59 protein-coding genes and 1 pseudogene (1 of these 60 running past the window's edge) are annotated in these 54,631 nt (G+C 71.4%); 38 read left to right on the forward strand and 22 right to left on the reverse strand.

Annotation, left to right across the window (positions count from 1 at the left end):
* Positions 1-46: 46 nt before the first annotated feature.
* The 3 genes from FLV34_RS10760 to FLV34_RS10770 all read left to right on the forward strand — a co-directional run bounded on the left by FLV34_RS10760 (position 47) and on the right by FLV34_RS10770 (position 2,043).
* On the forward strand, positions 47-835 hold the full coding sequence (locus FLV34_RS10760; RefSeq protein ID WP_142647907.1) for an ABC transporter ATP-binding protein: 789 nt from the start codon (positions 47-49) through the stop codon (positions 833-835).
* 206 nt (positions 836-1,041) lie between these two features.
* Entirely contained in the window at positions 1,042-1,791 is a 750-nt protein-coding gene (locus FLV34_RS10765; RefSeq protein WP_142647908.1) for a sulfite exporter TauE/SafE family protein, read from the forward strand.
* Positions 1,792-1,797: 6 nt separating this feature from the next.
* Positions 1,798-2,043, forward strand: a complete 246-nt coding sequence (locus tag FLV34_RS10770; RefSeq protein ID WP_205830246.1) for a hypothetical protein — start codon at positions 1,798-1,800, stop codon at positions 2,041-2,043.
* Positions 2,044-2,079: 36 nt separating this feature from the next.
* Here FLV34_RS10770 and FLV34_RS10775 read toward each other — a convergent pair whose 3' ends face one another.
* From FLV34_RS10775 to FLV34_RS40335, 3 genes are all read right to left on the reverse strand, one after another.
* Positions 2,080-2,988, reverse strand: coding sequence for a Rieske (2Fe-2S) protein (locus tag FLV34_RS10775; RefSeq protein WP_142647909.1), 909 nt, complete (start codon positions 2,986-2,988; stop codon positions 2,080-2,082).
* A gap of 102 nt (positions 2,989-3,090) precedes the next feature.
* Positions 3,091-3,642 carry an HD family hydrolase gene (locus tag FLV34_RS10780; RefSeq protein WP_142648065.1) on the reverse strand — a complete coding sequence of 184 codons (552 nt, stop codon included), beginning with the start codon at positions 3,640-3,642 and terminating at the stop codon, positions 3,091-3,093.
* A gap of 213 nt (positions 3,643-3,855) precedes the next feature.
* Complete coding sequence (locus tag FLV34_RS40335; protein WP_187280599.1) at positions 3,856-4,017, reverse strand: hypothetical protein; 162 nt, start codon at positions 4,015-4,017, stop codon at positions 3,856-3,858.
* 572 nt (positions 4,018-4,589) lie between these two features.
* Here FLV34_RS40335 and FLV34_RS10785 point away from each other — a divergent pair.
* On the forward strand, positions 4,590-5,447 hold the full coding sequence (locus FLV34_RS10785) for a helix-turn-helix transcriptional regulator (protein WP_142647910.1): 858 nt from the start codon (positions 4,590-4,592) through the stop codon (positions 5,445-5,447).
* 60 nt (positions 5,448-5,507) lie between these two features.
* Positions 5,508-5,714 (forward strand): DUF397 domain-containing protein, encoded by a 207-nt coding sequence (locus FLV34_RS10790; protein WP_142647911.1) that lies wholly within the window; start codon positions 5,508-5,510, stop codon positions 5,712-5,714.
* 199 nt (positions 5,715-5,913) lie between these two features.
* Here FLV34_RS10790 and FLV34_RS10795 read toward each other — a convergent pair whose 3' ends face one another.
* Positions 5,914-7,362: a catalase gene (locus FLV34_RS10795; protein WP_147943008.1), complete on the reverse strand. Its 1,449-nt coding sequence runs from the start codon at positions 7,360-7,362 to the stop codon at positions 5,914-5,916.
* Between the two features lie 169 nt (positions 7,363-7,531).
* Positions 7,532-7,975 (reverse strand): Fur family transcriptional regulator, encoded by a 444-nt coding sequence (locus FLV34_RS10800; RefSeq protein WP_142647913.1) that lies wholly within the window; start codon positions 7,973-7,975, stop codon positions 7,532-7,534.
* Between the two features lie 116 nt (positions 7,976-8,091).
* Between FLV34_RS10800 and FLV34_RS10805 the strand changes: the two genes are divergently transcribed.
* Positions 8,092-9,186 carry a CapA family protein gene (locus FLV34_RS10805; RefSeq protein WP_261985731.1) on the forward strand — a complete coding sequence of 365 codons (1,095 nt, stop codon included), beginning with the start codon at positions 8,092-8,094 and terminating at the stop codon, positions 9,184-9,186.
* 200 nt (positions 9,187-9,386) lie between these two features.
* On the forward strand, positions 9,387-10,037 hold the full coding sequence (locus FLV34_RS10810) for a TetR family transcriptional regulator (RefSeq protein WP_142647915.1): 651 nt from the start codon (positions 9,387-9,389) through the stop codon (positions 10,035-10,037).
* 115 nt (positions 10,038-10,152) lie between these two features.
* Here the strand turns inward: FLV34_RS10810 and FLV34_RS40340 are convergent, their stop codons facing one another.
* The gene (locus tag FLV34_RS40340) at positions 10,153-10,620 is read right to left on the reverse strand and encodes a hypothetical protein (protein WP_187280600.1); all 468 of its coding nucleotides are present in this window, start codon (positions 10,618-10,620) and stop codon (positions 10,153-10,155) included.
* A gap of 163 nt (positions 10,621-10,783) precedes the next feature.
* Here FLV34_RS40340 and FLV34_RS10820 point away from each other — a divergent pair, with 163 nt between their 5' ends.
* Entirely contained in the window at positions 10,784-11,323 is a 540-nt protein-coding gene (locus tag FLV34_RS10820) for a hypothetical protein (RefSeq protein WP_260617266.1), read from the forward strand.
* Positions 11,324-11,926: 603 nt separating this feature from the next.
* Here FLV34_RS10820 and FLV34_RS10825 read toward each other — a convergent pair.
* The 8 genes and pseudogenes from FLV34_RS10825 to FLV34_RS10860 all read right to left on the reverse strand — a co-directional run bounded on the left by FLV34_RS10825 (position 11,927) and on the right by FLV34_RS10860 (position 21,341).
* A complete protein-coding gene (locus FLV34_RS10825; protein WP_147943010.1) occupies positions 11,927-13,309 on the reverse strand; it encodes a hypothetical protein in 1,383 nt (460 codons plus the stop codon).
* 97 nt (positions 13,310-13,406) lie between these two features.
* Positions 13,407-15,998, reverse strand: coding sequence for an ATP-dependent chaperone ClpB (gene clpB / locus FLV34_RS10830; protein WP_147943011.1), 2,592 nt, complete (start codon positions 15,996-15,998; stop codon positions 13,407-13,409).
* A gap of 83 nt (positions 15,999-16,081) precedes the next feature.
* Positions 16,082-16,369, reverse strand: a pseudogene (locus tag FLV34_RS10835) (helix-turn-helix transcriptional regulator); the annotation flags it as partial.
* Positions 16,370-16,373: 4 nt separating this feature from the next.
* On the reverse strand, positions 16,374-17,546 hold the full coding sequence (gene dnaJ / locus FLV34_RS10840; RefSeq protein WP_142647919.1) for a molecular chaperone DnaJ: 1,173 nt from the start codon (positions 17,544-17,546) through the stop codon (positions 16,374-16,376).
* Between the two features lie 125 nt (positions 17,547-17,671).
* Positions 17,672-18,313 (reverse strand): nucleotide exchange factor GrpE, encoded by a 642-nt coding sequence (gene grpE, locus FLV34_RS10845; protein WP_142647920.1) that lies wholly within the window; start codon positions 18,311-18,313, stop codon positions 17,672-17,674.
* Positions 18,310-20,175 (reverse strand): molecular chaperone DnaK, encoded by a 1,866-nt coding sequence (gene dnaK / locus FLV34_RS10850; protein WP_142647921.1) that lies wholly within the window; start codon positions 20,173-20,175, stop codon positions 18,310-18,312. The genes grpE and dnaK overlap by 4 nt, the downstream gene beginning before the upstream one ends.
* Positions 20,176-20,323: 148 nt before the next feature.
* On the reverse strand, positions 20,324-20,800 hold the full coding sequence (locus FLV34_RS10855; protein ID WP_142647922.1) for a hypothetical protein: 477 nt from the start codon (positions 20,798-20,800) through the stop codon (positions 20,324-20,326).
* A gap of 31 nt (positions 20,801-20,831) precedes the next feature.
* On the reverse strand, positions 20,832-21,341 hold the full coding sequence (locus FLV34_RS10860; protein WP_147943012.1) for a GNAT family N-acetyltransferase: 510 nt from the start codon (positions 21,339-21,341) through the stop codon (positions 20,832-20,834).
* 131 nt (positions 21,342-21,472) lie between these two features.
* On the opposite strand from FLV34_RS10860, the gene FLV34_RS10865 reads away from it, so the two are divergent.
* The 15 genes from FLV34_RS10865 to FLV34_RS10930 all read left to right on the forward strand — a co-directional run bounded on the left by FLV34_RS10865 (position 21,473) and on the right by FLV34_RS10930 (position 33,882).
* Positions 21,473-22,201, forward strand: a complete 729-nt coding sequence (locus FLV34_RS10865) for an ABC transporter ATP-binding protein (protein WP_261985732.1) — start codon at positions 21,473-21,475, stop codon at positions 22,199-22,201.
* Positions 22,198-22,353, forward strand: coding sequence for a hypothetical protein (locus FLV34_RS40345; protein ID WP_187280601.1), 156 nt, complete (start codon positions 22,198-22,200; stop codon positions 22,351-22,353). The genes FLV34_RS10865 and FLV34_RS40345 overlap by 4 nt, the downstream gene beginning before the upstream one ends.
* The gene (locus FLV34_RS10870; RefSeq protein WP_142647925.1) at positions 22,350-23,084 is read left to right on the forward strand and encodes an ABC transporter permease; all 735 of its coding nucleotides are present in this window, start codon (positions 22,350-22,352) and stop codon (positions 23,082-23,084) included. The genes FLV34_RS40345 and FLV34_RS10870 overlap by 4 nt, the downstream gene beginning before the upstream one ends.
* A gap of 119 nt (positions 23,085-23,203) precedes the next feature.
* Positions 23,204-23,566: a hypothetical protein gene (locus tag FLV34_RS10875; RefSeq protein WP_187280602.1), complete on the forward strand. Its 363-nt coding sequence runs from the start codon at positions 23,204-23,206 to the stop codon at positions 23,564-23,566.
* Positions 23,567-23,656: 90 nt separating this feature from the next.
* Positions 23,657-24,451: a pyrroline-5-carboxylate reductase gene (gene proC, locus FLV34_RS10880; protein WP_142647928.1), complete on the forward strand. Its 795-nt coding sequence runs from the start codon at positions 23,657-23,659 to the stop codon at positions 24,449-24,451.
* 102 nt (positions 24,452-24,553) lie between these two features.
* Positions 24,554-25,945 carry an efflux RND transporter periplasmic adaptor subunit gene (locus tag FLV34_RS10885; RefSeq protein ID WP_147943013.1) on the forward strand — a complete coding sequence of 464 codons (1,392 nt, stop codon included), beginning with the start codon at positions 24,554-24,556 and terminating at the stop codon, positions 25,943-25,945.
* Positions 25,942-26,670 carry an ABC transporter ATP-binding protein gene (locus FLV34_RS10890; RefSeq protein WP_147943014.1) on the forward strand — a complete coding sequence of 243 codons (729 nt, stop codon included), beginning with the start codon at positions 25,942-25,944 and terminating at the stop codon, positions 26,668-26,670. Before FLV34_RS10885 ends, FLV34_RS10890 begins: the two co-directional genes overlap by 4 nt.
* A gap of 10 nt (positions 26,671-26,680) precedes the next feature.
* Positions 26,681-27,865, forward strand: coding sequence for an ABC transporter permease (locus FLV34_RS10895; RefSeq protein ID WP_142647931.1), 1,185 nt, complete (start codon positions 26,681-26,683; stop codon positions 27,863-27,865).
* Positions 27,866-27,922: 57 nt separating this feature from the next.
* Complete coding sequence (locus FLV34_RS10900; protein WP_142647932.1) at positions 27,923-29,086, forward strand: acetoin utilization protein AcuC; 1,164 nt, start codon at positions 27,923-27,925, stop codon at positions 29,084-29,086.
* Positions 29,087-29,128: 42 nt separating this feature from the next.
* Complete coding sequence (locus FLV34_RS10905) at positions 29,129-29,929, forward strand: phosphatase (protein ID WP_142647933.1); 801 nt, start codon at positions 29,129-29,131, stop codon at positions 29,927-29,929.
* Between the two features lie 312 nt (positions 29,930-30,241).
* Positions 30,242-30,445, forward strand: coding sequence for a helix-turn-helix domain-containing protein (locus FLV34_RS10910; protein ID WP_030456159.1), 204 nt, complete (start codon positions 30,242-30,244; stop codon positions 30,443-30,445).
* Between the two features lie 155 nt (positions 30,446-30,600).
* Positions 30,601-30,699, forward strand: a complete 99-nt coding sequence (locus tag FLV34_RS10915) for an AURKAIP1/COX24 domain-containing protein (RefSeq protein WP_018654693.1) — start codon at positions 30,601-30,603, stop codon at positions 30,697-30,699.
* A 71-nt stretch (positions 30,700-30,770) separates the two neighbouring features.
* Positions 30,771-31,823 carry an NAD-dependent epimerase/dehydratase family protein gene (locus FLV34_RS10920; RefSeq protein ID WP_147943015.1) on the forward strand — a complete coding sequence of 351 codons (1,053 nt, stop codon included), beginning with the start codon at positions 30,771-30,773 and terminating at the stop codon, positions 31,821-31,823.
* Positions 31,824-31,833: 10 nt separating this feature from the next.
* Positions 31,834-32,724 (forward strand): lysophospholipid acyltransferase family protein, encoded by an 891-nt coding sequence (locus tag FLV34_RS10925; protein ID WP_147943016.1) that lies wholly within the window; start codon positions 31,834-31,836, stop codon positions 32,722-32,724.
* 111 nt (positions 32,725-32,835) lie between these two features.
* Positions 32,836-33,882 carry an alpha/beta fold hydrolase gene (locus tag FLV34_RS10930; RefSeq protein ID WP_147943017.1) on the forward strand — a complete coding sequence of 349 codons (1,047 nt, stop codon included), beginning with the start codon at positions 32,836-32,838 and terminating at the stop codon, positions 33,880-33,882.
* A gap of 22 nt (positions 33,883-33,904) precedes the next feature.
* Here the strand turns inward: FLV34_RS10930 and FLV34_RS10935 are convergent, their stop codons facing one another.
* Together FLV34_RS10935 and FLV34_RS10940 are read right to left on the reverse strand one after the other, a co-directional pair.
* Complete coding sequence (locus tag FLV34_RS10935) at positions 33,905-34,195, reverse strand: Lrp/AsnC ligand binding domain-containing protein (protein ID WP_142648069.1); 291 nt, start codon at positions 34,193-34,195, stop codon at positions 33,905-33,907.
* 241 nt (positions 34,196-34,436) lie between these two features.
* Entirely contained in the window at positions 34,437-34,739 is a 303-nt protein-coding gene (locus FLV34_RS10940) for a hypothetical protein (protein WP_147943018.1), read from the reverse strand.
* 59 nt (positions 34,740-34,798) lie between these two features.
* On the opposite strand from FLV34_RS10940, the gene FLV34_RS10945 reads away from it, so the two are divergent.
* Positions 34,799-35,221 (forward strand): MFS transporter, encoded by a 423-nt coding sequence (locus FLV34_RS10945; RefSeq protein ID WP_142647937.1) that lies wholly within the window; start codon positions 34,799-34,801, stop codon positions 35,219-35,221.
* 13 nt (positions 35,222-35,234) lie between these two features.
* On the opposite strand, the gene FLV34_RS10950 is transcribed toward FLV34_RS10945, so the two are convergent.
* The 3 genes from FLV34_RS10950 to FLV34_RS10960 all read right to left on the reverse strand — a co-directional run bounded on the left by FLV34_RS10950 (position 35,235) and on the right by FLV34_RS10960 (position 37,614).
* A complete protein-coding gene (locus tag FLV34_RS10950) occupies positions 35,235-36,104 on the reverse strand; it encodes an HAD family phosphatase (RefSeq protein ID WP_142647938.1) in 870 nt (289 codons plus the stop codon).
* A 55-nt stretch (positions 36,105-36,159) separates the two neighbouring features.
* Positions 36,160-36,936, reverse strand: a complete 777-nt coding sequence (locus FLV34_RS10955) for a DUF5667 domain-containing protein (RefSeq protein ID WP_222709470.1) — start codon at positions 36,934-36,936, stop codon at positions 36,160-36,162.
* Between the two features lie 138 nt (positions 36,937-37,074).
* On the reverse strand, positions 37,075-37,614 hold the full coding sequence (locus FLV34_RS10960) for a sigma-70 family RNA polymerase sigma factor (RefSeq protein ID WP_240971435.1): 540 nt from the start codon (positions 37,612-37,614) through the stop codon (positions 37,075-37,077).
* Positions 37,615-37,902: 288 nt separating this feature from the next.
* Between FLV34_RS10960 and FLV34_RS10965 the strand changes: the two genes are divergently transcribed.
* Positions 37,903-39,525, forward strand: coding sequence for a putative quinol monooxygenase (locus FLV34_RS10965; RefSeq protein WP_147943020.1), 1,623 nt, complete (start codon positions 37,903-37,905; stop codon positions 39,523-39,525).
* Between the two features lie 192 nt (positions 39,526-39,717).
* Here FLV34_RS10965 and FLV34_RS10970 read toward each other — a convergent pair whose 3' ends face one another.
* Positions 39,718-39,966, reverse strand: coding sequence for a glutaredoxin family protein (locus FLV34_RS10970; RefSeq protein WP_142647942.1), 249 nt, complete (start codon positions 39,964-39,966; stop codon positions 39,718-39,720).
* 194 nt (positions 39,967-40,160) lie between these two features.
* Here FLV34_RS10970 and FLV34_RS10975 point away from each other — a divergent pair, with 194 nt between their 5' ends.
* From FLV34_RS10975 to hemL, 7 genes are all read left to right on the forward strand, one after another.
* Positions 40,161-40,859 (forward strand): redox-sensing transcriptional repressor Rex, encoded by a 699-nt coding sequence (locus FLV34_RS10975; RefSeq protein WP_142647943.1) that lies wholly within the window; start codon positions 40,161-40,163, stop codon positions 40,857-40,859.
* Between the two features lie 25 nt (positions 40,860-40,884).
* Complete coding sequence (locus FLV34_RS10980; protein ID WP_142647944.1) at positions 40,885-42,183, forward strand: glutamyl-tRNA reductase; 1,299 nt, start codon at positions 40,885-40,887, stop codon at positions 42,181-42,183.
* Positions 42,180-43,091: a hydroxymethylbilane synthase gene (gene hemC / locus FLV34_RS10985; RefSeq protein ID WP_147943021.1), complete on the forward strand. Its 912-nt coding sequence runs from the start codon at positions 42,180-42,182 to the stop codon at positions 43,089-43,091. Before FLV34_RS10980 ends, hemC begins: the two co-directional genes overlap by 4 nt.
* A complete protein-coding gene (locus FLV34_RS10990) occupies positions 43,088-44,677 on the forward strand; it encodes a uroporphyrinogen-III synthase (protein ID WP_142647946.1) in 1,590 nt (529 codons plus the stop codon). Before hemC ends, FLV34_RS10990 begins: the two co-directional genes overlap by 4 nt.
* 70 nt (positions 44,678-44,747) lie before the next feature.
* Complete coding sequence (gene hemB, locus FLV34_RS10995) at positions 44,748-45,734, forward strand: porphobilinogen synthase (RefSeq protein ID WP_221889917.1); 987 nt, start codon at positions 44,748-44,750, stop codon at positions 45,732-45,734.
* A 123-nt stretch (positions 45,735-45,857) separates the two neighbouring features.
* Entirely contained in the window at positions 45,858-46,502 is a 645-nt protein-coding gene (locus FLV34_RS11000) for a bifunctional DNA primase/polymerase (protein ID WP_142647948.1), read from the forward strand.
* A 45-nt stretch (positions 46,503-46,547) separates the two neighbouring features.
* Complete coding sequence (gene hemL, locus FLV34_RS11005) at positions 46,548-47,843, forward strand: glutamate-1-semialdehyde 2,1-aminomutase (RefSeq protein WP_142647949.1); 1,296 nt, start codon at positions 46,548-46,550, stop codon at positions 47,841-47,843.
* A gap of 1 nt (position 47,844) precedes the next feature.
* On the opposite strand, the gene FLV34_RS43235 is transcribed toward hemL, so the two are convergent.
* Both FLV34_RS43235 and FLV34_RS11015 read right to left on the reverse strand, forming a co-directional pair.
* Complete coding sequence (locus FLV34_RS43235; protein WP_312845740.1) at positions 47,845-47,994, reverse strand: hypothetical protein; 150 nt, start codon at positions 47,992-47,994, stop codon at positions 47,845-47,847.
* 311 nt (positions 47,995-48,305) lie between these two features.
* Positions 48,306-49,193: an EamA family transporter gene (locus FLV34_RS11015; protein WP_147943022.1), complete on the reverse strand. Its 888-nt coding sequence runs from the start codon at positions 49,191-49,193 to the stop codon at positions 48,306-48,308.
* A gap of 201 nt (positions 49,194-49,394) precedes the next feature.
* On the opposite strand from FLV34_RS11015, the gene FLV34_RS11020 reads away from it, so the two are divergent.
* The 6 genes from FLV34_RS11020 to ccsA form a co-directional block, all read left to right on the forward strand.
* Positions 49,395-50,369 carry a LysR family transcriptional regulator gene (locus tag FLV34_RS11020; RefSeq protein ID WP_142647951.1) on the forward strand — a complete coding sequence of 325 codons (975 nt, stop codon included), beginning with the start codon at positions 49,395-49,397 and terminating at the stop codon, positions 50,367-50,369.
* Positions 50,370-50,381: 12 nt separating this feature from the next.
* Positions 50,382-51,122 (forward strand): histidine phosphatase family protein, encoded by a 741-nt coding sequence (locus FLV34_RS11025; RefSeq protein ID WP_142647952.1) that lies wholly within the window; start codon positions 50,382-50,384, stop codon positions 51,120-51,122.
* Between the two features lie 76 nt (positions 51,123-51,198).
* On the forward strand, positions 51,199-51,816 hold the full coding sequence (locus tag FLV34_RS11030) for a TlpA disulfide reductase family protein (RefSeq protein WP_260617268.1): 618 nt from the start codon (positions 51,199-51,201) through the stop codon (positions 51,814-51,816).
* Positions 51,809-52,540, forward strand: coding sequence for a cytochrome c biogenesis CcdA family protein (locus FLV34_RS11035; protein WP_142616239.1), 732 nt, complete (start codon positions 51,809-51,811; stop codon positions 52,538-52,540). Before FLV34_RS11030 ends, FLV34_RS11035 begins: the two co-directional genes overlap by 8 nt.
* Complete coding sequence (locus tag FLV34_RS11040) at positions 52,540-54,297, forward strand: cytochrome c biogenesis protein ResB (RefSeq protein ID WP_147943023.1); 1,758 nt, start codon at positions 52,540-52,542, stop codon at positions 54,295-54,297. Before FLV34_RS11035 ends, FLV34_RS11040 begins: the two co-directional genes overlap by 1 nt.
* A gap of 3 nt (positions 54,298-54,300) precedes the next feature.
* Positions 54,301-54,631: the 5' end (the start) of a cytochrome c biogenesis protein CcsA gene (gene ccsA, locus FLV34_RS11045; RefSeq protein ID WP_147943024.1), read on the forward strand. The gene runs 617 nt beyond the window's last position; the window shows 331 of its 948 coding nt (coding positions 1-331); it begins with the start codon at positions 54,301-54,303; its stop codon lies beyond the right edge, outside the window.

The raw sequence follows: 54,631 nt of genomic DNA on the forward strand, positions 1-54,631 counted from the left end.
TCGGACTGCCATAGTTTTATCTCAGAGAACCACGGGAGGGGGCCACATGGGCGGTCAGGTGCTTCAGCTTCAGGACGTGGCCGTCCGCAGGGACGGCGCGGCCCTGCTGCGCGGCATCGACTGGAGCGTCAGGGAAGACGAGCGCTGGGTGGTGATCGGGCCGAACGGCGCGGGGAAGACGACGCTGCTCCAGGTGGCCGCATCGCTGCTGTTCCCGTCCGAGGGCTCGGTGGAGATCCTCGGCGAGCGGCTCGGCCAGACGGACGTGTTCGACCTGCGGCCCCGGATCGGTTTGGCCAGCGCGGCCCTGTCGGAGCGCATCCCTCCGGACGAGAAGGTCATCGACCTCGTGCTCACCGCGTCGTACGCGATCCTGGGCCGGTGGACGGAGGAGTACGACTCCCACGACGTCACCCGGGCCGTCGAGCTCATCGACCAGCTCGGCTGCGCCCACCTGATCAGGCGGCGCTTCGGCACGCTGTCGGAGGGCGAGCGCAAGCGGGTGCAGATCGCCCGGGCGCTCATGCCCGACCCCGAGCTGCTGCTGCTCGACGAGCCCGCCGCCGGGCTCGACGTCGCGGGCCGCGAGGACCTCGTACGCCGTCTCGGCGCGCTGGCGCGCGACCCGAAGTCGCCCACGATGGTGCTGGTCACCCACCATGTCGAGGAGATCCCGGCCGGGTTCACCCACGTGCTGCTGCTGCGGCACGGCTCGGTCGTCGACCAGGGGCCGATCGACGCGGTGATGACGGCGGAGAACCTGTCGGCGACCTTCGGCGTGCCGCTGCACCTCGACCGCGGCCAGGAGGGCCGCTGGTTCGCCCGTCCCCTCTGACGTCCTGGCGGAGCCCCCGGCCTACCCTTGGCGGATAGCCGTTCGAGGGAGGGGCGCGCCGTGTTCTGGACTGAGGAGCGCGCGGGAGCGAAGCGATCAAGCGCGACGAGGGAAGTGTTGATCGCGCGCCTCCGGCACGACCCCACGGCCTGGAAGCGCCCCGAACCGCCGAGCGAAGCGAGGCAGGTAAGCAGGGAGAGGTGCGAGTGACGCCGTGGGAGGCGGCCGCGGTCTTCGCGGCCGGAATCGGGGCCGGGGCGATCAACGCCGTCGTGGGATCGGGTTCGCTCATCACGTTCCCGACGATGCTGGCCGTCGGTTTTCCGCCGATCGTCGCGAACGTCTCCAACAACGTCGGGCTAGTCCCCGGCGGCGTGACCGGGGTGCTCGGCTACCGCGCCGAGCTCAAGGGCCAGCGTGAGCGGCTGCTCCGGCTCGGCGTCGCGTCGGTGATCGGCTCGCTCGCCGGTGGCGTGCTGCTCCTGGTCCTGCCCGCCGAGGCGTTCAAGGTCATCGTCCCGGTGCTCATCGCGATCGCCTGCCTCCTGGTGGTGTTCCAGCCGAGGATCAACGAGTGGCTGGCCGTACGGCGCAGGCCGCACCCCCACGGCGGGCCGTGGCTGTGGCTGGGCGTGCTGGGCGCGGGCATGTACGGCGGCTACTTCGGCGCCGCCCAGGGCATCGTGCTGATCGGCCTGCTGGGCAGCTTCCTCGACGAGGACCTGCAACGGGTGAACGCGGCGAAGAACCTGCTGTCGCTGCTGGTCAACGCCACGGCCGCGGTGCTGTTCGCGTTCGTCGCGCCGGTGGACTGGATCGCCGTGCTGCTGGTGGCGCTGGGCTCGGCCGCCGGCGGCTTCCTCGGGGCCCGCGTGGGCCGCAGGCTGCCCGCACCCTTGCTGCGGGGCTTCATTGTTGTCGTCGGAATCGTGGCGATTGTGAAGCTGGTGTCCTGAAAGGGTATGTCTGCCCTTGTGAAGGGCGACCGGGTGGAGATCGTCATCGATGCGGGGGGCACCCCGCGCACCTACGAGGTGGTCGCGACCAGGGCGGGCCGCCGGATCGAGATCACGACGGGCCGGGGAGTGGTCGAGGTCACCGAGGTCACGCGGGCGGGCACACCCGTTCGCACCGCGAGGTTCATGTCCAACCGGGTGCTCGCTCTGGTCGAGCATCCCGCCGACGACCGCGGCCCGGACACCGGCTGACCCGGGCCCGGGCGGGCACGGACGGGTCGCAGGTGGTCACTCCGCGGGACGGACCTGGACGACGCCGTCCTGCCGCAGCCGCGTCTGGAAGGCCGGCTGGCGCGACGTGGCGGGGCCGTGCATGACCCGGCCGTCGGAGATGCGGAAGGCGCTGCCGTGCCATGGGCAGACGATGCAGGCCTGGCCCTCCTCCATGGCCACCCGGCCCTGGTGGAGCGGACCGGCGAGATGGGAGCAGTTGTCCGCGAGCACGCTCACGTCGTCGCCGAGACGCAGGACGAAAAGATCGATGTAGCCGAGCCGCCGCCGCACCGGCCGCCCGTTGGGCAGGTCCTTGAGCACGCACAGGTCGTGCCAGCCGAGCGGCATGAGGTGGCCGACCGACTCCGCGTGGTTGGCCCCGGCCGCCTGGCGATAGGACATGTGGCTGCCGAGGTGGGCGCCCGCGGAGGCCGCCGCGAGTCCCGCGTACCCCAGCATGCGCCCGGCGCGTTCGCGTCCCGTCACCCGTAAGAAGAGAGAGCCGGTGTAGCAGAGCGCCGCGGCGGCGTTGGTCATGGCGTGCACCAGGCCCACGCGCTGCTGTTCGCGGTGGAGGGTGGACCAGTCGGTGAGGCCGGCCGCCACCGTGGGAACGGCGCTGCCCAGCCCCGCCAGGATCAGCGTCCGCGCCGCACGCGAGCCGGTTTTGGTCATGTCCACCAGGCTCGCCGACAGCCAGCAGCCGAAGGTCGTCACCGCGAGCGCCGGGTGCAGCGGGTGGCCCATGGGCACGCCGTGCAGGACGTCCCTGAGCTTGCCCGGGCCTAGTCTGCGGCGGACCTTCTTGGATATGACGGTGATCGGCCGGTCGAGCGCGGTGGCCCGCTCGAGCCCGTCGAGGAGCTCCGCCGAGGGGACCCTCCGTGCCGTACGGCCCGCACGCGGCCTGGTCGTCTCTTCCATGTTTCGCCCCCTAACACGGGATCACGTACCCCCGCGTCACAGGTGTGAACATGGAACAGGCATGGGACGGTATGTACGAGTTTCGGGCTGACGTCGTCGACGTCAGGGCGCCAGATGACCCCGGGCGACCGAGCCGGCGACCAGCTCCGCGGCGTACTCGCCGAGCGTGGGCGACCCCTCCTCGATGAGCCGCACCTTCTCCATGACCTGCGTGGCCGTCACCTTGTAGAGCGGCCAGGTGCCGCCCTCGTTGTGGTGGTTGGCGATGATCGGCGCGAGCCGGTCGAGCGCCCGGGCGAACCTCGCCTCCGGCGTGCGCCGCTCCTCGAACTCGTCCCACAGGGTGCGCAGCCGCGCCCCCTGGTCGTCCGGCAGCAGCCCGAAGATCCGGTCGGCCGCCGCGCGTTCGAGGGCGGCCTGCGCCTCGACCGCGACGGGGTCGTAGATGAAGGTGTCACCGGCGTCGATCTCCACGAGGTCGTGGACGAGCAGCATCGCGACCACCTTGGACATGTCGGTGCCCGGGGGCGCGTGCTCGGCCAGCGTCATCGCCATCATGGCCAGATGCCAGGAGTGCTCGGCGTCGTTCTCCCGGCGCGAGCCGTCGATCAGCGAGTTGCGGCGGATGACGCGCTTCAGCTTGTCGATCTCCATGTGGAAGGCGAGCTGGGACTGGAGCCGTTCGTGGATGAGCGCGGTCGTCACCCGTGCAAGCCTAACCGGTCACGATCAGTTCGTCCCCGACCCGGCGCCGCGCGCCGTCGGGCCGCGTCTGTCCTCGCGTCCCTCCACGCCGTCAGGGCCGTCGGGCCGCGTCCCTCCGCGCCGTCTTCGCGGCGCGGGCCCGGTGCGGCGCGTCGGAGGGCGTCAGACGGTGAAGAGGCGGCCGACCTCCTCCAGCTCGCGTACGAGGTCGAAGCGGGGGTCGCGGTAGTGGCGTGGGCCGAAGCCGGTGCGGCTCACGGTCCATTTCAGTTCACGCGCCCACCTGTCCTGATCGGCGCACAGCGCCAGGTCTGCCATCGTCATCCGGCTTTTGATCAGTGATAACCAGGCGGCACCGGGATTCACCAAGGGACTCCTTCCGGAGGGGTGCCAAATAGAGATCTCGTCGTCCTCAATTCGTCGTAGGGAGAGCGCGTCCCACCCTCGGAACGGCTCGTTCGTTGTTCGCCGGCTCGCCGCTCGTGCGCGGCGAGCGCCGGTGATTGCCGGTCGAATTTCGAAATCCCGCTGGCCCGGATGCCTCCCCGTTGTCACACGCATCCGGAGCGGTCGGCGCCCCTCGCCGGGCGCGTGCCCCGGATGGGGAATCGGGCCTCGGAGTATTTCGCCGGCGACCGCCGGCGCCCCCACACGCCGGAAGACCCTTCCCGCATCGATCGTGACTCAGGACGCAATGCGCTGCAATACTTGACGAAAAGAAATCCGCAAGAATCTTGTGTCGATGCGCTGCAAATTGCGATGCAAGTTGCACGAGCGGGCGCGGTAATCTCAGGACAGGGCGCCCCTCACCCGCGCGCCCGATCCGCCAGGGCGCGCCCACCATCCGTGCGTCCACCGCAACCACCGGATTCACCGGATGAAGGAGGTCGGCAGGGGTGCCCGAGCACGGCAGTCCCACCGTCCGCCGCCGTCGGCTGGGGCAGGAACTGCGCCGCTTACGCGAGCGCGCCGATCTGACGGGCGACCAGGTGGCCGCCCGGCTCGGCTGGTCGGCGGCGAAGATCAGCAGAATCGAGACGGCGCGCACCTCGCCTCGCACGAGCGATGTTGAGGCACTTCTGGTGATCTACATGGTAGATTCCCGCCAACGCCAAGAGCTGCTCGCCCTGCACCGGGACGCGACCCGGAAGGGCTGGTGGGAGGATTACCGCGACTCCCTGCCCAAGGAATACACGACGTTCCTGGGCCTGGAGGCCGAAGCCACGGCGGCACGCGACTGGGAACCCCAGGTAGTGCCGGGTCTGTTCCAGACAGAGGCATACGTCCGGGCCATGATGGAGAGCGGACAACGAAGCACCCTTGAGCTGCCGGGCGGCGTCCGCAGCCGGATCGAGGTCCGGATGGCGCGCCAGCAGGCGGTTCTCAGGGCGGAGAGCCCGCTGGCCATCTCGGCCGTTCTGGAAGAGTCGGTCCTGCTGCGCCGGTTCGGCGACCACGAGGTGATGCGGGAACAGCTCAGACGGTTGATCGAGGTGTCCGAGCTGCCGAACGTCGAGTTGCGGATCCTGCCGCTCGACGCGGACCACCCGATCAACACCGGGGCGTTCAGTCACCTCAAGGTGCCCGACTTCCACGACGTCGTGTACCTGGAGGCGCTCCTGGGCGGCCGTCTGGTCGAGGACGAGGCGATCGTCTACCGGTACGAGGTGGCGTTCGACTACCTGGAGACGAAGGCGCTCGACGTGGACGACTCCCGCCGGTTCTTGGAGAAAACTGTCCGTCACTGGCGTTAGCCAGCTCTAGACCGCCCCGGGAACCTGCGCGTGATTTCCGGGGGGAGAGAAACATTGTCCATGAACTCGATTGACCTGTCCGGCGCCGTCTGGTGGAAGAGCAGCCGGAGCGCGAACAACTGCGCCTGTGTGGAAGTGGCCGTGCTGCCCGACGGCCACGTGGGTGTGCGCGACAGCAAGAACCAGGACGGCCCCGCTCTCGTGTTCACCCCCGCGGAATGGGACGCGTTCATCGGCGGCGTGAAAGACGGCGAGTTCGACCTTTAAACGAGTTCGGCCTTTCTGCGGCCCCCGGCTTCCCGGCGGCCTCGGCTTCCCGGCGACTTCGGCCTTTCGGTGACGCCGGCTTTCCGTGCGACGTCGGCTCTTCGAACGACGTCCGCTTTTCGAACGACGCCGGCCGGGCGCGGACGCGCGTACGGCCCGCGCCCGGAAAGGGCGCGAGCCGTACGTGAGGGGAAGGGGGTCAGGCGACGCCGAGCCCCTGCGCGACGCGCTGGCCGAGGTCCTTGTGGACATTGGTCCAGTAGTCGGCGACGCGCTTCTTCATGTCGGCGGTGACCTCGGGAGCCGAGGCGTGGCCGACGATGTTGCTCACCATGTGGTCGCGGTCGACGTCCGAGAGCACGTTCTCCCACAGCGCGCGGGGCTGCACGTAGTCGTCGTCCTCGCGGTGCCTGACCTGGGCGCTCCGGATGATCTCACCGGCGACGTGGTAGTTCTCGCCCTCGTAGAGCGACGGGTCGGCGGCGGGGCCGTTGACGCTGTTCGGCGCGTAGACCGGGTCGCCCGGGTTGCGGTAGCGCATGTGACCGTCGCGGTTGTAGCTGTGCACGGGCGCCTTCGGCGCGTTGACCGGAAGCTGCAGGTAGTTCGGCCCGATGCGGTAGCGGTGGGCGTCCGGGTAGGAGAACAGCCTGCCCTGGAGCATCCTGTCCGGGGAGGGACCGACGCCCGGCACCAGGTTCGCCGGCTCGAAGCCCGCCTGCTCGACCTCGGCGAAGTAGTTCTCCGGGTTGCGGTTCAGCACGAACCGGCCGATGGTGATCTCCGGATAGTCGGAGTGCGGCCAGACCTTGGTGAGGTCGAACGGGTTGAACCGGTAGTCCGCCGCGTCCTCGAACGGCATGATCTGGACGTTGACCGTCCACGCCGGGTGGTCGCCGTTCCTGATGGCGGTGTGCAGGTCGCGGAGGTGGAAGTCCGGGTCCTCCGCCACCAGCGCCCTGGCCTCGGCGTCGGTGAGGTTCTCGATGCCCTGCTCGGTCTTGAAGTGATACTTCACCCAGAACTTCTCGCCCGCGGCGTTGTACCAGAGGAAGGTGTGCGACCCGAAGCCGTGCATGTGCCGCCAGCTGCGCGGGGTGCCGCGGTCGGTCATGAGGAACGACACCTGGTGGGCCGACTCGGGCGACAGCGTCCAGAAGTCCCACTGCATGTTGTTGTCGCGCGTGTGGGTGTCGGCGCGGCGCTTCTGCGAGTGGATGAAGTCGGAGAACTTCGAGGGGTCGCGGATGAAGAAGATCGGCGTGTTGTTGCCGACGATGTCGTAGTTGCCGTCGTCCGTGTAGAACTTGATCGCGAAGCCGCGGGGGTCGCGCACGGTGTCGGCGCTGCCCAGTTCGCCGGCGACGGTCGAGAAGCGCAGGAAGAGCTCGGTCTCCTTGCCCTTCCGGAACAGCGAGGCCTTGGTGTACTGGCTGACGTCCTCCGTAATCCGCAGCACGCCGTACGCGCCGCCGCCCTTGGCGTGCACCACGCGCTCGGGGACCCGTTCCCGGTTGAAGTGGGCCATCTTCTGGATCAGGTAGTGGTCCTGCAGCAGCAGCGGGCCGTTGGGACCGACGGACAGCGAGAACTCGTCGCTGGGAGCGGGGACCCCGGCGTCGGTGGTGGTGATGTGCCTGTCGGTCATGCGGCTGTCCTCCGGGGTCACTCTTTGGATCCATGTGCGGACAAGCGACGGAAAGCGGGCGCGCTGCGCTCGGTTCCCGCTGCTCGGATGTTCAGGTGCTCGGGTGCTCGGGTGCTCGGGTGTTCAGGTGTTCAGGTGCTCGGGTGCTCGGGTGTTCAGGGCTGGGTGCTCAGTCGCGGGAGGGGCAGGGCGGGGCGCTGCCGGTCTCCGTCCGGCACGCCGGGCACAGGCCCCAGTAGATGACGTCCGCCTCGTCCACCAGATAGCCGGCGTTCGAGGCCGGCTCCAGGCAGGGCGCGTGCCCCACCGCGCAGTCGACGTCCGCGACTCGTCCGCAGTTGCGGCAGACGAGATGGTGGTGGTTGTCTCCCACCCGCGTCTCGTACCGCGTCGGGCTGCCCGCGGGCTCGATGCGGCGCAGCAGCCCGCCGCAGTGCAACGCGTTCAGCGAGTCGTAGACGGCTTGCAGGGACACCTGCCCGACCCGGTCGCAGACACCGCGATGGATGGCTTCCACGTCGAGGTGGTCGCCCCCGCTCACGGTCTGCAGGATCGCGAGCCGGGCCGCGGTCACCCGAAGTCCGGCCTGGCGAAGGCGCCCGGCGTCGTCCACACCCCCACGTTATCAGCACACTTGAATGGTTCAAGTAAAGGAACTCTCCCAGTTATTTGCCCGTGGATCTCCCACAGGCTCCCGGATGAGGGTGGAAGATGGCATGCTCGGGTGCCGTGAGACGTCAGCCCCTCGCCCTGCCCCTGCTCGCCCTCCTCGCGGCCCCCCTCCTCGTCGCGGGGTGCAGCCCGGCGGAGAGCGAGCCCGTCCCCGGCGCGTCACCACTGGAGGTCAAGACGGCGACGCCGCCGCCGTCTCCCAAGCCGCAGCGGCGCCCCTTCACGATCTCCTTCGCGGGCGACGTGCACTTCGAGGGCGTCCTGCGCAACCGGCTCAACGCCGACCCGCGTACGGCGCTCGGCCCGATCGCCGCCGTGCTGCGCAGGTCCAACCTCACCGCGCTCAACCTCGAGACGGCCATCACCACCGCCGGCACGCCCGCGCCGGGCAAGCAGTTCACCTTCCGCGCCCCGGCCACGGCGTTCACGGCGCTCAAGGCCGCCGGGGTGGACGTCGTCACGATGGCCAACAACCACGGCATGGACTACATGGAGAGCGGCCTGCGGGACACCCTCGCCGCGATCAGGTCCTCGAGGTTCCCCGTCATCGGCATCGGCGCGAACGAGACCGAGGCATACCGGCCCTACCGCAGGACGGTCAACGGCAACCGGGTGTCGATCATCGGCGCGACCCAGGTGATCGACGCTCAGTTCATCCAGTCGTGGACCGCCTCCGGCGACAAGGCCGGGCTCGCGTCGGCGAAGAACGAGCCCCGCCTGCTGCGTGCCGTACGGCAGGCCCGCAAGAACTCCGACACCGTCATCGTGTTCCTGCACTGGGGCGCCGAGCTGGTCAAGTGCCCGACGCCGGTGCAGCGCAGCCTGGCGGACAAGCTGGTCGCGGCGGGGGCCGACGTGATCGTCGGCAGCCACGCGCACATCCTGCTGGGCGGCGGTTACTCCGGCCGCTCGTACGTGCACTACGGCCTGGGCAACTTCGCCTTCTACAACTGGGGCCCGGAGACCGGGACGACCGGGGTGCTCACCTTGACGATCAACGGCAGGAAGGTGCTCAAGGACCAGTGGACCCCCGCCCGGATCAACGGCGGCGTGCCGATTCCCGTGACGGGCGGTGCCAGGCAGCAGGCGCTCGGCGCGTACCGCGCGCTGCGCGGCTGCACCGGCCTGTCGGCCGCACCCGTGGACTCCTGACGGCAGGGCTACAGAATTCTTGCCGCAAATCAGACGACTGGTCGGTAAGCGCTGACCACGGCGCGTGAAACAGGCAAGATGAGTGAGTGTCCAGCCGGTACGTGAGGGAAGCAGGCGGCCCCGCTTTGGCCGTCGAGCAGTGTGCTGCCGTTGAGACCTGTGGTGCCGCCGAAAAACGGGGCCGTGGGGGTGGTGAGGGGATGTCGCCGGGCGCGTCGCGTCCCGGTGAGCCGTTGCGGCGGCGTCCGTCGCAGCGTCGCAGCGCCCGCCGCGTCGAGCGGATGCTCGACGCGTGCGCCGAGCTGCTCGACGAGGGAGGGTATGACGCGCTGACGACCACCCGGGTGGCCGAGCGTGCCGGAGTGGCGATCGGCTCGGTCTACCAGTTCTTCCCGGACAAGCGGGCGCTCAGCCAGGCCCTGACGCGGCGCAACGTCGAGCTGTTCGTCGCGCGGGTCGGGCGTCGCTTCATGATGGAGGACTACACCGGCTGGTGGGACGCCGTCGACGCCATCATCGACGAGTACGTCGAGATGCACCGCAGCGTGCCGGGGTTCCGCTCGCTGCACTTCGGCGAGGTCTTCGACCTTGATCTTCTCGACTCCGTGTCCGACAACAACACCGTGATCGCCGGACGGCTGCGCGCGTTGTTGTTCGCCGAATTCGGACTGGCAGACAGCGAGGATTTGGATCGTGCCATTCTCGTCGCCGTCGAGGCCGGGGACGCGGTGCTGAAGCTCGCCTTCCGGCACGACCCGCACGGCGACCCCGGAATCGTGGCCGAGGCCAAACAGCTCGTCCGCGGTTATCTGTCCCGCCAGCTCGCCTCCGCCGTCTCACGGCGCGGCTGACGCCCAAGCGGGGTGTCCAGGGGCCCCGGCCGGTTCGGTCACTGCGCCGGGTGGGTCATTGCGCGCTCCTTTCGCCTCGGTGACCATGGTGGGAGCATCAGGCGGGCGGAGCGGGTCACTCGTGGGGGCGGTGCGGACCATCCGGCGCGTGGGGACCGTCCGGCCCGTGGGGACCGTCGGGCGCGTGCGGGCCGTCCGGCGCGTGGGGGCCGTCCGGCGCATGCGGGCCGGGTATGGCGTGGGGGACGCCGATCGAGGGCCACAGCCCCGGCCCGGTGCCCTGGACGTAGGCGGTGTTCTGCCACGACCTGGTGCGGGTGCGCGGCGGTATCGACAGCTGCCGCGTGTCGTCCTCGTCCGTCAGGCGCGGCTGTTTCTTCCCGGCCGCGTCGTCGCGGCATCGCAGGCTCGCCGCCGGCTCGACTCTCAGCTCCATCATCTGCAGCTTCGCCTGCAGCCGGGCCAGTTCGGCGCGGGCCTGGTCGAGCGCCTCGTACTGGGCCGTGACGAAGCCGGCGAAACCCGGAACCAGGGCGGCGAGCACCGTTGTGGAGGCGAGAGTCAATATCACCCGCTTGGACATGCTGTAACGCTCCTCGCCGAGCTTCGGTTGGCACAGGCATGGAGCGATATGCCCGACTATCTGCCAGGAAAAGCGGATAGTAGTCAAACGTGTACTAATCGTTGCTTCGGCAATGCCTGGTGTTGTCCTGCGAAAACAGGCCGGGATCGGTAGCCTCGGCTCTGTGGCACATGTGACAAATGAGCAGGTGGACCGACTGCTCGAACAGGCTCTGCTGCTCGATGACCACGGTGCCCTCGCCCGCCGCCTCGACGCGCTGGCCCAGGGGTACGAGTCGGGAGAGATGTCCAGAGCGGCGATCCTTGTGCTCGCCGCGGAGGAGTGGCGCTCGGCCGGTCAGCTCGCCACCGCCCTCGACCGCTACCAGAGCGCTCTGGAGGACGGCGGGGAGGTGCCGGTGGACCCGCGGGCGGGAATCGCCGACACACTGTTCGAGCTCGACCGGCCCGAGGAGGCCAGGGCGGTGATCGCCGCCGTCAGGTCGGGGGACTGGAACCCGGCCACCGCGCTGACCATCGCCGAGACGCTCATGGCGTACGGCGATCTCGACGCGGCGCACGGGTGGGCCACCGACGGCATCCGCGCGTGCGGCGCGACGGGGTCGGGCATCCGCGACTCGCTGCTGCGCACCCGCTATCGCATCCGGGTCGATCTCGGCCTGCCCGAGGACGACCTCGACGCCCTTCTCGACGTCTCCCGCTGAGCCCTTCCGGCGCCCCGGCCATCGCTGCGGGCCGCCGGCGGTGACGAACGGCAGCCGGCGCGGCGCATGCACACTCAGCCATGTCCAGTTGGGGGCCATGTGCGAGCAATGCTCAGGACCTGTGGATCGGTTTCGGGAGGGTACGCGGAGGGCGTGTCCAAGTGGGGCCTTGTGCAGGTGGAGGCATGTGCAGCCGGCCAGGTGAAGCCGGGCGGGGCATGCGCGACCGGGACGTGCGCAGTAGAGGGCAGGCGAGGTCGGGGCATGTCCAGGTGGGGTGCATGTCCAGGTGGGGGGCATGTGCAGTCGGGCCACGTGAAGCCGGGCCATGTGTAGCCGGGCCATGTGTAGCCGGGCCACGTGTAGTCGGGCTCGTGCAGCAGGCATGGGAAAAGTGCAGCAGGCATGTGAAAAGGGGCCGTGCGTCACGGCCCCTTGGTCACGGCGTCTGCGGTCGCAGCGTCTTCGTTCTGGTGTTTTCGTTTCAGTGTCCGCGCTTGCGCGGTCTTCGGTCGCGCGGTCTTCGGTCGCGCGGACGTGGGTCGCGCGGACGAGGATTGCGCTGCCGCGAGGCCGCCGTCCTTAAGCGTCGTACGGCGAGGGCTACGGCAGGAGCTTCTTGCCGGTCGTGGCGGCGAAGTCGGTCACCGCGTTCGTGCCCGTCACCTTGGCGAGGGCGGCCGGGGCGGTGATGTCACCGTTCGGCTGGTGCGACGCCGCCCTGGGGTACTCGCGCGGACGCAGCCGCGGCACGTGCCGGCCGTCCGCCAGGTCGGGCGCCACGCCCACGGCGGGCCCCCGTCCGCGCGCGGCGTCGTCGCGCTGACGCTTGTCCTTGGCCTTCTTGACGCGCTCGCCCTCGGCCAGGGCGGTGTTGCGCGTGCCGGGCATGGGCCGCCCGGCCTGACCCGCCTGGTTGGCGGCCTGGGCGGGAGCGGCGGCGCCCGGCTGCTTGCGGGGGTGGTGCGCCTTGCGGTGGCGGCGGTCCTTCACCGGGAAGGTCTTGGTGATCTGCTCCTGGCTCGAGGCGCCGCTCTGCGAGCTGGTGCTGTGGGACACGCCCTGGGGTGCGAGAGCGCCCTGTGAGCCCGGTGCGCCCTGGTTGCCCTGGTTGCCCTGGTTGCGCCCCTCCGGCCGCTGCCCCGGCTTCTGCGCTCCGGCCTTCTGGGTCCCGGCCTGCTGGGACCCGGGCTTCTGCGTGCCCGGCTGCTGTGTTCCCGGCTGCTGGGGCGCCGAGCCGCGGGAGTTCGCGCCCGCCTGCTGGTCCTGCGGCTTGGGATTGCGGTGGCTCTTCTTCGGGTGCCCCTGCGCGACGGGGTGCTCCCGCTCCCGGGCGGCCGGCGCGGTCCGCAGCGCCTGCTGCGCGCAGCCGTTCGCGGCGCTGGGCTTGGCGGGGGCGGTGGCGAGGAGGGGCACGGCGCTCCTGACCGGGAACAGGCTATTGGCGTCGGTCGCGGGCACGGCGGCCGCGCGGCGGTCGGCGACGGCCGCTGCGCCGGCCGCGGCGCCGTGCACCGGTGCGGTGACCGCCTTCGCGGGCGCCGAGAGGGTGGTGGCGTCGGTGGGAAGCGTCTTCGTGGCGCTCGCCGGTGCGGGCAGTGCCGCCGTGGCGCCGGTTGCCGTGTTCGGCAGCGTACGGGGGCCGGGCACGGCCGGCAGCGCCGCGGGCGCCGGGAGGGTGCGGGCGACCGTGGCGGAGCCGGTGGGGAGCGAGTTGTGTCCCTGCCCTGCCGCCGCCCCGGCCGCGTCGGCGATGCTCAGCACGCCCGCCGCCGGAAGGCTGGTCAGCCCGCTCGTGAGGTCGCGGCCGGTGACGTCATGGCCGGTGACGCCGCGTGCCGTCATGTTGTGGGCCTGGGCCCGGCAGGCGTCGGCGAGCGCGCCGTCCTTCGCCATCGCCGGGCCCCCGGCGAACCAGCTCACTCCGGCGGTGACCGCCGCGAGTGCGACGCACCGTCCTCGAATACTTCGTGATGTCCTGGACATCCACGTCCCCCTGATCGCGTACGGTAGTCCGACGAACGCCGAACGTAGCAGCGAGGGGATAGGGCGGGGCGCGCTTGCCTCAATGGTGGGAAAGACCTTACCGAGAGGGCCGGATCGTCAACGTGTCCCCTGCCTCGTCAAAGTCGACGATTACCTCGTCGCCGTCCCGGATGGCCCCCGACAGCAGCTCCTTGGCGAGCTTGTCGCCGATGGCCGTCTGGATCAGGCGGCGCAGCGGGCGCGCGCCGTACAACGGGTCGTAGCCGGTCAGCGCGAGCCAGTCACGGGCGGCGGGGGTGACGGTCAGCGTCAGCCGCCGGTCGGACAGGCGCCGGGCGAGCCGGGCGACCTGCAGGTCCACGATCTGCGACAGCTCCTCGGTGCCGAGCGCGTCGAACACGATGATGTCGTCGAGCCGGTTGAGGAACTCGGGCTTGAACGACCCCCGCACCGCGTTCATCACCGCCTCGCGCTTGGCCGCGCTCTCCATCGTGGGGTCCACGAGGAACTGCGAGCCGATGTTCGAGGTGAGGATCAGGATCGTGTTGCGGAAGTCGACCGTACGGCCCTGCCCGTCGGTGAGCCGGCCGTCGTCGAGCACCTGCAGCAGGATGTCGAAGACCTCGGGATGAGCCTTCTCGACCTCGTCGAGCAGCACGACGGTGTAGGGCCTGCGGCGTACGGCCTCGGTGAGCTGGCCGCCCTCCTCGTAGCCGACATATCCGGGCGGCGCGCCGACCAGCCGGGCCACGCTGTGCTTCTCGCCGTACTCGCTCATGTCGATGCGGGTCATGGCCCGCTCGTCGTCGAACAGGAACTCGGCGAGCGCCTTGGCCAGCTCGGTCTTGCCGACGCCCGTGGGGCCGAGGAAGAGGAACGAGCCGGTCGGCCGATCGGGGTCGGAGATGCCGGCCCGGGCCCGCCGTACGGCGTCGGAGACGGCCTGGACGGCCTGCTGCTGGCCGATCAGGCGCTTGCCCAGCTCGTCTTCCATGCGCAGCAGCTTGGCGGTCTCGCCCTCCAGCAGCCGGCCCGCCGGGATGCCCGTCCACGAGGAGATGACCTCGGCGATGTCGTCGGGCCCGACCTCCTCCTTGACCATCGGCTCGGCCTCGGCCTCCACCTTCTCGGCCGCCTTGGTGGCCTCGGCGAGCTCCTTCTCCAGCCGCGGCACGTCGCCGTACATGAGCCGGGAGGCCGCCTCGAAGTCGCCGTCGCGCTGGGCCCGCTCGGCCGCGCTGCGCGCCTCGTCGAGCTGCTTTTTCAGCTCGCCGACCTTGTTGAGCCCGGCCTTCTCGTGCTCCCAGCGGCTGACCAGGGCGTTGAGGTCCTCCTGGCGGTTGGCCAGCTCCTCGCGGAGCTTCTCCAGGCGCTGCCGGCTGGCCTCGTCGGTCTCCTTGGCGAGCGCGAGCTCCTCCATCTTCAGCCGGTCGACGATCCGCTGGAGCTGGTCGATCTCCACCGGCCGCGAGTCGATCTCCATGCGCAGCCGCGACATCGACTCGTCGACCAGGTCGATGGCCTTGTCGGGCAGGAACCGCGCGGTGATGTAGCGGTCGGACAGCGTCGCGGCGGCGACCAGGGCGCTGTCGGAGATCTGCACCTGGTGGTGCGCCTCGTAGCGGCCCTTGAGCCCGCGCAGGATCGCGATCGTGTCCTCGACCGTCGGCTCGCCGACGTAGACCTGCTGGAACCGCCGCTCCAGCGCCGGATCCTTCTCGATGCGCTCGCGATACTCGTCGAGCGTGGTGGCGCCGATCATGCGCAGCTCGCCGCGGGCCAGCATGGGCTTGAGCATGTTGCCGGCGTCCATCGCGCCCTCGGCGGCGCCCGCGCCGACCATCGTGTGCAGCTCGTCGATGAACGTGACGATCTGGCCGTCGCTCTCCTTGATCTCGTTGAGCACGGCCTTGAGGCGTTCCTCGAACTCACCGCGGTATTTCGCGCCCGCGACCATCGCGCCGAGGTCGAGCGCGACCAGGCGCTTGTTGCGCAGGCTTTCGGGCACGTCGCCCGCGACGATCCGCTGGGCGAGGCCCTCGACCACGGCGGTCTTGCCGACGCCGGGCTCGCCGATCAGCACGGGGTTGTTCTTGGTGCGGCGCGACAGCACCTGGACGACCCGGCGGATCTCGCTGTCGCGGCCGATCACCGGGTCGAGCTTGCCGGAACGCGCCCGCTCGGTGAGGTCGACGCCGTACTTCTCCAGCGCCTGGTAGGTGTCCTCCGGGGTCTCGCTGGTCACCCGCGCGTGCCCGCGGACCTTCTCGAACGCCTCCAGCAGCGCGTTGGGCGTGGCGCCCGCGGTTTTCAGCAGATCGGCGACCTGCCCGCCGTCGGTGGCGAGCCCGACGAGCAGGTGCTCGGTCGAGACGTACTCGTCTTCGAGCTGCTTGGCCCGCTGCGCCGCGGTGTTGAGCACGGTCAGCAGCTGACGAGAGCTGGACGGCGCGCTCACCGTGGAGCCCTGCGCCTTCGGCAGCCGGTCGAGCAGCTCCTCGGCCTGGGCGCGCAGGTGCCGCGGGTCCGCGCCGACGGCCTGCAGCAGCGACCCGGCGATGCCGCCGTTCTGCGCGAGCAGGGTCGTCAGCAGGTGGGCGGGCGCGACCTCGGGGTTGCCGTCGGCCGCGGCGCGCCGGACGGCCGCGGACAGGGCCTCCTGGCTCTTCTGGGTGAACTTGTAGTCCATATGTGAATGCCTCGTTTCGCCGGTCAGGCCGGTGGCAGTTCGTAGCGGACCAGTGCCCGCAGCATGGTGAGCTCACCCCTGAGCCGGGTGACCTCCTCGCGCAGGCGCATGTTCTCGGTTTCGAGTTCGAGGATGCGCTTGATGCCGGCGAGGTTGATGCCGTGCTCCTGGGAGAGCCGCTGGACCTCGCGCAGAAGCACGATGTCCCGTGTCGAGTACAGCCGTCCCCGCCCCGCCGTACGGCCGGGGCTCACGAGCCCGAGCCGGTCGTACTGGCGCAGCGTCTGCGGGTGCAGCCCCGACAGCTGGGCGGCTACGGAGATCACATAGACGGGGGTGTCATCGGAGATGTCGAAAAACCTGGCATCCATCGGCTCACTCGCTTCTGGCCTGCTTGATCAGCTCTTCGCGAAGGTCCTGGCCCTCTGTGGCGTTCCTGAACTCCTCAAGGGCCGCGCGGGCCTTGTCGTCGAGGTGCTGGGGCACCGTGACCTGGACGGTGACCAGCAGGTCGCCCTTCGTGCCGTCCTTGCGGGGGACCCCACGGCCGCGCACCCGGAACGTGCGCCCGTTGGGCGTTCCCTCCGGGATGCGCAGGGTCACCGGCATCCCCCGGAGCGTCGGCACCTTGATCTCGGCGCCGAGCGCGGCCTCGGGGAAGGTGACGGGGACCGTGACGGTCAGGTTCTCGCCGCTGCGCCCGAACACGGGGTGCGGTTTGACGTGGACCAGCACATAGAGATCGCCGGCCGGGCCGCCGTTCTCACCGGGCGCGCCCTTGCCCTTGATCCTGATGCGCTGGCCGTCGCCGACCCCGGCGGGGATGCGGGCCTGGATCGTACGGGTGCTCTTGCCGCGCCCGCTGCCCTCGCAGACGGGGCAGGGGTCGTCGACCACCAGGCCCCGGCCGCGGCAGTCGCGGCACGGCTCTGAGAAGGCGAAGTTGCCGAGGTTGCGGCTGGCCGCCCCGGTTCCCTCGCAGGTCGGGCACACCCGTGGCGTGGTGCCCGCCTTCGCCCCCGTGCCGCCGCAGGCGGTGCAGGCGGCCGAACTGGTGAGCCGGAGGGACACGGTGCTGCCGTCGACCGCCTCGCCGAAGGTCAGCGTCACCTCCGACTCGACGTCCTGGCCGCGCCGTGGCCGGGCAGTGGTCGTGCGCGTGCCCGCTCCGCCCCGGTTGAACAGCCCCCCGAACAGGTCCCCGATCCGGTCGCCCGACCCCGAGCCGCCGAACAGGTCGCCGAGGTCGAAGTTGAAGCCGCCGCCGGTGCCGCGCGGGCCCCCCGCTCCCGCGAAGCCGCCGACGCCCGACCCGAACAGCGTGCGCGCCTCGTCGTACTCCTTGCGCCGCTTGACGTCGGAGAGCACGTCGTAGGCCTCGGAGACCTCCTTGAACTTCTCCTCGGTCTCCTTGTTGCCCGGGTTGGCGTCGGGGTGGTACTTGCGGGCGAGCTTGCGGTACGCCTTCTTGATCTCGTCGGCGCTCGCGGTCTTGGGCACACCAAGGACGGCGTAGTAGTCCTTTTCCAAGTAGTCCTTGGTGCTCATCTATCGCTTCCTTCGCACGAAAGGGGAGTGAATCGGTGTTTCCGCGCAGGCCCCCGAGGGTGTCGTCACGGGCAGCCCTCGCGGGTCTCTCCCGATCTTCGCCGATCGGGAGAGACTCCGCGGTTTCAGTTCTCGTCCGGTTCGCCGGACTCGCCGGAGTCCGCCGCCGTCTCCTCCGGCGCCGCGGCCTCCTCGCTCGGCTCCGCGACGGCCACGCGGGCGGCGCGCAGGATCCGGTCGTTGATCCGGTAGCCCGGCTGGAGGATCTCGACGCACGTCGCCTCGGTCACCTCCGCCGAGTAGCTGTGCAGCAGGGCCTCGTGCACGGTCGGGTCGAAGGGGTCGCCCTTCGCGCCGTACGAGGTCAGGCCCAGCTTGGCGACGGCCGCCTCCAGCGACTCGCTCACCTTCGCGAACCCGCCGGTGAGCTCGCCGTGGTCGCGGGCGCGCCCGATGTCGTCGAGCACCGGCAGCAGCTCGGTGAGCACGCTCGCGACGGCCTGTTCCCTGACGGCGATCCGATCGCGTTCGACCCGCTTGCGGTAGTTGCTGAACTCCGCCTGGAGCCGCTGCAGGTCGGCGGTGCGCTCGGCGAGCAGGTCCGACGCGGACCCCTCGGCCGGCGCCGCCACCTGCGTGCCCTGGTCCGCGGGGGCGGCCTCGGGGGCCTCCCCGGCGGACTCGCGGGCCTTGCCGGTCTCCGGGTCGATCTTGCGGTTGTCGCGGATCACCGGCTCCTCCTCGGAGCCGTTCTCGCGCGGGCTCACTTGCGGCCGCCCTCCCGCTCGTCATCGACGATCTCGGCCTCGACCACGTCTTCGTCGGCCTTCGCCTGGGCGCCCTCGGCGTCCGCACCGGGCGCGGCGCCCTCGGCGCCGGCCTGCGACTGGGCGTAGATGGCCGAGCCCATCTTCTGGCTGACCGTGGCGAGCTTCTCGGCGGCGGTGCGGATGGCCGGGATGTCGGTGCCCTCCAGCGCCTTCTTCAGCTCGGCGAGCGAGTCGTTGACCTCGGTCTTGACGTCGGCCGGGACCTTCTCGTCGTTCTCGCGGAGGAACTTCTCCGTCTGGTAGGCCAGCGCGTCCGCGTTGTTGCGGACCTCGGCCTCCTCACGACGCCGCTTGTCCTCCTCGGCGTAGGACTCCGCCTCGCGCATCATGCGCTCGATGTCCTCCTTGCCGAGGGCCGAGCCGCCGGTGATGGTCATCGACTGCTCCTTGCCCGTGCCGAGGTCCTTCGCCGACACGTTCACGATGCCGTTCGCGTCGATGTCGAAGGTGACCTCGATCTGCGGGATGCCGCGCGGGGCCGGGGCGATGCCGGTCAGCTCGAAGGTGGCCAGCTTCTTGTTGTACGCCGCGATCTCGCGCTCGCCCTGGTAGACCTGGATCTGCACCGACGGCTGGTTGTCCTCGGCCGTGGTGAAGACCTCCGAGCGCTTGGTCGGGATCGTCGTGTTGCGCTCGATGATCTTGGTGAAGATCCCGCCCTTGGTCTCGATGCCCAGGCTGAGCGGGGTGACGTCGAGCAGCAGGACGTCCTTGACCTCGCCCTTGAGGACACCGGCCTGGAGCGCGGCGCCGATGGCGACGACCTCGTCCGGGTTCACGCCCTTGTTGGGCTCCTTGCCGCCCGTCAGCTCCTTGACCAGCTCCGACACGGCCGGCATGCGGGTGGAACCGCCGACCAGGACCACGTGGGCGATGTCGGAGACCTTGATCCCCGCGTCCTTGATGACCTGGTGGAACGGGCCCTTGCAGCGCTCGAGCAGGTCGGCGGTGATCCGCTGGAACTCCGCCCGGGTCAGCTTCTCCTCCAGGTGCAGCGGGCCCTCGGAGGAGGCGGTGATGTAGGGCAGGTTGATCGTCGTCTCGGTCTGGGCCGACAGCTCGATCTTGGCCTTCTCGGCCGCCTCGCGCAGACGCTGGAGGGCCATCTTGTCCTTGGCCAGGTCGACGCCGTGCGCGTTCTTGAAACGGGTCACCAGCTCGTCGACGACCCGCTGGTCCCAGTCGTCGCCGCCGAGGTGGTTGTCACCGCTGGTGGCCTTGACCTCGACGAACCCGTGCCCGTCCTCCTGGCCGACGTCGAGCAGGGACACGTCGAAGGTGCCGCCGCCGAGGTCGAAGACCAGGATGGTCTGGTCCTTCTCCTTGTCGAGGCCGTAGGCCAGGGCCGCGGAGGTGGGCTCGTTGATGATGCGCAGCACGTTGAGGCCCGCGATCTGACCGGCCTCCTTGGTGGCCTGCCGCTGGGCGTCGTTGAAGTACGCCGGAACGGTGATCACCGCGTCGGTGATCTTCTCGCCCAGGTACGCCTCGGCGTCCTGCTTGAGCTTCTGCAGGACGAACGCGCTGATCTGCTGGGGCGTGAACTTCTTGCCGTCGATCTCGATCGACCAGTTCGTGCCCATGTGGCGCTTGACCGAGCGGATGGTCCTGTCGACGTTGGTCACCGCCTGCCGCTTGGCGACCTCGCCGACGAGAACCTCGCCGTTCTTCGCGAACGCGACCACGGACGGCGTGGTCCGCGAGCCCTGAGCGTTCGCGATGACCGTGGGCTCGCCGCCCTCGAGGATCGAGACGACGGAGTTGGTCGTCCCCAGGTCGATACCTACCGCACGTGCCATGAGTACGTCCTTGTAGTCAAAGTTGAGTCGGTCAGACTCAAATACTAGCCCCGCCGAGGGGTCTGTCAATCGTCTTGAGTCTATGTGGCTCAACCCTGGAGCGCGCGGATTTCATCCCGTGGCCGGGAACTCGTACGGTCTGTCCTCTCTACTTCGCGCCGTCCACGACCTTCCGGTCGCCGAGCGGGGCCTTGAGCTGCACTTTCGTGGTCTTGAGGATCGCGATCGCGATGCAGACGGCGTCGGGCGAGCGCCGGTCCTGTCCCTCGTACAGGGTGACGGTGACCTCGCGCGCGGTCTCGGTCACCTCGACGTGGTCGAGCACGTTGCAGGGCTCCACTCCGGACCACCACACGATGTCGAGGGCCCTGCCGTCGTCGGTGGGGGTGGCGCTCTCCCACGGCACCTTGCGCGGGTGCAGCGTGGGCCCGGCCGGGGCCACGGGAGACGGGGTGCCGCTCGGCGCGCCGGACGGCGCGGCAGGCGCGGCCGGCACGCTGACGGCCTGATCGGCATCGGTCCCGGTGGGAGAGCCGTCCGGCTGCTCGGGTGAGGCCGAGGTGGAGGAGGTCCCTCCGCAGGCGACCGCCAGGAACAGGAGGGCCACGAGCCAGAGCTTTCTCATGCCCCATACACGGCTGTGCGGAGCGACCGGTTCACCCTGTGGCCCGGCTGCGCCTCAGCACGTGGGTGACGCCTCCGTCGTCCTCGGTCACGTCCCGCACGTGCTCGAAGCCGATCCCGTTCAGCACGGCCAGCGAGGCGGTGTTCGGCGCCGCCACGGTGGCGTACACCTCGGTGAGCCCCAGGGTGTCGAAGCCGTAGGCGACGATCGCCCCGGCCAGTTCTCTCCCCAGGCCGGATCCCCACATGCCGGGGGCCAGGGCGTAGATGATCTCGTAGCCGTCCGCCACCTTCGCCGGCTTGATCTCGGCGTGCCCGGCGAAGCGGCCGTCCCGGCGCACGGCCCAGACGTCGAACAGCTCCTGGGCGTAGACCTTCGTGAAGATCCGCCCGAACAGGGCGCGGTAGTCCGCCTCGGGGGCGGGACCGTCGCCCATCCACCGCGACACCCGCCCGTCCAGGAACAGGGTGACGAAGTCGTCCTCGTCTTCGGGGACGTACGGCTCCAGCAGCAGGCGCTCGGTCCGCAGAGTCGGGGTCATGGGGCGTGAAGTTACCCATGCGGCGCACCCTCGGACAAATCGCTTTTCGCGGTCGGTGCGCGCCGCGGGGGCCGGAATGTCACCGCGATGGACGCATTGACGGCCCTTTGCCGCGGGTTTAAATTCATCACATGATGAATTTATCGGATCCCGTGATCGCCGTACGGGATCTGCGGGTGGTCAGGGGCGGGGCCGAGGTCCTGCACGGCCTGACCTTCGAGGTGCCGCGAGGGCAGGTCACCGGCCTGCTCGGGCCGAGCGGCTGCGGCAAGACGACGCTCATGCGGGCGATCGTGGGCGTCCAGGTCGTGTCCGGCGGCGAGGTGAGCGTGCTCGGCGAGCCGGCCGGGAGCGCGGGCCTGCGCCGCAGGATCGGCTACTCGACGCAGAGCCCGGCGGTCTACCGGGACCTGACCGTGCTGGAGAACCTGCGCTACTTCGCCGCCGTGCTCGGCGCGCCGAAGGACGACCCCGAGCGGGTGCTCGCGGAGGTGGGGCTCTCCGGGGCCGCCCACCAGCTCGCGTCCACGCTCTCGGGCGGTCAGCTGGGCCGCGCCGGGCTCGCCGTGGCCCTGCTCGGCCGTCCGGAGCTGCTCGTGCTCGACGAGCCGACGGTCGGGCTCGACCCCGTGCTGCGGCAGGAGCTGTGGACGCTCTTCAACCGCCTCGCGGAGGGCGGCACCACGATCCTGGTCTCCAGCCACGTCATGGACGAGGCCGCGCGGTGCGAGCGGCTGATCGTGCTGCGTGAGGGGAAGATCCTCGCCGACGACACCCCCGGCGCCCTGCGCGACCACACGCGTACGACCGACCTGGAGGAGGCGTTCCTGCGCCTGATCGAAGAGAGGGCGGCGGCATGAACGCGCTTCGCGAGCGAATCGACAGACGCGGCGTCCGGCGCGGCGGTCTCCTGCGCGCCTCCGGCACGACCTCCCTGCGCGCCTCCGGCACGACCTCCCCGCGCGCCTCCGGCACGACCTCGCTCCGAGCCGAAGGCGAGGAGTCGGCATGAGCTTCGCGATCACTTTTGCCACCGCCAGGCGGATCATGACCCAGCTTCGCCACGACCGGCGGACGGTCGCGCTCATGGTCCTGGTGCCGACACTGGTGATGATCCTGCTCTACTACGTGATGGACGACGAGCGCGCGTTCGGCCACTGGTCGCCGATCCTGCTGTGCGTCTTCCCCTTCCTGGTGATGTTCCTCATCACCTCGATCGGGACGCTGCGCGAGCGCACGTCGGGCACGCTTGAGCGGCTCATGGCGATGCCGCTCGGACGGCTCGACCTCCTCCTCGGCTATGGCCTCGCGTTCGGGCTGGCGGCGTGTGTCCAGGTGGCGCTGGCGCTGACCGTCTCCCTCACCTGGCTGGGCCTCGACCTGCCCGGCCCGCTGTGGCCGCTGGTGCTCGTGGCCCTGCTCAACGCCCTGCTCGGCACCGCGCTCGGCCTGCTGTGCAGCGCGTTCGCCCGCACGGAGTTCCAGGCCGTGCAGTTCATGCCGATCGTGATGATCCCCCAGATCCTGCTCGGCGGGATCCTCGTGCCGCGCGGGCAGATGGCGACCGTGCTGGAGTGGATCTCGAACGTCCTGCCCATGTCGTACGCGATCGAGGCGATGGCGCACGCGGTCGCGGACACCGATCCGAGCGGCGAGTTCTGGCGCGACGTCGTCGTGGTGGCGGGGTCGGCAGTGCTGGCACTGCTGCTCGGCGCCGCCACGCTGCGCCGCCGGACCTCCTGAGCGCAGCCCCTGGCCGAACCCCCTGGCCGAGTCCCCTGCGCGACCCCCTGCACGTCGGCCGTACGTCTCGGGAATCGGGCTCAACGCGCCTGCCCACCGGAGACGGGCGTACGCCGTTCGTGGACGCCGAGGACATCGCCGAGGTCGCCGCGGCGGCGCTGACCGACGAGCGGCACAGCGGCCGGATCTATCACCTCACCGGCCCGCGGGCCGTCTCCTTCGGAGAGGCGGCCGATCTCATCGGCAGTGCCACGGGGCGCACGATCCGGCACGTCGACGTCGCCCCCGAGACCTTCGTGGAACGCCAGGTCGCGAACGGCGTCCCGCCCGAGGCCGCGCGGCTGCTCACCGGTCTCCTCGTGGACATCCGCGACGGGCAGGGCGCCGCGCCCTCCGACGGCGTGGAGCAGGCCCTCGGCAGGCCGCCCCGGCGGTTCGAGGAATACGTCGCCGAGACCGCCGCCGCGGGCCACTGGAACTGACCCTCCGGGCCGGCCCATCGCGTTCGGCTCCGTACGGCAGGGTCGGTAAGCTGCGGGGAGATCCCGGCGAAGCCCAGAAGAGGTGCAGGAATGATCGCGATTCTCGGGACAGGAAAGATGGGCGAGGCCCTGCTCTCCGGGCTCGTACGCGCAGGTCTGGGGCCCGACGAGATCGTGGCGACGGCCCGCAGGCCCGAGCGGGCCGAGGCGCTGCGCGAGCGCTATGGCGTCCGGGTCGCGGGCAACGCAGAGGCGGCCAAGCTGGCCGACACGCTGATCCTCGCGGTCAAGCCGCAGGACATGAACGCGCTGCTGACCGAGATCTCCCCGTATGTGGCCGCCGATCGGCTGGTGATCTCGGTGGCCGCCGGCATCACGACCGCGTTCGTGGAGGCGCGGCTCGCGGACGGCGTGGCGGTCGTCCGCGTCATGTCCAACACGCCCGTCCTGGTGGACGAGGCCATGAGCGTCATCTCGGCCGGGGCGCACGCCTCCGAGGAGCACCTGAAGCGCACCGAGGAGCTGCTCAGCCCGGTGGGGAAGGTGCTGCGCATCCCCGAGTCGCAGCAGGACGCCGCCACCGCGCTGTCCGGCAGCGGTCCGGCGTACTTCTTCTACCTGGTCGAGGCCATGGTCGACGCCGGGATCCTGCTGGGCATGCCGCGCGCCGCGGCCCTCGACATGGTCACCCAGTCGATCGTCGGCGCAGCGATCATGCTGCGCGACTCCGGGGAGCACCCGGTGATCCTGCGCGAGGCCGTGACGTCGCCCGGAGGCACCACGATCTCCGCCATCGCCGAGCTGGAGCGCCACAAGGTGCGGGCCGCGTTCCTCGACGCGATCGAGGCGGCCTGCGAGCGCAGCCGCCGTCTCGCCGCCGGCTGACGCGGCGTCCGGTTCGCGAGCGGCTGTGCCGGTTGCCGCAGTTTGCCCTGTGACGACCGGCATTCCCGGGACGGAAGATGACCACCGCTTTACGATTGGCGCGTGACGTGTCGTCGCGTGGTCGTCCCGCTCATCGCCGTCCTGCTCGCCGCCGGGTGCACGTCGTCCGAACCGCAGAAGGCCGCCGTGGCCGAGGTCACGAGGACCACCGTCAGCGAGGTCGTCGAGGCCCCCGCGACGGTGGGCGCGCGTGCGACGGCCACCCTGACCGCCCCCGCGTCCGGCACGATCGCCCGCCTGTACGTCCAGGACGGCGACACGGTGAAGAAGGGCCAGGTCCTCGCCAGGATCAGCTCTCCTCAGGCGAAGCAGCAGCTCTCGGCCGCGCGTGAGGCAGACCGGCAGGCCGCCAAGCCCGTCTCCTTCGGCGGCGGCGCCCCGGTGAGCGTACGGCTGCCGAGCCTGCGGCTGCCGAGCTCGCTCGACGCACACGTCGCCCGGTCGTTCGCCCAGGCCAGGAAGGCGGCAAAATCGATCGGCGACCGCGGGGCCAGGGCCCGGCTGCTGGCCGCCATCGACACCGCCGAGAAGCGGCAGCGGGCCCAGCGGCGGGCGCTCGGCGAGGGGCTCGACGGGCTCACCCGGGCGATCGGCCAGAGCCTGTCGCAGGTCAGCGGCCAGATGAGCGCCGGGATCAGCGGGCTGAGCGCGTCGATGGCGTCGCTGCGGGCCGCGTCGAGGTCGCAGACCAAGGCGGCCGTGCGCGCGGCCGAGCAGACCGTGGACGCCCTGGTCGTCAGGGCGCCGTTCGGCGGCGTGGTCACCCTGGGCGGGGCGTCCTCCACCGGGGGCGCGGCCGGTCTCGGCGCGCTGGTCTCACAGCTGCCCGCCGGTCTGGCGGGCCAGGCGGGTGCGGCCGCGGCCGCACCCGCGGGCCGTTCCGGCGGGACGATCGCCACCGGTGTCCCGGTGGCCGCCGGAGACCCGATCGTCACCGTGACCGACGTGTCGGTGCTCACGTTGTCGGCCGACGTGGACGAGACCGACGTGCTGCTCGTGCGCGAGGGCACCCCGGCCGACGTCGAGTTCGACGCGGTGACCGGCGCGACCTACATCGCCACCGTGACGGGCGTGGGGGTCACCCCCAAGGAGGGCGCGACCGGCGGGGTCAGCTATCCCGTACGGCTGCGCCTGGGCCGGGGCGCCTACGACGACGGCGGCGCGGCCCCCGCGCCCAAGCCGGGGATGAGCGCCGTGGTGCGGCTGACCGTACGCCGCTCGGAGAACGCCACGGCCGTGCCCGCGTCGGCGATCGTGACGAGCGGCCGGGAGTCGATCGTGTGGGCGGTGCGCGACGGCAGAGCCGAGCGGCGGGTCGTCCGGCTGGGCGCGCAGGGCGACGCGGTCGTGGAGATCCTCAGCGGGGTGTCTCCCGGTGAGCGGGTGGTGGTCAAGGGCGCCGACGCCGTACGCCCCGGCCAGACGCTGTCGTGAACCACGACGAGCGCGCCGGCGCACCGGCGGAGCCGGGGGCGGCCGGGGCGCCGGCGTTCGAGGCGGTCGGCCTCACCCGCTCCTACCGGCTGGACGGCGGCGTGCAGGTCGACGCACTGCGCGGTGTGGACCTGCGCATCGGGCAGGGGGAGTTCGCGGCGATCGTGGGCCCGTCGGGCTCGGGCAAGTCCACGCTCATGCACCTGCTCGGCTGCCTCGACCGGCCGACCTCGGGCACGCTGCGGGTGAACGGCGTGGACGTCGCGACGCTCGACGACGTCCGTCTGGCCGATCTGCGCAACCGCGCGATCGGCTTCGTGTTCCAGTCGTTCCACCTGCTGCCCCGCACGTCCGCGCTCGACAACGTGGCGCTGCCGCTGGTCTACCGGGGCGTGTCCCGCGCCGTACGCAGGGAGCGGGCCAGGGCGGCGCTTGAGGCGGTCGGGCTCGGCCACCGGCTCACCCACCGGCCGTCGCAGATGTCCGGCGGCGAGCAGCAGCGGGTGGCGATCGCCCGGGCGCTGGTGGGCGATCCCCGGGTGCTGCTGGCCGACGAGCCCACGGGCAACCTCGACACCCGCAACGGCGAGGAGGTGATGGGCCTGCTCGAACGGCTCAACGAGGGCGGCGTCGCCGTCGTCCTCGTCACCCACGACGCCGACGTCGCGGCCCGGGCCCGCCGCCAGATCCACGTACGCGACGGCCGGATCGAGCGCGACACATGAGGGCGGCGTCATGAGGACGGCCGAGGCGCTGCGGATGGCGGTGGAGGCGCTGCGGGTCAACCGGCTGCGCAGCATGCTGACCATGCTCGGCGTGATCATCGGCGTGCTGTCGGTCGTGATCCTCGTCGCCATCGGCACCGGGGCCAAGAACGCCGTCGAGAAGGAGATCGCGGGGCTCGGCAGCAACATCATCCTCGTGGTCCCCGGACAGGTGGGGCTCGGCGCGGCCCCCACCCAGAGCCGCCTCGACCTGTCGGACGTCGCGTACGTGCGCCGCGTGGTCGGCGACCCCTCGAAGGTGACGGTCGCGGTGAACTCCGGCGAGCCGGTGCGGGTGGGCCGCGTGGAGGTGTTCGCCACGCTCACCGGCACCGACGAGAACATGCCGCACGTCTTCGACCGGCCGCTGCGCCGGGGCCGCTATCTGACCGAGACCGACGTGGACACCCGGCGGCGCGTGGTGATCCTCGGCTCGGAGGTCGCGGCCAAGCTGTTCGGGGACGTCGATCCGATCGGCCGCCAGGTCACGATCGCCGGGGTGCGGTTCCGGGTGATCGGGGTCTACGAGACCGTCGGATCCACGTTCGGGGTCGCGCGGGACCAGGAGGTGCATCTGCCGGTCACCACCGCCCAGCGGCTGATCGGGCTGCCGAGGATCAACGGCATCGCCATCGGCGCCTCCGGCCCGGACGAGATCGAGCCGCTGCGGCAGCGGGTCGTGGCCGCCCTCGCCTCCCGCTATCCGGGCGAGACGTTCTCGGCCGTCACCCAGACCCAGCTCCTCGGCACGATCGGCACGGTCCTCGGCATGCTGACCGGCGTGCTGGCCGCCATCGCGGGCATCTCGCTGCTGGTCGGCGGCGTCGGGGTGTCCAACATCATGCTGGTGAGCGTCAGGGAGCGCACCAAGGAGATCGGCCTGCGCAAGGCGCTCGGCGCCCGGGGCCGCGACATCCTCGGCCAGTTCCTGATCGAGGCCGTGCTGCTGACCACGATCGGCGGGGTGATCGGCATCCTGGGCGGGGTCGGCGGCGCGCTGCTGATCCAGGCGGTCTCGCCGGTGCCCGCGTCGATCACCTGGTGGTCGATCGTGCTCGCCTTCGGGGTCTCCGCGGCCGTGGGTGTCTTCTTCGGTGTGGCCCCCGCCCGGCGGGCCGCCCGGCTCGATCCCGTCGTGGCCCTGCGTACGGACTGAGCGGGCGTGTGATGCCCGCCTGGACGCCGGTGACGGCATGTGCGATAGCGTCGCGGCATGAGTCAGGCGGTGCGGGTCGTCTGGGACGACGCTCTGGTTTCGTACGACTTCGGGCCCGGCCATCCGCTCGCGCCCGTGCGCGTGGAGCTCACCATGGCGCTCGCCCGCGACCTGGGCGTGCTGGACGGCACCGAGACGACCGGGTGCGTCCCCGCCACCGAGGACGAGATCGCGCTGGTGCACAACCGCGACTACATCGAGGCGGTCAAGAACGTCTCCAAGGACGGCCGCCCCGACCTGCGCTACGGGATCGGCACCGAGGACAACCCCGCCTTCGTGGGCGTCCACGAGGCGTCCGCCCTGGTCACCGGCGCGACGCTGGCCGCCGCCAGGTTGGTGTGGACCGGCGAGGCCGAGCACGCGGTCAACATCGCGGGCGGCCTGCACCACGCCATGCCCGGCGCCGCCAGCGGCTTCTGCGTCTACAACGACCCGGCCGTCGCCATCGCGTGGCTGCTGTCGCAGGGCGCGACGAGGATCGCGTACGTGGACGTGGACGTGCACCACGGCGACGGCGTGCAGGCGGCGTTCTACGACGATCCGCGGGTGCTCACGATCAGCCTGCACGAGAGCCCGCGCACGCTGTTTCCCGGCACCGGCTTCCCGCAGGAGACCGGCGCGGCAGGCACCGCGGTCAACGTGGCGCTGCCGGCCGGGTGCGGCGACGCCGGGTGGCTGCGCGCCTTCCACGCGGTGGTCCCGCCGCTGCTGCACGCCTTCGCGCCGCAGATCCTGGTCACCCAGCAGGGCTGCGACAGCCACGCCCTCGACCCGCTGGCCCATCTCATGCTGAGCGTGGACGGGCAGCGCACGGCGTACGCCGCGCTGCACCGGCTGGCCCACGAGACCGCCGGTGGCCGCTGGATCGCGGTGGGCGGCGGGGGATACGAGCTGGTCCAGGTCGTGCCGCGGGCGTGGACGCACCTGATGGCCGAGGCGCTGGGGCGGCCCGTGGAGCCGTCGACCGCCACACCGGAGACCTGGCGGACGTACGTGCGGGAGCGCACCGGGGAGCTGGCGCCCCTGACCATGACCGACGGGCGTCACCCGCAATGGCGCGACATTTCGGAAGGGTACGATCCAGCCGACGCCATCGACCGGGCCGTCATCGCCACCAGGAAGGCGGTGTTCCCCTTCCACGGCCTGGACCCCATGCCCTGAGCAGTACGGAATCATGCCGAGCCGAGGAGCGCTGTACCTGTCGTGACCGCACCACCCTCCCGAGCCTCCCGAACCCCCTCCCGGGCCGAGCTGCGCGAGCACCTCGTCCGGACCGCCATCGCGGGCGACGTGGCGACCAGCCGCGAGAACAACCTCGACCACTATCGGTCGCTCGCGCTGCGCGACCCGCACTACCTGTTCGGGCTCACCTTCGAGGGCGAGTGGTCCTACCACGACGTGCTGGCGCTCATGTCCGAAAAGGTGGGAGTGACCGCCGATCCCGGCCACCGCGAGGGCCCCGACACCATCGACCCCGAGCGGACCATCGACGCCGTGGAGGAGATGGGCGATCGGATCGCCAAGGTGCTGCGGCGCGGCGCGCCCCGGGTCGTGGTCGCCACCGGGCACCCGACCGGCCTGCTCACCGTCCACCTCGCGGTGGCGCGGTTCCTCGCGGAGCGCGGCGCGACCCTGCTCACCCCGGCCGAGGGCTGGGCGTACGTCGGCGGTCTCGGCCGGCGCAGGCAGATCCGCTACCTCGACAGCGTGGCGATGCTGGAGGACCGGGGCACGTTCGTGCACACCCACGAGGCCGCGCCGATGGAGGCGATGCTCGCCGAGGAGCGGCCCGACTTCGTGATCGCCGATCACGGCTGGGCCGGGGCCGCGGGCGAGGCCGGGGTCGAGACCGTGGGCTTCGCCGACAGCAACGACCCCGCGCTGTTCGTGGGCGAGGCCGAGGGCAAGATCGCCGTGGCGGTTCCCCTCGATGACAATGTGCTGCCGCGCTACTACGCTCCGCTGACGGCGTACCTGCTCGATCGGGTCGCCCGGAGCCTCTGACATCCCTTCCGGACCTCCAAAACCGGGCATTTCGCGCCCGTTTTTGCGCCTCTGGGTCGCCGGTTTGCCAACTTTTTCGTGTGTCTGGGCGACTCTAATGTGAGAGAAGTTGGTCCGTTCCAAGATTGAGGCGAGGGGCACGGCCCGGCTGCTGCCAGCGACTTTCCCGATTTTGACGGCACACGGCTCCGTTGACTGATGGAATGAGGGGTTTGCCTACTCGGAGTCCGGACTTACGCTGACGGCAGTACACGTGCGTGAGCAATGGCACCAGTGGGGATAACCCGGAAACACGTGCGGAAGAGGCGTCCGATGGGTGCAGGCGAAAGACCTCTCAGCGAGGTGAAGTTCTTGACGGTGGCCGAGGTCGCGACCGTCATGCGGGTGTCCAAGATGACCGTGTATCGGCTCGTGCACTCGGGAGAGTTACCGGCCATCCGTGTCGGCCGGTCCTTCAGAGTTCCCGAGCAGGCGGTCCACGACTACTTGCGGGACGCGTTCATCGAAGCAGGGTGAACGGCACAGGCGACCACGCTTGACGGCGGCGTGGCCGACTCCCGGTCGACGCGGGGTCCCCCGGGGGAGCGATCTACCACGGATCGCCGGTAGTCTGTTGAGCCGGTGTGCGCTCGCGCGCCGGTTGGACAGTCACACCTTCACCTGGGGGTCCCGTGGGCTCTGTGATCAAGAAGCGCCGCAAGCGTATGGCCAAGAAGAAGCACCGCAAGCTGCTCAAGAAGACCCGCATCCAGCGGCGTAACAAGAAGTAGCCGAGACGGAGCGCGCACCGGTCCTCACGGACCGGGCGACCGTGAACACGCACACCCCCGGCGAGGCGTCGATGACTCGTACTGTGCTGGTCACCGGTGTCTCCGGTCACATCGGCGCTCGTGTTGCGCTCGCGCTCGCGGCCGACCCGGAGATCGACCGGGTCATCGGCGTGGACACTGCGCCGCCGCCATCCCCCGCCGGGGAGGACGGCGCGGTGCTCGGCCGCACCGAGTTCGTCCGGGTCGCGTTGCGCAGTCCCGACCTGGTCAAGGTCATCAGGGACGCCGACGTCGACACCGTCGTGCACCTCAGCCTGGTCAGCGGCCCCGGAGGCGGCGGCCGGGCGGGCGGCTCGGGCGGCGGCCGCCCGGCCATGAAGGAGCACAACGTCATCGGGACGATGCAGCTGCTCGCGGCGTGTCAGCGCTCCGCCACGGTGCGCCGGGTGGTCGTGCGGTCCACCACGGCCGTGTACGGCTCCTCGCCGCACGCTCCCGCCGTGTTCACGGAGGACACCGAGCCCGTCGAGGGATCGCACTCCGGGTTCGCCAGGGACGCCACCGAGGTCGAGACGTACGTGCGGGGCTTCGCCCGGCGCCGGCCCGACGTGACGACGACGACGCTGCGCTTCGCAACGCTCATGGGGCCGAACGTCGAATCACCGCTGACGAGCTACTTCTCGCAGCCGGTGCTGCCCACCGTGCTCGGCTTCGATCCCCGGCTGCAGTTCGTGCACGAGGACGACGCCGTCGAGGTGCTGTGCCGTACGGCGCGGGCCGACCATCCGGGCGTGTTCAACGTCGCGGGCGACGGCGTGCTGCTGCTGTCGCAGTGCGCGCGGCGCACGGGCCGCCCGGTGATCCCCATGCCGTCCCCCGCCTTCCGCTTCGTCAGCGGGCTCGCCCGCGGCGCGCGGCTGGTGGACTTCTCGCCCGAGCAGCTCGCGCTCATGAGCCACGGCAGGGCCGTGGACACCACCAGGCTCGCCGCCGAGCTCGGCTGGCGGCCCAAGTACAGCACGGCCGCGGCGTTCGACGACTTCCTCAGGTCGCGCGGCGGTCCCGGCGACCTGCCGCGTGCCCTGGTCGACTGGCTGGCCGCCGTCGTCCGGCCGAATTCGTGACGAGGCGTTGATGGACGACTTCCAGGGCCGGCGTACGGATGAGAACCCGGGTGAACGCACGGCCGACGAGCGGCTCGCCGAGCTGTTCGCGTTCCTGCGGCGCAGGGTCACCGGCGCATACGAGGTCGACGAGTTCGGCTTCGATCCCGATCTCAACGAGAACGTGCTGATCGAGGCGCTGCGCCCGCTCTATCGGCACTGGTTCAGGGTCGAGGCCCTCGGGCTCGGCAACGTGCCGGCCGACGCGGGCGCGCTGATCGTCGCCAACCACTCCGGCACGCTGCCCATGGACGCGCTGATGCTGCAGGTCGCGGTGCACGACGAGCTGGACAGGCCGCTGCGCCTGCTCGGGGCGCACCTGGTCTACCAGCTTCCGGTGCTCGGGCACCTGGCCCGCAAGTCCGGGCACACGCTCGCCTGCCCCGAGGACGCCGACCGGCTGCTGCGCAAGGGCGAGGTCGTCGGCGTCTTCCCGGAGGGCTTCAAGGGCATCGGCAAGCCGTTCTCCGAGCGTTATCGGCTCCAGCGGTTCGGCCGGGGCGGATTCGTCGCGTCGGCGATCAGAGCAGGCGTGCCGATCGTCCCGTGCGCCATCGTGGGGGCGGAGGAGATCTACCCCAAGATCGGCGACATTCCGGCGCTCGCCCGGCTGCTCGGCCTGCCCTCCCTGCCGATCACGCCGCTGTTCCCCTGGCTCGGGCCGCTCGGCCTGCTCCCGCTGCCGTCCAAGTGGCTGATCGAGTTCGGCGAGCCGGTCCGGACCGACGAGTACGCCCCGGAGGAGGCCGACGACCCCCTGCTGGTCTTCGACCTGACCGACCACGTCAGGGAGACCATGCAACGGCAGCTCGACGCGCTGCGGCTGCGCCGGGGCCCGGCGTTCCCCCCGATCGTGATGTGACATCCGGCTGCCGGAAGCGTCTTGGGCGCGGAGTCTGACAAAACACGGGTCTGACAAAAGGGACCTACCGGTCGGTATGGTGTGCTCACCCTCATCCCCCGGAGGAGCACCATGAGCAAGGGGCGGAACGCCGCCCTCGCCGGGCTCGCCCTCGGCCTGGCGATCGGCAGGGTGGTCAGCGCCGCGCAGCGCGTCCAGACCAGGCGGGTGAAGACCGCGTCGGCGTCCGGCGGCGCGCCCGGCCGCCGGACGACGGTCACGACCGACGACGGGGTCCGCCTGGCCGTGGAGATCGACGACCATCCCGATCCCCGCTGCGCCGTCGTCTTCGCCCACGGCTGGCTGATGAACCGGAACTGCTGGCAGCCCCAGCGCGAGGCCCTGGCCGGCCTCGGCACGCTCGTCTTCTACGACCAGCGCGGGCACGGCGACTCCTCGGCCGGGCCGCTGGAGACGTACACGATCGACCGGCTGGGCGACGACCTCGCGGCCGTCATCGAGGCCGCCGTGCCGGAGGGGCTGCCCGTCGTCCTCGCAGGCCACTCGATGGGCGGCATGACGATCATGGCGCTCGCCGACCGGCATCCCGCCCTGGTCGAGTCACGGGTGGCCGGCGTGGCGCTGCTCAGCACGTCGTCCGGCGGGCTCGCCGACACCACCTTCGGCCTTCCCGGGCCGCTCGGGCGGCTGGCGCCCCGCGTCACGACCTCGGTGTTCGAGAGCATGCTGGCCCGCGCCGAGGCCATCGACGCGCGGCCCCGCGTTAAGAGCTGGACCAACCTGCCGGTGACCCGCTACGCCGCCTTCGGCAAGGGCGCGAGACGGCGGCACGTCCGGCTGGTGAACGCGATGGCCGCGGCGACGCCGACGGAGGCCATGGTCGGGTTCTTCCGCGCTTTGGGGGTGCACGACAAGCACGCGGCCCTACGGACGCTCAGGCGCGTTCAGACGCTCGTCATGGTGGGGGAGCGCGACCGGCTCACCCCGCTCGCCCACGGCCGCCGGATCGCCGAGGCGCTGCCCGACGCCCGGTTCGTACGGATCCCCGGCGCCGGGCACATGATCGGCTACGAGCGAGCCGAGCTGGTGAACCGGGAGCTGACCGGCCTGATCATGCGGGCCGTGGCGGACCACGCCACCGGCCGCTCCGCCGCCTGACCACGGCTCGGGGGCGTCCGGCTCAGGCGCGTGCCGGGCGGCCTGCCGGCCGCGCGGCCACGGGGGTGAGGTGTCCGGCCGCCTTGAGCGTGTGCAGCACGGGTGCGGTCTCCAGGGTGCGGATCGCGTCGAGCGCGCCGAGCCGCCGGGTGAGATAGCGGTGCAGGTCGGCGGGGCCGGTGCAGAGCGCGTGGGCGAGCAGGTTGGTGGGGCCCGTGGTGGCCGCGACGACGGCCGGCTCGTCGTGGGTGGCCAGGGTGGTCGCGACCCGGTCCAGACGCGCGGGCGCGACGCGCGCAGCCGTCCGCGCCAGGCGGTTCCATCGGGCCGGTGATGGGCCTGGCGGCCGTGTGCGGGCCCGTGCTCGGGGCCGTTCTCACCCGCGTCGACCTGCTCGGCCTGTCGTGGCGGGCGGCGTTCCTCGTCAATGTGCCCCTCGCCGCCGTGGTCCTGGCCATCGCGCCCGCCCTGCGGGAGAGCAGGTCGCCGCACCCGCCCCGGCTCGACCTGCCCGGCACGGCGCTGGCCGTGCTCGGCACCGGCCTGATCGTCTATCAGCTCATCCAGGGCGACGCCGCCGGGTGGCCCGCCTGGGTCTGGACCGCCCTCGCCGCGGGCGTCGCCGTCCTCGCGGCCCTCGGATGGCACCAGCGCCATCGCGCCGGGCGGGGCCGCAGCCCGCTGATCGAGCCGAGCCTGTTCCGCGACCCGGGCTTTCCCGCCGCGCTGGCGACCTCCACGCTGTTCTTCGCGGTGATGAACGGCCTGAGGGTGGCGATCGTCCTGCACGTGCAGCTCGGGCTGGGCGACGACGTCCTGACCGCCGGGCTCACCCTGCTCCCGTGGTCGGCCGGCATGGCCGCCGCCTCCTGGTGGGCCGGCGCCCCGGCTGGTGCCCCGCCACGGAGCGAAGATCATGTTCGCCGGGCTCGCCGCCCTGCTGGCCGGGCTGATCTGCGCCGTCGCCGTCTATCCGGGCGCGTCCGCCGGTGGCTACTCCTGGCCCCTGCTCGCGGCGCCGGCGCTCGGCGGAGCGGGAAACGGGCTGTTCACCGTCCCGTTCTTCACCACGGCCCTGTCACGGGTGCGGGCGCACGAGACCGGATCCGCCGCCGGTCTCCTCAACGCCGTCCAGCAGTTCGGCGGCACCCTCGGCGTCGCCGTTCTCGGCACGGCGTTCCTGCACAGGTTCGCCGCGGACGTGCGGTCGCACCTCGGCGCGGGCGGCGCGGCCCTGGGGGCGATCCGGCTCACGTTCTGGATCGCCGCGGCGCTCGTCGCCGTCACGGCCGCCCTGATGGGCGTACGGAAGCCCCTCGCGGAGCCCGCGGGCCACTGACGGCGCGTCGAGGTCAGAGGACGGAGCGGTAGTGGCGGCGCAGGGCGATGCCCGCGGCGACGCCGCCCGCGATGGCTCCCGCGGTCGCGGCGATCGGCAGGCCGATCATCGTCGCCTTCCTGCCGGTGCGGAAGTCGCGGACCTCCCAGCCGTGCTCCTTGGCGTGCTCGCGCAGCTCGCTGTCGGGATTGATGGCGTGTGGATGCCCGACGAGGGAGAGCATCGGCAGGTCGTTGGCCGAGTCGCTGTAGGCCGAGCAACGGGACAGGTCGAGGCCCTCGCGGCGGGCCAGCGCCCGGATGGCCTCGGCCTTCGCCGGGCCGTGCAGCAGGTCGCCGACGAGCCGTCCGGTATAGGCGCCGTCGGCGGTCTCGGCGACCGTGCCGAGCGCGCCGGTGAGCCCGAGCCGCTGCGCGATGACCCGGGCCAGCTCGACCGGGGTGGCGGTGACCAGCCACACCCGCTGCCCGGCGTCCAGGTGGGCCTGGGCCAGCGCGCGGGTGCCCTGCCACACGCGGTCGGCCATCACGTCGTCGTAGATCTCCTCACCCAGCCGGACGACCTCGTCGACCTTCAGCCCGGCGACGAAGGCGAGGGCCATCTCCTTGGCCTTGGCGATGTGCTCGGGGTTCTCGTTGCCCCGCACGCGGAACCACGCCTGCCCGAGCGCGAACTTCATGAGGTCACGGCTGGTGAACAGGCCGCGCGCCGCGAGTCCCCGGGCGAAGTGGTAGATCGAGGCACCGCGCATCATGGTGTTGTCGACGTCGAAGAACGCCGCCGCCGAGAGGTCGGGGACGACCTCGGGGGCGGACACCGCCGCGGCGGCCGCCACCTCGCCGGCGATCTCCGCCTCTTCCCGCCGTCGCAATAGCCGCCTCATGGCTCATCAGCTTAACCGCCGGAGGGTGTACGCAACGGGAGCGGGACATGACGTGTCAACGTCCGGAACCGGTAAACGATTCGATGTAAATCAGGTATTGATTCGCCTTGTCGCGATTTTCCCCGTCGAGCTTCGGCAGCAGCGGCTCAACGAGATTGCGCTGCTCACGGGCGAACTTGCGGGCCGCGCCGTCGGCGTGTCCCTCCCGGACCACCCGGCTCAGCGCGGCCCTGGTGGTCGTCTCCATGTCGTCGAGCGTCTGCCCGATGAGCCGGCGGCGCTCCGGGCTCGCCGCGTCCACCAGCGACGCGGTCTCGGCCGCCCGGTGCCGCGCCGCGACCATCTGCCGCTGCGTCAGCTCCTCCTCGTCGTACGCGAGGCGGAGCACCGTCGACTCCGCCATCCTCTTCAGCGGATACAGCGCCTCGCCGGGCACCGCGTGGTAGGTGCGCACACCGGTGCCGAACATCGCCGCCAGCAGCACGCAGAACACCAGCACGGGGCGCAGCCGTACGAGCAGGGACCGGCGGGGCCGGGGCCCAGGCGACGCGGCGGGGGGCGCCGCGTGCTTTCCCGCCGCGTGCCTGCCCGCGGCGCGCTCGGCGGCGTGGGCCCGCATCAGGTCGGCCCGCAGCTTCTCGCGGAACTCAGGTCTCGGGCCGCCGCTCAGCAGGGAGCGAAGGCCGGCCACGCGCGCGACGACCCCGCGCGTGCGGCGCGACGGGCGCAGGCGCGACAGGAAGCGGTGACCGGCGCGCCTGCGGGAACGGGCCGACGACCGGCCGCCCGCGCGGCGTGAGGGTCGCCACCAGCCCATCACCGTTCCCGCCATCCCCCGCTTGACGCGCAGCGGAGATCCGCTCGCGGGGCCGGGAGACGTCCGTCACCTCCCGGCCTGCCCGCGAATCCGCCTGCAGATCCGACCTGCCACATGCCCAACGATGGGGTATGGGTAATGGTTACGGGGGCGTCAGCCGAGATCGTCGGGGAGTGCCCGGGCGAGCGCCCTGATCGCCCGGAACTGGAGCGCCTTGATCGCCCCGGACTTCTTGCCCATGATCATCGCGGTCTCCGCCAGCGACATCCCGTGCAGGAAGCGCAGGATCACGCATTCCTGCTGCTCCGCGCCCAGTTGCTTGATCGCCTGCATCACGCGCTCGTTGACCATGTTGGTGACGACCGCGTTCTCGGGGATGTGCGGGCCGTCCAGAGGCGTGTCGAGTATCTCCGCCGTGATCACCTCAAGGCGGTTGCGGCCCGACTTGTAGTGGTCGGTGACGAGGTTGCGGGCGATCGTCACGAGCCAGGCGCCGAAGTCGCGGCCCTGCCAGGTGAACTCCGTGATGCCCCGCAGCGCCCGCAGGAACGTCTCGCTCGTCAGGTCTTCGGCCAGCGCGTGGCTGCCGACCCGGAAGTAGACGTATCGGTAGACCAGCTCCAGATAGTGGTCGTAGAGCGCGCCGAACGCCTCGCTGTCGCCGGTCTTGGCGCGCAGCACGAGGCTCCGCATCTCGTCGTGCTCGTGCTCGCGATCGGAGAGATCGGCGGAACGCGCGGGTTGCGCTGCTCCTGCTGCTACCGGAGGGGAAAGCCCGGCCAACGGCCACGTGTTCGGCATCCGTTATCCCATGGGGGAAGGGGAGTCGGCGTGCTCGAACACTCTAGAAATCAACGGGAGATTACACAATCCGTTCGGGTGGGGGAATCCGCTTCAGGTGTGCGTACGCGGGCGTGACATTCCTGGACATGGCCACCGGCTACCGGTCAGAAGCAGATGTCCGGCAGCATGGGTCCCACCATGGAAGTCCTCGTCGCTCTCCTCGCGTTCGCCGGCGCCCTGCTCGCCGGCATCACCACCGGCGTCCTCGTCGGGCGTCTCCGTGACGAGCCGGCCGGTTGGCTGATCGCGTGGAGCGTCGCCACGGGCGCGCTGGCGCTGTCGCTCGGCGCGGTCGCCGTCGGACACCTCACCGGGTTCGGGCCCGTGACGTTCCGGGCCTACCAGATCACCGGCTCACTGCTGGCCCCGCTCTGGCTGGCGGTCGGCGTCATCCAGCTCCTCGCGGAGAAGGGCGGAGCCCGCTTCGCCGGCTGGCTCCTCGGCGCCGCGCTGACGGTCGTGGGCACGGTGATCATGGTGCTCGACCCCGTCGTCACCTCGGGCTTCGACAAGTCGCTGCCCGACGGGCCGACCCACTGGGACATCTGGCCCGAATGGCTGCTGCGGGGCGTCCACGGCCTGGTGGTCTTCATCCTCCTGCTCGGCCTCGCCATGGCGGTGATGGCCTGGCGGGACGGAGACGAGTACGACGTCGACAACATGAACGCGACCGTCGTGCTCGCCCCGGCGGGGATGGCGATCTCGGGCGTGCTCGAATTCGGGCTTCCCGGGCTGGTCGTCGTCGCGGTGCTGGCCGCCTCCGCCGGAGGCGTCTGGTACGTCGTGGCCCGGCCGCTCGCGCCGTACGACGACGAGGGCGAGGACGACGACGAGGCCCCGGAGGAGGAGTGGCAGGGGCGGCGCGGCGGACGGGCCGACAGCGCCCTGCGGGCCGAGACCCGCGTGCCCTCCGCGCCCTCGGGGCCGCCCACGCCGCCGCGCGGGGCACCCGGAGGCCGTCCAGGCGGGCCCGGTGCGGTTCCGCCCGGGGTGCCGGTAGCCGGAGGACCGGGAGCCGGGGGGCCGGGAGCGCCGCGCCGTTCGGGGCTCGGGGACCTGGTGGCCGAATATCGGGCGGGGGAGCAGAGCGAGGTCGACTACGCCGCCCGCATGCGGCCCTCCGACGGTCCGCTGTCGCCCGACGACTTCGGCGGGCCCATGACCGGCCAGCTTCTCGCCGCGGACCAGTACGGCCAGCCCCGCCGACCTGAATACGGCATGCCCGCGGCGGCCCCGGCCGAGCCCGACCGGGCGATGCCCGCCACGGGGGCCCTCTATCCCGGGGCGGAGGTCCCCGACCCGGCCGACCTCGCCGCGAGCTTCGGCGTCGGATTCGGCGGCAGGTCCCGCCCCGCCATGCCCCAGCCGGGCGGGCAGGGGCCGCAGCAGGCGGGCCGGCCCGCCGGTCAGGGCGGCTCGGTGAAGCCGGCCCCCGGCATCTACGGCCTGCTGACCGTCTTCACGCTGCTCGACGGCTCGGGCGAGGCGTTCGACAAGCTCGCCGAGGAGACCGTCGAGGCGGTGCAGCGCAACGAGCCCGACACGCTGCTGTTCGTCTGCCACGCGGTCAAGTCGGCCCCGCTCCAGCGCATCGTCTACGAGCTCTACCGCGACGAGGTCGGCTACAGCGAGCACCAGCGGCAGCCGCACATGGAGCGCTTCGCGACCGAGCGGGTGAAGTATGTGCTGGCGGCCAACGTCATCGAGCTGAGCGTCAACGCCGCCAAGGTGGTCCCCCTGCCCACCCGCCGGGTTCTCTAGACCGCTGTCCCCCTACGTTCGCGGGCGGAGAGAAGAGAACGTTCACGGGCGGAGGGAGCGGAGCGGGTGGAGAAAGCGGAGCGGGCTTCGCGAGGACCGCAGCTTCCTCCCGGTGCGGTGACCGGCCCGGCCGAGGTTCGTGGACGTCCGGCTGGAAGCGGCCCGGGCCGCGCATGGACCCCGGGCGCGGCGTCAGCGCTGCAGGGCCTCGCGGAGGCGGTTCTCGTTGACCCGCCAGTAGTCGTGCTGCACGCCGTCGATCAGGACGACCGGGATCATCTCCCAATATTCGGCCTGGTCCTCCGGCGAGGCGGTGATGTCGCGTTCCTCCCAGGGAACGCCCAGATCGGCGGCCACGCGCTCGACCACCGCGCGGGCGTCGTCGCACAGGTGGCAGCCCGGCTTGCCGAGCAGCGTGATCCGGTGGTCTTGAGGAGCCATGCCCTCGATTATCGCGATCCTCCCGGCCCGGAATGGAGACCGCCGCCCCCTCCTGGGACCCTTGAGACGAGGGAAGCCTCACACGATCGACTTTGTGCATAGCTTCACAAAGGCACTAACCTGGTATTCATCCGTCGCATCCGCTATGCGGCCGGGGGCGCAACCGGCCGTCCGTCCCCCTGGAGCCCCGGCAAGTGATCCGCCGAATCCCGCAGCCCCGTGACCGCGGCATCCCCGACGCCACGGTGGCGAGGTTGCCGCTCTATCTGCGCGCACTCAACGGGATGGCCGAACGGGGCACGGCGACGGTGAGCTCGGAGGATCTCGCGGTAGCCGCCGGGGTGAACTCCGCCAAGCTCCGCAAGGACCTGTCCCACCTCGGGTCGTACGGCACCAGAGGCGTGGGATACGACGTGCAGTACCTCATCTACCAGATCTCGCGTGAGCTTGGTCTCACTCAGGACTGGGCCGTGGCCATCGTCGGCGTCGGAAATCTCGGCCGCGCGCTGGCCAACTACGGCGGGTTCGCCTCGCGCGGGTTCCGGATCGCGGGCCTGCTTGACGCCGATCCGCACGTCGTGGGCGATCGCATCGCAGGTCTCGTCGTCGAGCACGCCGACGAGCTGGAGTCCGTGATCAAGAAGCGCGGAGTCTCGATCGTGGTGATCGCCACGCCCGCCACGGCGGCGCAGCAGGTCTGCGACCGTGTCATCGCGGCCGGAGTCACCAGTATTTTGAACTTCGCCCCCGTCGTCTTGGCTGTGCCTGACGGCGTGGATGTCCGTAAAGTCGATTTATCCATCGAACTGCAGATACTTGCGTTCCACGAGCAGCGCAAGGCTAATGGAGGGCCCATCATGGCCGAGGAGTGGCCGGACGGGGTGGTCATGTGAGTGAGCCATCGATCGGAGCGAGCTCATGAGTGTCCTCGTCGTCGGCCTGAGCCACCGGACAACGCCGGTCGCGCTGCTCGAACGGGTCACGGTCAGCGGGGACGCGCTCGTCAAGCTGCTGCACGACGTGCAGTCCGACGAGTACGTCTCCGAGGCGCTGGTCGTCTCGACGTGCAACCGCGTCGAGGTCTACGCCGTGGTCGACCGGTTCCACGGCGGCGTCACCGCGGTGACGAACATCCTCGCCGCGCATTCGGGCCTGCCGCAGGAGACGCTCGCGCGGCACCTGTACGTGCACTACGAGGACCGGGCGGTCCAGCACCTGTTCACCGTCGCCTGCGGGCTCGACTCCATGGTGATCGGCGAGGGGCAGATCCTCGGCCAGATCCGCACCGCGCTGCGCCTGGCGCAGGAGGAGGGCACGGCCGGGACCACGCTCAACGAGCTGGCCCAGCACGCGCTGCGCGTGGGCAAGCGCGCGCACGCCGACACGGGCATCGACCGGGCCGGCGCGTCGCTGGTCGGGGTGGGGCTGACCCTCGCCGAGCGGGTGCTCGGCGACATCAGCGGCCTGCGCGCCCTGGTCGTGGGCGCCGGCTCGATGAGCTCGCTGTCCGCCGCGACGCTGTCCCGCGCGGGCGTGACCGACATCGTCATCGCCAACCGCACCCGCGAGCGGGCCGAACGGCTCGCCGAGACCGTCGGCGGCCGGGCCGCCGACCTGGCCGACGTCCCCGCCGAGCTGGCGGAGGCCGACCTGGTCATCTCCTGCATCGGCGCCGGGACCCGCACGATCACCGCGGAGACGATCGGCGACCGTGACAGGCCGCTGTTCGTCCTCGACCTCGCGCTGCCCCACGACGTGGATCCCGGCGTACGGGACCTGCCCGGCGTGACGCTGGTCGACCTGAAGTCGATGCAGCAGGACGGCGTGGGCGACGACGTCTCCGACGGCGGCAGGGCCGAGGCGATCTGCGAGGTCAGGCGCATCGTGGCCGAGGAGGTCGCCGCCTATCTCGACGCCGCGCGCGCCGCGCTCGTCACCCCCACCGTCGTGGCCCTGCGCAGCAAGGCCGCCGGGGTGGTCGAGTCGGAGATGGGCCGCCTGCTGTCCCGCCTGCCGGACATCGACGGGCGGATGCGCGACGAGATCACCCAGACCGTGCGGCGCGTCGTCGACAAACTGCTCCACGAGCCGACCGTACGGGTCAAGCGGCTGGCCGCGTCCCCGGGCGGCGACCAGTACGCCGAGGCGCTGCGGGAGCTGTTCGGCCTCGACCCGAAGGCCCCCGACGCCGTTGCGAGCCTGGAGGTGGACCAATGACCGCCCCGCTGCGGCTCGGCACCCGCAAGAGCCTGATGGCGACCACGCAGTCGCAGATCGTCGCCGACCGGCTGACCGCCCTGACCGGCCGGGCGGTGGAGCTCGTCGGCGTCACCACCTTCGGCGACGTGTCCCGGGCCCACCTGACCCAGCTCGGCGGCACGGGTGTGTTCGTCAACGACCTGCGCGGCCGGCTCCTCGCCGGTGAGGTCGACTTCGCGGTCCACTCGCTGAAGGACCTGCCGACCAAGCCGGACGAGCGGCTCGCGATGGCCGCGATTCCCCGGCGGGACGACCCGCGTGACGCGCTCGTCGGCCCGGTCAAGCTGCACGACCTGCCCGCCGGAGCCCGCATCGGCACCGGCTCACCGCGCCGGGTGGCCCAGCTGCGCCTGCTCCGGCCGGATCTCGACTACGTCCCCATCAGGGGAAACGCGGACACCCGCATCGGCAAGGTAACCTCGGGCGAGCTCGACGCCGTGGTGCTGGCCGCCGCAGGGCTGGCCAGGATCCGCCGGGACGGGGAGATCGCCCAGGTGTTCGAGGTCGACGAGATGCTGCCCGCCCCCGGGCAGGGCGCTCTCGCCGTCGAGTGCCTGGCCGACCGTGACGATCTCATCGAGCTGCTGCGCGCCGTCGACGACCCGCGGACGCGGGCCGCGGTGGACGCCGAGCGCTCGGTGCTCGCCGCCCTCGAGGCCGGTTGCGCGGCCCCGGTAGGTGCTTTCGCCTCCGGTGACGGGCACATTCTCAATCTGACCGCCACCGTCGTCGCCGTCGACGGCGCACGGTCGGTGCGCAAGTCCACCTCCGGACCCTCTACGACGGCCGTGGAGATGGGCCGCGAACTCGCGGCAGCCATGATCGTCGAGGGGGCCGACACGTTGATGGGGGAGCAGGCCCGTTGAGCCCCGCGAATAACAGCACGCAGACCCGGTCCGGGTTCGTCGCCTTCGTCGGCGCCGGCCCCGGTGACGAGAACCTGCTCACGTTGCGCGGCGCCGACCTGCTGGGCAGGGCCGACGTCGTCGTGCTCGACCGGCAGGCGTACGGCTCGCTGCTGCGCCACAGCCGTGAGGACGTCGAGGTCGTCGACATCTCCGCCGACGCGGCGGAGAACTCGGTGTCGCTGAAGACCATCCAGGCCGCCAAGGCGGGCCGCACGGTCGTGCGGCTCTGCTCGGGCGATCCGTCCTTCTTCTCCTCCGTCACCGACGAGGTGGCCGCCTGCGCCAAGGCGGACGTGGACTTCGAGATCGTGCCCGGCGTGCCGCCGGCCACGGCCGTGCTGACCTACGCCGGCATCCCGCCGGCGGCGTCGGCGCCGGAGTTCCGCATCGTGGACGCCGCGCAGACCGACGACTGGGCCAAGCACGCCGCGTGCGAGGGCACGCTGGTGATCTACAACGGCGTCGCGGACGCGGTCCCGATCAGCAAGGCGCTGATCGCGGGCGGCAAGCCCGACTCGACGCCGGTGGCGGTGACCAGCGACGGCACGACCACCGAGCAATACACGGTGGTCTCCACGCTCGGACGGCTCGGCCCCGACCTCAAGCACGCCGGGATGACCGAGCCCGCGCTGATCGTGGTGGGCGACGCCGTCGGCATGCGTGACCGCCTGTCGTGGTTCGAGACCAAGTCGCTGTTCGGCTGGCGGGTGCTCGTGCCGCGCACCAAGGAGCAGTCCAAGGGGCTGTCGGAGCAGCTCCGCTCGTACGGCGCGGTGCCCGAGGAGGTGCCGACGATCTCTGTCGAGCCGCCGCGCACGCCGCAGCAGATGGACCGCGCGATCAAGGGCCTGGTGACCGGCCGCTACGAGTGGGTCGCCTTCACCAGCGCCAACGCGGTCAAGGCGGTGCGCGAGAAGTTCGAGGAGTACGGCCTGGACGCCCGGGCGTTCGCCGGGCTCAAGGTCGCCGCCGTGGGCGAGGCCACCTCGCGGGCGCTGGTCGAGTTCGGCGTGAAGCCCGACCTCATGCCGACGGGCGAGCAGTCGTCCGAGGGCCTGCTGGCCGAGTGGCCGCCGTACGACTCGATGCTCGACCCGATCAACCGGGTGCTGCTGCCGCGGGCCGACATCGCGACCGAGACGCTGGTGGCGGGGCTGACCCAGCTCGGCTGGGAGTGCGACGACGTGACGGCCTACCGCACCGTGCGCGCCGCGCCGCCGCCCGCCCCGATCCGCGAGGCGATCAAGGGCGGCGGGTTCGACGCCGTGCTGTTCACCTCGTCCTCGACCGTGCGCAACCTCGTCGGCATCGCCGGAAAGCCGCACAACGTGACCGTGATCGCGGTCATCGGGCCGCAGACCGCCAAGACGGCCGAGGAGTTCGGCCTGCGGGTCGACGTGATGGCCGACAAACCGTCCGCCACGGCTCTCGCCGCGGCGCTGGCGGACTATGGTGCCAAGATGCGGCACGCCGCCGTGTCGGCGGGCGAGGTGCCCCGCCGTCCGTCCCAGATGCGCAGGGGCGCGCGGCGACGCGTCAAGTGAACCGACTCGTGTGCGGCCCGCCGGGACGGCCTCCCGGCGGGCCGGCGCGATCAAGAGCGGGGAGACCATTGTGAACGCCCAATACCCGGTGGCGCGGCCCCGGCGGCTGCGCCGTACCGCCGCGATGCGCCGGATGGTCGCGGGGACGCGGCTGCACCCGGCCGAGCTCATCCTGCCGATGTTCGTCAAGGAGGGCATCGCCGAGCCGCAGCCGGTGGGCTCCATGCCCGGGGTCGTCCAGCACACCCGCGAGTCGCTGCGTAAGGCCGCCCACGAGGCGGCCGAGGCCGGCGTGGGCGGGATCATCCTGTTCGGGATCCCCGCGCACAAGGACGCCAGGGGCTCGGGCGCCGACGACCCGGACGGCATCGTCCAGGTGGCGCTGCGCGACCTCGCCTCCGACCTGGGCGACGCGCTGGTGCTGATGACCGACACCTGCCTGGACGAATACACCGACCACGGCCACTGCGGCCTGCTGACGGCCGACGGCGAGGTGGACAACGACGCGACGCTGGAGCGCTACGCGTCGGCGGCGGTCGCGCAGGCGGCGGCCGGCTCCCGGATGATCGCGCCGAGCGGGATGATGGACGGCCAGGTCGGCGCAATCCGCGCGGCCCTCGACGCCAACGGCTTCGCCGAGATCCCGATCCTGGCGTACGCCGCGAAGTACGCCTCCGGGTTCTACGGGCCGTTCCGCGACGCCGCCGAGTGCGCGCCGCAGTTCGGCGACCGCAGCGCCTACCAGCAGGACCCGGCCGGACCGATCGGCGAGGCGCTGCGCGAGGTGCGTCTCGACCTGGCCGAGGGCGCGGACGCCGTCATGGTCAAGCCCGCCCTGGCCTACCTCGACATCCTGCGGCAGGTCCGCGACACCGTCGACGTGCCGGTCGCGGCCTACCAGGTCAGCGGCGAGTACGCGATGGTCGAGGCGGCGGCGGCCAACGGCTGGATCGACCGGGAGCGGGTGATCATGGAGTCGCTGATCGCGATCCGCCGCGCCGGTGCCGACATGATCCTCACTTACTGGGCCACCGAGGTCGCCCGCGGACTATCCTGACCCCTCATCAGGGGGGTCCTGCCGAGCCGCGATCGGCCAGAAGGCATTATCAGGTACATGTACCGCGAGCATCTTGCGTAACGCAGGAGGGCAGCGGGTGTGACGCTTGTGGGGAGGAGCGCCATGGTGGGGGTACCGCTGGCCCGACGTGCGAAACGGCGTGCGCATCACGCGCCGCGGAAGATGACGTCGGTGTTGGAGTACGCACAGCTGGGCTGGGCGAGCTGTATGGGTGCCCACCCGCTGAGCGAGGGAGGCAGGGCGTGCTCCTGCGACCGGGTCGGCTGTCCCGATCCCGGCATGCACCCGCTGTCGCCCGCGTGGCAGATGCAGGCCACGACGGACACGGCGCTGCTCACGCGGTGGTGGAAGCAGGATCCGGACATGAACGTGATCCTGCCCACCGGCAGGGTGTTCGACGTGTTCGACGTACCGGCCGCGGCGGGCCGTCCCGCCCTGGCCGCCATGGACGCAGCAGGCTTCGACACGGGCCCGGTCGCCGAGAACGGCGACCGGGTTCTTTTTTTCGTCGCGACGCGTGGGGCGCCCGAGGACGAGGACGAGTGGTGGTCCTGCAGCCTCGACGCGGGACCCGAGACGATCGACGAGACGCCGGGCCTGCGCTGGCACTGCCGCGACAGCTACGTGCTCGCGCCGCCGTCCACCACGCCCACGGGCGGGGTCGTGAGCTGGATCAGGCCCCCCGACGGGCGTCCGCTGCCCGATCCGCTGCGCGTGCTCGACCTGCTCGCCGACTTCTGCGAGTGATTCCCGGTACGGGCCCCGGACGGGTGGGCCCGTAATCTGGAGGGCGTGACTCGCACGCAGACCTCCGAGGACCTGTTCGACCGCGCCCGCCGGATCGTTCCCGGCGGCGTCAACTCGCCGGTGCGCGCCTTCGGCGCCGTGGGCGGCACCCCCCGCTTCATGGCCTCCGGAGAGGGGCCGTACATCACCGACGTGGACGGCAACCGTTACGTCGACCTGGTGTGCTCCTGGGGCCCGATGATCCTCGGCCACCGCCACCCCGCCGTCGTGGAGGCACTGGAGGAGGCCGTCGCGCGCGGCTTCTCGTTCGGCACCGCGACCGAGGGCGAGGTCCTGCTCGCCGAGGAGATCGTCTCCCGCGTCGCCCCCGTCGAGAAGGTCCGGCTGGTCAGCTCCGGCACCGAGGCCACCATGTCCGCCGTACGGCTGGCCCGCGGCTTCACCGGCCGGGCGAAGGTCGTGAAGTTCGCCGGCTGCTACCACGGGCACGTGGACGCGCTGCTGGCCTCGGCCGGGTCCGGGGTCGCCACCTTCGGCCTGCCCGACACCCCCGGCGTCACCGGGGCCTCCGCGGCCGACACGATCGTGCTGCCGTACAACTCGATCGAGGCGGTCGAGGAGGCGTTCCGCACGTTCGACATCGCCTGCGTGATCACCGAGGCGTGCCCGGCGAACATGGGCGTCGTGCCGCCTGCCGACGGCTTCAACCGGCGCCTGCGCGAGCTGTGCACCGAGCACGGCGCGCTGCTGATCATCGACGAGGTGCTGACCGGGTTCCGGGTGTCCGCCTCCGGCTGGTACGGCATCGACCCCGTCGAGGCCGACCTGATGACGTTCGGCAAGGTCATGGGCGGCGGGCTGCCCGCCGCGGCGTTCGGCGGGCGGGCGGAGGTCATGGCCGCCCTCGCCCCGGAGGGGCCCGTCTACCAGGCCGGCACGCTGTCGGGCAACCCGCTCGCCTGCGCCGCCGGGCTGGCCACGCTGCGCGCCTGCGACGACGACGTGTACGACAGGGTCGACGCGTCCGCGCTGGTCATCGGCAGGGCCGCCTCCGACGCGCTGGCCGCCGCCGGGGTGCCGCACCGCCTCCAGCGGGCCGGAAACCTCTTCTCGATCTTCTTCACCGACACCCCGGTCACCGACTTCGACTCGGCCCGGACCCAGAACACCGACGCGTACCGCGCGTTCTTCCACAGCATGCTCGACCAGGGCGTCTACCTGCCGCCGTCGGCGTACGAGGCGTGGTTCCTGTCGGCCGCCCACGACGACGCGGCGCTCACCCAGGTCGCCGAGGCTCTCCCCCTGGCCGCCAAGGCCGCCGCCCAAGCCGCCGGCGTCTGACTCACTTCACCAGCTGGTCGAGATCCACCTCGAACGGGAAGGGCACCTGCACCGCCAGGTGCCCGTGGTGGATCCCGGTCGGCGTGTACGCGCCCGTGGCGGGGTCCCGTTCGTACACGTAGACGACGGGACGCCCGTCGCTCTCCTCCACCCGCCAGAAGTGCGGGATGCCCGCCTCGGCGTACCTCAGCCTCCGCGTCGAGCCGCTCTGTGAGGCCGCGGATGAGGCGCTGGTGGAACCGCCGCTGGGGTGAGTTGAAGACGAGTGCTCCGTCGATCAGCTCGACGCGCTCGAAGAAGCCGGGCTCGCCATTCGGGCCCTCCGAAGGCAGACGATCGAGGTCGTCCGCGCGCCACCCCCAGGGCGGCGGCGCCGGCCAGCACTCGAGTGCACGGCTCACGTCGTACGTCTCAGTGTCGTCCACGTCGCTCACCGTAGCCGTATCCGTGCGAGCGCGAGGGTCAGCGGGGGACGGGCACCGGGCGGCTGGTGAGGGCCGTACGGGGGCGTGAGTTGGCGAACAGGAGGCCGGCGAGGATGAGGGCGCCCGCGGCGACGGTGAGGAGGGAGATCGGCTCGCCGGTGAACAGCGCGGCGGAGGCGATGCCGAAGACCGGCACGAGCAGGCTGTACGGCGCGACCACCGAGGCGTCGTAGCGGGCCAGCAGCCATCCCCAGATGGCGAACCCGCCGAGGGTGGACAGGAACGCCGTGTAGAGCACGGCGCCCACACCCTCGGCCGTGAACGACGTCAGCGACGACGGCCCCTCGGTGGCCAGGGCCAGCGCCAGCAGGGGCGGCGCCGAGACCGCGCTCACCCAGACCATGAACCGCAGGGAGTCCGGCGGCGCGGCCTTGCGGGTGGCGACGTTGCCCAGCCCCCACCCTGCCGCCGCGCCGACGCACAGCAGGAACGCGCCGAAGGGGATCGCCCCCGACCTGGCGGCCACATCGGCCGCGATCAGGCCCAGGCCGCAGAAGGCCACCGCCGTGCCGGCGATCCTGCGCCGCCCGAGGCGTTCACCCAGGAGCGCGGTCGCGAACAGCGCGGTGAAGACGGCCTGCACCTGGATGACCAGGGAGGTCAGCCCGGCGGGCATGCCGGCGCGCATGCCGAGCAGCAGCAGGCCGTATTGGGCGACGCCGAGCGTCGCGCCGGTCGCCAGCACCCACCGCCAGGGCGCCCGTGGCCCTCCGGCTATGAGTACGGCGGGGAAGGCGGCCAACAGGAACCGGAGGGCGGCGTACGTCAGCGGCGGATAGTGCTTCAGTCCCGTCTGCATGACGACGAAGTTGAAGCCCCAGATGGCGGCGAGTGCGACGGCGAGAGCCAGGTGGCGGGGGCGCATGGATCAGGGGATCAGCGCGAGGAGGGGCGACGGTCGCGGGTCTGTCGTGCCTGCCGCGCCAGGGTCTCCAGATAGGAGGTCTGCTCGGATCGGAGGGGCTTAGTGAAGAGTCTGTTGAAGATTCGCATGGCTATAGCATCGCATTGCTAAACAGTTGAGCGCAAACAAGTTTTTCTAAGGAGGACGGTTTAGACTGGCTACATGTTGGACCTGAACCGGTTGAAGGCTCTCCACGCCGTCGCGGTCTACGGCTCCGTAGGCGCCGCGGCCGAGGCGCTGATGGTCACCCCTTCGGCGATCTCCCAGCAGCTCGCGAAGCTCGAACGGGAGACCGGGGCCGTCCTGATCGAACGCAACGGGCGCGGGGTGAAGCTCACCGACGCCGCCGGGCTGCTCGCCGAGCACGCCGAGCGCATCCTCGCGCTCGTGGAGACGGCGGAGGCCGATTTCGAGGCGCTGCGCGGGGCGGTGGTCGGCAAGCTGACCATCGCCGCCTTCCCCACCGCGGCCCGGGGCATCGTGCCGCGCGCCCTGACCATGCTCAAGAGGCAGCACCCCGATCTCGACCTGCTGCTCTACGAGAGGGAGCCGGAGCGGCAGATCCGCGAGCTGGCGCGCGGCGACCTCGACCTCGCCGTCCTGCAGGACTGGCTCAACAGGCCGATGGCGCTGCCCGAGGGCCTGTCGCGCACGGCGCTGTTCGACGACGTGGCCGACGTCGTCGTGCCGGCCGACCATCCCCTGGTGAAAGCCGACCATGTGCGGCTGAGCGACCTCGCCGGCGAAAACTGGATCAGCTCGGCCCCCGGCACCGTCTGCCACGACTTCCTGATGTTCCTGCTGCGCTCCGAGGAGCGGGAGCCGCGGATCGTCGCCATGGCCGACGAATACCCCACCCACCTCGCGCTGGTCGCCGAGGGCCACGGTTGCGCGCTCATCCCCCGGCTGGGCCGTGGACCGCTGCCCGAGGGCGTCGCCGTCCTGGCCGTCCAGCCGCCGCCGGTGCGGCGCATCTACGCGGTCTGGAGGTCCGACGCCGCCCGCCGCCCCGCGATCCGCGCCGCCGTCGACGCGCTGCGCTGCTCCGTCGACGCGCTGAACATCTCTGCCGCCGACGCGCCGCGCCCTGCCACCGACGCGCCGCGCCCGGCGTCCGCGGAGCTGCCCGGCGGGTAGGCTGTCCAGGTCATGACAGAGATGACCATCGTTCACCTGCTCCGGCACGGTGAGGTTCACAATCCCCGTGGGGTCCTGTACGGCAGGCTGCCCGGCTACCACCTGTCCGAGACCGGCCGCAGGATGGCCGAGGTGGTCGCCAAGGCCGTCGAGGGCAGGGACATCGTCGCGCTGTGGAGCTCGCCCATGGAGCGCGCCCAGGAGACCGCGGCGCCGTCCGCCCGGGCCCTGGGCCTGGAGGTGGCGATCGACGAGCGGCTGATCGAGGCGGGCAACGTCTTCGAGGGCCTGCGGATGGCCGGGAGCGACAACGTCTTCCGCGACCTTCGCTCCTACCGCCACTTCAGGAACCCGTTCCGTCCGTCGTGGGGCGAGCCGTACACCGAGGTCGTGGCGCGCATGAAGGCGGTCATCGACGACGCGCGGGCGGCGGCGCGCGGCCACGAGGCACTGCTCGTCAGCCACCAGCTGCCCATCTGGATCATCCGGCTGGCGGCCGAGGGCAGGCGGCTGTGGCACGACCCCCGCCGCCGTCAGTGCGCGCTCGCCAGCCTCACCAGCCTGACCTTCGAGGGCGACCGGCTCATGAGCGTCGGCTACAGCGAGCCCGCCGGGGCGCTGCTGCGGGCCGGTGCGCCGCCGCAGGGCGAGGCGGCGCTGTTCGACAAGGCCGACGAGGTGCTTCCCGAGGCCCTTCAGGCGGGCTCGGAGGACGAGGAGACCCCCGGATCGCGATCCGTCCCCGGTGTGTGACCCGGAGAACGAGGCACCCGTGGCGCTCGGTAGGCTTACAGCTCTACCGGTTGTAGTACAAGGAGATCCTCCTCCCGTGTCCGCCAAGCGCCTGCCAGCCAACAGCGTGACCGCCGGCCGCGCCACCGCCAAGCGCCTGACGGCGCTCGTCGCCGCGGCCGTGGCGGCGACGGCCCTCGCCGGGTGCGCGGGCGGCCAGGCCGCCCAGCCCCGCTCCGGCGACACGCGCTTCATCCCGGGGGACGGCCGCGTCGAGTTCTTCGACGCCGCGCAGCGTCACAAGGCGCCCGTGATCGAGGGGCAGACCCTCGACGGCGGCACCGCCACGCTGGCCGCGGGCAAGGTCCACGTGCTGAACTTCTGGGCCTCCTGGTGCGCACCCTGCCGCGCCGAGGCCCCCGTGCTCAAGGACATCGCGGCGAGCACCAAGTCCAAGGGCGTGGATTTCCTCGGCGTCAACTTCAAGGACCTCAAGGCGTCCGCCCAGGCGTACGACCGCTCGGTCGAGCCCGGCTATCCGAGCATCTACGACCAGAGCGGCAAGGTGCTGCTGCAGTTCCAGGGCACGGTGCCGCCCGCCGCCATCCCCTCCACGCTGATCATCGACGCGCAGGGCCGCATCGCCGCCCGCGCGCTCGGTGCGGTCAAGTACGACGACCTGCTCAAGGCCGTCACCAAGGTGACCGATGAGTGACATCGGCAGCACGGTCGCGACCGGGTCGCTGCTGCTGGCCGCGCCGATCGCGGCGGCGGCCGGGCTCGTGTCGTTCGTCTCGCCGTGCGTGCTGCCGCTGGTGCCCGGCTACCTGTCGTACGTCACGGGCATGAGCGGCGACCCGAAGCGGAGCCGGATGGTGCTCGGCAGCGCGCTCTTCGTGCTCGGGTTCGCGGCCGTGTTCGTGCTCGGAGGCGCGCTGTTCGGCAGCCTCGGCGCGGCGCTGCACGGCAACGCCGACGTGATCACCAGGGTCCTCGGCGTGGTGACGATCGTCCTCGGGCTGGCCTTCGTGGGGATCGTTCCCGGCCTCCAGCGTGACGTGCGCATCCATCGGCTGCCTGCGGCCGGGATCGCGACGGCCCCGCTGCTCGGGGTCGTCTTCGGCCTCGGCTGGACGCCGTGCATCGGCCCGACGCTGGCGGTGGTGATGACGCTCTCGGTGAACCAGGGCAGCGCGCTGCGCGGCGCCGCCCTCGCCTTCGCGTACGCCCTGGGCCTCGGCCTGCCGTTCGTGGTGGCGGGGCTGGCCTACCGCAAGGCGCTCCACACGTTCAAGGCGGTCCGCCGCCACACCCCGCTGATCACCAAGGTGGGCGGTGCGATGCTCGTGGCCGTCGGCGTGCTGCTCGTGACCGGGCAGTGGTCGGAGATCATCGCCCACCTGCAGGTGTGGGTCGGCGGCTTCAGGCCGGTGATCTGATGAGCGCCCCCGACGACCTCGCCTCCGCCGTGCACGACGAGACCGTGCACGACGAGACCGTACGCGACGAGACCGTGCACGACGAGACCGCGGTGGAGGCCCGGCAGAAGGAGACGCGGGAGCGGGCCAGGCCCGCCGGCCTGGGCCCCGTCGGCTGGATGCGCTGGGCCTGGCGCACGCTCACCTCGATGCGCACGGCCCTGATCCTGCTGTTCCTGTTCGCGCTCGGCTCGGTGCCCGGGTCCATCTATCCGCAGCGCGGCGTCGACCCGAGCAGGGTCGCGGAGTATTTCAAGGACAACCCGACCCAGGCCAAGTGGCTCGACCGGTTCTGGCTGTTCGACGTCTTCAGCTCGCCCTGGTTCGCCGCGATCTACCTGCTGCTGTTCATCTCGCTGGCCGGCTGCGTGTTCCCGCGCGCGCTGACGCATCTCAAGGAGATCCGGCGCCGTCCGCCCGCCGCGCCGCGCAACCTCCTGCGCCTGCCGCACAGCGAGGCGTTCGAGGGCGGGCTCACCCTGGAGCAGGCCGCCGCCGCGCTCCGGCGCAGGCGCTTCCGGGTGGTCACCGGCGACGGCTGGGTGTCGGCGGAGAAGGGCTACCTCCGCGAGACCGGCAACCTCCTGTTCCACGTCGCGCTGCTCGCGCTGCTGTTCGCCATCGGCGCCGGAGGCCTGTTCGGCTACCGCGGCAACGTGCTGGTCGTGGAGGGCGACGGCTTCTCCAACGCCGTCGCGGCCTACGACCGTTTCATGCCCGGCAGCCGGGTCACCGCCGAGTCGCTGGAGCCGTTCTCCTTCACCCTCAAGGACTTCCAGGCGAGCTACGTGGCCGCCGGGGAGAAGCAGGGCCAGCCGCTCGACTACCTCGCCAAGCTGAGCGTGCAGGACTCGCCGACGTCCCGCCCGCGTGACGTGGACCTCAAGGTCAACGACCCCCTGGACGTGTACGGCACGCTGACCTACCTGATCGGGCACGGCTACGCCCCCACGTTCCGGGTGACCGACGGCAAGGGCCAGGTGGCCTACGACGGCCCGGTGCCGTGCCTGGCCGACGACCAGGCCACGTACACGTCCGAGTGCGTGATCAAGGTGCCGGACGCCCAGCCGACCCAGCTCGGGTTCCTGGTGCGCTTCCTGCCCACGACCGTGCCGAACGGCAACGCCTGGGTGTCGGTCTTCCCCGGCGCCGCCAACCCCACGGTGCAGATCTTCCCGTTCGGCGGCGACCTCGGCCTGAAGTCGGGGCAGCCACAGTCGGTGTATCAGCTCGACACCACGAACCTGAAGCCGCTCGGCACGATGTCGGCCCAGCCGACCCCGCTCAACGTGGGCGAGACCAAGGAGCTCGCCGACGGTGCCGGGAAGATCCAGTTCACCGGCGTCAAGGAGTGGATCAGCCTCCAGATCACCTACGACCCGGGCCGGGAGCCCGCCCTGCTCGCGGCCGCCGCCGCGGTGATCGGGCTCGTGCTGTCCCTCACGATCCGCCGCCGCCGCGTCTGGGTGCGGGTGAAGGACGGCAAGGTCACGGTCGGAGGACTGACCCGCACCGAAGGCGGCGGCGCGGCCTTCGCCGAGGAGTTCGCCCAGATCGTCACCGCCCTGCGCGGCGACCAGCCCGCCCATGACCAGGGTGGTGATCCGTCCACCGGTGACCGGGGCGGCGAGCCGGACGAGCCCGCAGGCACCGGGCACGTCGCGCCGGACGCGCCCACCGGAAACGCTGCGCCGGGCGCCCGCCCGGACGAGGAGTGAGTGATGCCCGCCGATGTCAATGAGAGTCTGGCCACGCTGAGCGACCAGCTCATCCTGGTCACCGTCCTGCTGTATCTCGGCGCGATGATCTGCTTCGCGCTGGATCTCGCCTTCGGCCGGACCCGTACGGTCGTGGCCGAACGCCGGCGTCAGCTCGTCGGCGCGGGCGGCCCCGCCCTGCCCGAGGAGACGACGGAGGCGGCGGGCCCGCAGCCGGCCGCGTGGGCGGTCCGCGCGGGATCGTTCGCCGTGGTCCTCACCTGGATCGCGTGGGCCGGCCACCTCGCCGGCATCCTCACCCGCGGCATCGCCGTCGACCGCTGGCCGTGGGCCA

The sequence above is a fragment of the Microbispora sp. CSR-4 genome, assembly GCF_008033685.1.
Lineage (GTDB): Bacteria > Actinomycetota > Actinomycetes > Streptosporangiales > Streptosporangiaceae > Microbispora.

Bases quoted from the DNA above. Each gene is read 5' to 3' on its own strand.
- FLV34_RS10900 (WP_142647932.1), top strand. From the start codon at position 27,923: ATGAGTCAGGCGGTGCGGGTCGTCTGGGACGACGCTCTGGTTTCGTAC.
- FLV34_RS40340 (WP_187280600.1), bottom strand. From the start codon at position 10,620: ATGTCCAAGCGGGTGATATTGACTCTCGCCTCCACAACGGTGCTCGCC.
- FLV34_RS10860 (WP_147943012.1), bottom strand. From the start codon at position 21,341: ATGACCCCGACTCTGCGGACCGAGCGCCTGCTGCTGGAGCCGTACGTC.
- FLV34_RS10790 (WP_142647911.1), top strand. From the start codon at position 5,508: ATGAACTCGATTGACCTGTCCGGCGCCGTCTGGTGGAAGAGCAGCCGG.
- FLV34_RS10775 (WP_142647909.1), bottom strand. From the start codon at position 2,988: ATGGAAGAGACGACCAGGCCGCGTGCGGGCCGTACGGCACGGAGGGTC.
- FLV34_RS10870 (WP_142647925.1), top strand. From the start codon at position 22,350: ATGAGCTTCGCGATCACTTTTGCCACCGCCAGGCGGATCATGACCCAG.
- FLV34_RS11025 (WP_142647952.1), top strand. From the start codon at position 50,382: ATGACAGAGATGACCATCGTTCACCTGCTCCGGCACGGTGAGGTTCAC.
- FLV34_RS10760 (WP_142647907.1), top strand. From the start codon at position 47: ATGGGCGGTCAGGTGCTTCAGCTTCAGGACGTGGCCGTCCGCAGGGAC.
- FLV34_RS10825 (WP_147943010.1), bottom strand. From the start codon at position 13,309: ATGTCCAGGACATCACGAAGTATTCGAGGACGGTGCGTCGCACTCGCG.
- FLV34_RS10980 (WP_142647944.1), top strand. From the start codon at position 40,885: ATGAGTGTCCTCGTCGTCGGCCTGAGCCACCGGACAACGCCGGTCGCG.
- FLV34_RS11020 (WP_142647951.1), top strand. From the start codon at position 49,395: ATGTTGGACCTGAACCGGTTGAAGGCTCTCCACGCCGTCGCGGTCTAC.
- FLV34_RS10895 (WP_142647931.1), top strand. From the start codon at position 26,681: ATGAGGACGGCCGAGGCGCTGCGGATGGCGGTGGAGGCGCTGCGGGTC.
- FLV34_RS10945 (WP_142647937.1), top strand. From the start codon at position 34,799: ATGTTCGCCGGGCTCGCCGCCCTGCTGGCCGGGCTGATCTGCGCCGTC.
- FLV34_RS10955 (WP_222709470.1), bottom strand. From the start codon at position 36,936: ATGGCGGGAACGGTGATGGGCTGGTGGCGACCCTCACGCCGCGCGGGC.
- FLV34_RS10960 (WP_240971435.1), bottom strand. From the start codon at position 37,614: ATGCGGAGCCTCGTGCTGCGCGCCAAGACCGGCGACAGCGAGGCGTTC.
- FLV34_RS10965 (WP_147943020.1), top strand. From the start codon at position 37,903: ATGGAAGTCCTCGTCGCTCTCCTCGCGTTCGCCGGCGCCCTGCTCGCC.
- hemC (WP_147943021.1), top strand. From the start codon at position 42,180: ATGACCGCCCCGCTGCGGCTCGGCACCCGCAAGAGCCTGATGGCGACC.
- clpB (WP_147943011.1), bottom strand. From the start codon at position 15,998: ATGGACTACAAGTTCACCCAGAAGAGCCAGGAGGCCCTGTCCGCGGCC.
- FLV34_RS40335 (WP_187280599.1), bottom strand. From the start codon at position 4,017: ATGACGATGGCAGACCTGGCGCTGTGCGCCGATCAGGACAGGTGGGCG.
- FLV34_RS10950 (WP_142647938.1), bottom strand. From the start codon at position 36,104: ATGAGGCGGCTATTGCGACGGCGGGAAGAGGCGGAGATCGCCGGCGAG.
- FLV34_RS11035 (WP_142616239.1), top strand. From the start codon at position 51,809: ATGAGTGACATCGGCAGCACGGTCGCGACCGGGTCGCTGCTGCTGGCC.
- FLV34_RS10810 (WP_142647915.1), top strand. From the start codon at position 9,387: ATGTCGCCGGGCGCGTCGCGTCCCGGTGAGCCGTTGCGGCGGCGTCCG.
- FLV34_RS11000 (WP_142647948.1), top strand. From the start codon at position 45,858: ATGGTGGGGGTACCGCTGGCCCGACGTGCGAAACGGCGTGCGCATCAC.
- FLV34_RS10780 (WP_142648065.1), bottom strand. From the start codon at position 3,642: ATGGAGATCGACAAGCTGAAGCGCGTCATCCGCCGCAACTCGCTGATC.
- FLV34_RS10770 (WP_205830246.1), top strand. From the start codon at position 1,798: ATGTCTGCCCTTGTGAAGGGCGACCGGGTGGAGATCGTCATCGATGCG.
- FLV34_RS10865 (WP_261985732.1), top strand. From the start codon at position 21,473: ATGATGAATTTATCGGATCCCGTGATCGCCGTACGGGATCTGCGGGTG.
- FLV34_RS11040 (WP_147943023.1), top strand. From the start codon at position 52,540: ATGAGCGCCCCCGACGACCTCGCCTCCGCCGTGCACGACGAGACCGTG.
- FLV34_RS10940 (WP_147943018.1), bottom strand. From the start codon at position 34,739: ATGCCGGCCGACCACGGGAGCAGGGTGAGCCCGGCGGTCAGGACGTCG.
- FLV34_RS10910 (WP_030456159.1), top strand. From the start codon at position 30,242: ATGGGTGCAGGCGAAAGACCTCTCAGCGAGGTGAAGTTCTTGACGGTG.
- FLV34_RS10970 (WP_142647942.1), bottom strand. From the start codon at position 39,966: ATGGCTCCTCAAGACCACCGGATCACGCTGCTCGGCAAGCCGGGCTGC.
- FLV34_RS40345 (WP_187280601.1), top strand. From the start codon at position 22,198: ATGAACGCGCTTCGCGAGCGAATCGACAGACGCGGCGTCCGGCGCGGC.
- FLV34_RS10925 (WP_147943016.1), top strand. From the start codon at position 31,834: ATGGACGACTTCCAGGGCCGGCGTACGGATGAGAACCCGGGTGAACGC.
- proC (WP_142647928.1), top strand. From the start codon at position 23,657: ATGATCGCGATTCTCGGGACAGGAAAGATGGGCGAGGCCCTGCTCTCC.
- dnaJ (WP_142647919.1), bottom strand. From the start codon at position 17,546: ATGAGCACCAAGGACTACTTGGAAAAGGACTACTACGCCGTCCTTGGT.
- FLV34_RS10855 (WP_142647922.1), bottom strand. From the start codon at position 20,800: ATGAGAAAGCTCTGGCTCGTGGCCCTCCTGTTCCTGGCGGTCGCCTGC.
- FLV34_RS10795 (WP_147943008.1), bottom strand. From the start codon at position 7,362: ATGACCGACAGGCACATCACCACCACCGACGCCGGGGTCCCCGCTCCC.
- FLV34_RS11015 (WP_147943022.1), bottom strand. From the start codon at position 49,193: ATGCGCCCCCGCCACCTGGCTCTCGCCGTCGCACTCGCCGCCATCTGG.
- FLV34_RS10930 (WP_147943017.1), top strand. From the start codon at position 32,836: ATGAGCAAGGGGCGGAACGCCGCCCTCGCCGGGCTCGCCCTCGGCCTG.
- dnaK (WP_142647921.1), bottom strand. From the start codon at position 20,175: ATGGCACGTGCGGTAGGTATCGACCTGGGGACGACCAACTCCGTCGTC.
- FLV34_RS10920 (WP_147943015.1), top strand. From the start codon at position 30,771: ATGACTCGTACTGTGCTGGTCACCGGTGTCTCCGGTCACATCGGCGCT.